At 72.3% G+C, this 57671-nt stretch carries 50 protein-coding genes and 1 pseudogene (1 of these 51 running past the window's edge); 24 read left to right on the forward strand and 27 right to left on the reverse strand.

What is annotated here, in order from left to right:
- The coding region (locus ACEZDG_RS30645; RefSeq protein WP_380515826.1) for a LamG domain-containing protein at positions 1-1949 on the forward strand (1949 nt) is incomplete at its 5' end.
- 634 nt (positions 1950-2583) lie between these two features.
- Here ACEZDG_RS30645 and ACEZDG_RS30650 read toward each other — a convergent pair.
- Both ACEZDG_RS30650 and ACEZDG_RS30655 read right to left on the reverse strand, forming a co-directional pair.
- Positions 2584-2856, reverse strand: coding sequence for a hypothetical protein (locus ACEZDG_RS30650; protein ID WP_380515829.1), 273 nt, complete (start codon positions 2854-2856; stop codon positions 2584-2586).
- Positions 2857-3425: 569 nt separating this feature from the next.
- Positions 3426-5177 carry a hypothetical protein gene (locus tag ACEZDG_RS30655; RefSeq protein WP_380515832.1) on the reverse strand — a complete coding sequence of 584 codons (1752 nt, stop codon included), beginning with the start codon at positions 5175-5177 and terminating at the stop codon, positions 3426-3428.
- A 2216-nt stretch (positions 5178-7393) separates the two neighbouring features.
- Between ACEZDG_RS30655 and ACEZDG_RS30660 the strand changes: the two are divergent.
- From ACEZDG_RS30660 to ACEZDG_RS30670, 3 genes and pseudogenes are all read left to right on the forward strand, one after another.
- Positions 7394-7660 (forward strand): annotated as a pseudogene (locus ACEZDG_RS30660) (metallopeptidase TldD-related protein); the annotation flags it as partial.
- Entirely contained in the window at positions 7660-9045 is a 1386-nt protein-coding gene (locus ACEZDG_RS30665; protein WP_380515835.1) for a metallopeptidase TldD-related protein, read from the forward strand. The pseudogene ACEZDG_RS30660 and the gene ACEZDG_RS30665, both read left to right, overlap by 1 nt.
- Before the next feature lie 109 nt (positions 9046-9154).
- On the forward strand, positions 9155-9487 hold the full coding sequence (locus ACEZDG_RS30670) for a DUF3099 domain-containing protein (protein WP_380515837.1): 333 nt from the start codon (positions 9155-9157) through the stop codon (positions 9485-9487).
- A gap of 409 nt (positions 9488-9896) precedes the next feature.
- On the opposite strand, the gene ACEZDG_RS30675 is transcribed toward ACEZDG_RS30670, so the two are convergent.
- Both ACEZDG_RS30675 and moaA read right to left on the reverse strand, forming a co-directional pair.
- Positions 9897-10127, reverse strand: a complete 231-nt coding sequence (locus tag ACEZDG_RS30675; protein ID WP_380516192.1) for a hypothetical protein — start codon at positions 10125-10127, stop codon at positions 9897-9899.
- Positions 10128-10174: 47 nt separating this feature from the next.
- Positions 10175-11182 carry a GTP 3',8-cyclase MoaA gene (gene moaA / locus ACEZDG_RS30680; protein ID WP_380515840.1) on the reverse strand — a complete coding sequence of 336 codons (1008 nt, stop codon included), beginning with the start codon at positions 11180-11182 and terminating at the stop codon, positions 10175-10177.
- Positions 11183-11341: 159 nt separating this feature from the next.
- On the opposite strand from moaA, the gene ACEZDG_RS30685 reads away from it, so the two are divergent.
- On the forward strand, positions 11342-11539 hold the full coding sequence (locus tag ACEZDG_RS30685; RefSeq protein WP_380515843.1) for a hypothetical protein: 198 nt from the start codon (positions 11342-11344) through the stop codon (positions 11537-11539).
- A gap of 93 nt (positions 11540-11632) precedes the next feature.
- Positions 11633-12826: an acyl-CoA dehydrogenase family protein gene (locus ACEZDG_RS30690; RefSeq protein WP_380515846.1), complete on the forward strand. Its 1194-nt coding sequence runs from the start codon at positions 11633-11635 to the stop codon at positions 12824-12826.
- Here the strand turns inward: ACEZDG_RS30690 and ACEZDG_RS30695 are convergent.
- On the reverse strand, positions 12823-13866 hold the full coding sequence (locus ACEZDG_RS30695; protein WP_380515849.1) for a zinc-dependent alcohol dehydrogenase family protein: 1044 nt from the start codon (positions 13864-13866) through the stop codon (positions 12823-12825). The genes ACEZDG_RS30690 and ACEZDG_RS30695 overlap by 4 nt on opposite strands.
- A 133-nt stretch (positions 13867-13999) precedes the next feature.
- Between ACEZDG_RS30695 and ACEZDG_RS30700 the strand changes: the two genes are divergently transcribed.
- Genes ACEZDG_RS30700 through ACEZDG_RS30715 form a run of 4 tightly spaced genes read left to right on the forward strand, consistent with a single transcriptional unit; the run spans position 14000 to position 18559 of the window.
- Positions 14000-15028, forward strand: coding sequence for a DEDDh family exonuclease (locus tag ACEZDG_RS30700; RefSeq protein ID WP_380515851.1), 1029 nt, complete (start codon positions 14000-14002; stop codon positions 15026-15028).
- A 32-nt stretch (positions 15029-15060) separates the two neighbouring features.
- Entirely contained in the window at positions 15061-15915 is an 855-nt protein-coding gene (locus ACEZDG_RS30705) for an SURF1 family cytochrome oxidase biogenesis protein (protein WP_380515854.1), read from the forward strand.
- 60 nt (positions 15916-15975) lie between these two features.
- Entirely contained in the window at positions 15976-17754 is a 1779-nt protein-coding gene (locus ACEZDG_RS30710; RefSeq protein WP_380515856.1) for a glycoside hydrolase family 15 protein, read from the forward strand.
- A gap of 43 nt (positions 17755-17797) precedes the next feature.
- A complete protein-coding gene (locus ACEZDG_RS30715; RefSeq protein WP_380515859.1) occupies positions 17798-18559 on the forward strand; it encodes an SDR family oxidoreductase in 762 nt (253 codons plus the stop codon).
- Positions 18560-18581: 22 nt separating this feature from the next.
- Here the strand turns inward: ACEZDG_RS30715 and ACEZDG_RS30720 are convergent, their stop codons facing one another.
- The 10 genes from ACEZDG_RS30720 to ACEZDG_RS30765 form a co-directional block, all read right to left on the reverse strand.
- Positions 18582-19181 carry an alkaline shock response membrane anchor protein AmaP gene (locus ACEZDG_RS30720; RefSeq protein ID WP_380515862.1) on the reverse strand — a complete coding sequence of 200 codons (600 nt, stop codon included), beginning with the start codon at positions 19179-19181 and terminating at the stop codon, positions 18582-18584.
- Entirely contained in the window at positions 19178-19807 is a 630-nt protein-coding gene (locus ACEZDG_RS30725) for a DUF6286 domain-containing protein (protein WP_380515865.1), read from the reverse strand. Before ACEZDG_RS30725 ends, ACEZDG_RS30720 begins: the two co-directional genes overlap by 4 nt.
- Positions 19804-20178, reverse strand: coding sequence for a hypothetical protein (locus ACEZDG_RS30730; protein ID WP_380515868.1), 375 nt, complete (start codon positions 20176-20178; stop codon positions 19804-19806). The genes ACEZDG_RS30725 and ACEZDG_RS30730 overlap by 4 nt, the downstream gene beginning before the upstream one ends.
- Positions 20178-20369 carry a hypothetical protein gene (locus ACEZDG_RS30735; RefSeq protein ID WP_380515871.1) on the reverse strand — a complete coding sequence of 64 codons (192 nt, stop codon included), beginning with the start codon at positions 20367-20369 and terminating at the stop codon, positions 20178-20180. Before ACEZDG_RS30735 ends, ACEZDG_RS30730 begins: the two co-directional genes overlap by 1 nt.
- Positions 20366-20815: an Asp23/Gls24 family envelope stress response protein gene (locus ACEZDG_RS30740; protein WP_380515874.1), complete on the reverse strand. Its 450-nt coding sequence runs from the start codon at positions 20813-20815 to the stop codon at positions 20366-20368. Before ACEZDG_RS30740 ends, ACEZDG_RS30735 begins: the two co-directional genes overlap by 4 nt.
- A gap of 150 nt (positions 20816-20965) precedes the next feature.
- Entirely contained in the window at positions 20966-21790 is an 825-nt protein-coding gene (locus ACEZDG_RS30745) for an enoyl-CoA hydratase/isomerase family protein (RefSeq protein WP_380515877.1), read from the reverse strand.
- Positions 21791-21972: 182 nt separating this feature from the next.
- Positions 21973-22194 carry a helix-turn-helix domain-containing protein gene (locus ACEZDG_RS30750; protein WP_380515879.1) on the reverse strand — a complete coding sequence of 74 codons (222 nt, stop codon included), beginning with the start codon at positions 22192-22194 and terminating at the stop codon, positions 21973-21975.
- A 324-nt stretch (positions 22195-22518) separates the two neighbouring features.
- Entirely contained in the window at positions 22519-24117 is a 1599-nt protein-coding gene (locus tag ACEZDG_RS30755; protein WP_380515882.1) for an ABC-F family ATP-binding cassette domain-containing protein, read from the reverse strand.
- 78 nt (positions 24118-24195) lie between these two features.
- Positions 24196-25017 (reverse strand): hypothetical protein, encoded by an 822-nt coding sequence (locus ACEZDG_RS30760; protein WP_380515884.1) that lies wholly within the window; start codon positions 25015-25017, stop codon positions 24196-24198.
- A 52-nt stretch (positions 25018-25069) separates the two neighbouring features.
- The gene (locus ACEZDG_RS30765; protein ID WP_380515886.1) at positions 25070-25402 is read right to left on the reverse strand and encodes a YnfA family protein; all 333 of its coding nucleotides are present in this window, start codon (positions 25400-25402) and stop codon (positions 25070-25072) included.
- A 98-nt stretch (positions 25403-25500) separates the two neighbouring features.
- Here ACEZDG_RS30765 and ACEZDG_RS30770 point away from each other — a divergent pair, with 98 nt between their 5' ends.
- Positions 25501-26553, forward strand: coding sequence for a glycoside hydrolase family 26 protein (locus tag ACEZDG_RS30770; RefSeq protein ID WP_380515889.1), 1053 nt, complete (start codon positions 25501-25503; stop codon positions 26551-26553).
- Here ACEZDG_RS30770 and ACEZDG_RS30775 read toward each other — a convergent pair.
- The 10 genes from ACEZDG_RS30775 to ACEZDG_RS30820 all read right to left on the reverse strand — a co-directional run bounded on the left by ACEZDG_RS30775 (position 26507) and on the right by ACEZDG_RS30820 (position 41612).
- Positions 26507-27691, reverse strand: coding sequence for a GNAT family N-acetyltransferase (locus ACEZDG_RS30775; protein WP_380515892.1), 1185 nt, complete (start codon positions 27689-27691; stop codon positions 26507-26509). The two genes, ACEZDG_RS30770 and ACEZDG_RS30775, sit on opposite strands and share 47 nt — an antisense overlap.
- Positions 27688-28449, reverse strand: a complete 762-nt coding sequence (locus tag ACEZDG_RS30780; RefSeq protein WP_380515895.1) for a YveK family protein — start codon at positions 28447-28449, stop codon at positions 27688-27690. The genes ACEZDG_RS30775 and ACEZDG_RS30780 overlap by 4 nt, the downstream gene beginning before the upstream one ends.
- Positions 28436-29692: a glycosyltransferase gene (locus ACEZDG_RS30785; protein WP_380515898.1), complete on the reverse strand. Its 1257-nt coding sequence runs from the start codon at positions 29690-29692 to the stop codon at positions 28436-28438. Before ACEZDG_RS30785 ends, ACEZDG_RS30780 begins: the two co-directional genes overlap by 14 nt.
- Positions 29689-30513 (reverse strand): polysaccharide deacetylase family protein, encoded by an 825-nt coding sequence (locus tag ACEZDG_RS30790; RefSeq protein ID WP_380515901.1) that lies wholly within the window; start codon positions 30511-30513, stop codon positions 29689-29691. The genes ACEZDG_RS30785 and ACEZDG_RS30790 overlap by 4 nt, the downstream gene beginning before the upstream one ends.
- Positions 30503-32308 carry a murein biosynthesis integral membrane protein MurJ gene (gene murJ / locus ACEZDG_RS30795; protein ID WP_380515904.1) on the reverse strand — a complete coding sequence of 602 codons (1806 nt, stop codon included), beginning with the start codon at positions 32306-32308 and terminating at the stop codon, positions 30503-30505. Before murJ ends, ACEZDG_RS30790 begins: the two co-directional genes overlap by 11 nt.
- Complete coding sequence (locus ACEZDG_RS30800) at positions 32305-33759, reverse strand: O-antigen ligase family protein (protein ID WP_380515906.1); 1455 nt, start codon at positions 33757-33759, stop codon at positions 32305-32307. The genes murJ and ACEZDG_RS30800 overlap by 4 nt, the downstream gene beginning before the upstream one ends.
- Positions 33760-33764: 5 nt before the next feature.
- Positions 33765-35279 (reverse strand): sugar transferase, encoded by a 1515-nt coding sequence (locus ACEZDG_RS30805; RefSeq protein ID WP_380515909.1) that lies wholly within the window; start codon positions 35277-35279, stop codon positions 33765-33767.
- 195 nt (positions 35280-35474) lie between these two features.
- Complete coding sequence (locus ACEZDG_RS30810; protein ID WP_380515912.1) at positions 35475-36632, reverse strand: glycosyltransferase; 1158 nt, start codon at positions 36630-36632, stop codon at positions 35475-35477.
- A 163-nt stretch (positions 36633-36795) separates the two neighbouring features.
- Entirely contained in the window at positions 36796-39432 is a 2637-nt protein-coding gene (locus ACEZDG_RS30815; protein ID WP_380515915.1) for an MFS transporter, read from the reverse strand.
- Between the two features lie 164 nt (positions 39433-39596).
- The gene (locus ACEZDG_RS30820) at positions 39597-41612 is read right to left on the reverse strand and encodes a DUF2264 domain-containing protein (protein ID WP_380515918.1); all 2016 of its coding nucleotides are present in this window, start codon (positions 41610-41612) and stop codon (positions 39597-39599) included.
- A gap of 121 nt (positions 41613-41733) precedes the next feature.
- Between ACEZDG_RS30820 and ACEZDG_RS30825 the strand changes: the two genes are divergently transcribed.
- From ACEZDG_RS30825 to ACEZDG_RS30835, 3 genes are read left to right on the forward strand one after another with little or no spacing between them, the layout of a single operon-like run.
- The gene (locus ACEZDG_RS30825; RefSeq protein WP_380515920.1) at positions 41734-42885 is read left to right on the forward strand and encodes a substrate-binding domain-containing protein; all 1152 of its coding nucleotides are present in this window, start codon (positions 41734-41736) and stop codon (positions 42883-42885) included.
- A gap of 35 nt (positions 42886-42920) precedes the next feature.
- Positions 42921-43904: a hydroxyacid dehydrogenase gene (locus ACEZDG_RS30830; protein WP_380516195.1), complete on the forward strand. Its 984-nt coding sequence runs from the start codon at positions 42921-42923 to the stop codon at positions 43902-43904.
- A gap of 53 nt (positions 43905-43957) precedes the next feature.
- Complete coding sequence (locus ACEZDG_RS30835; RefSeq protein WP_380516197.1) at positions 43958-44443, forward strand: gluconokinase; 486 nt, start codon at positions 43958-43960, stop codon at positions 44441-44443.
- 29 nt (positions 44444-44472) lie between these two features.
- Here ACEZDG_RS30835 and ACEZDG_RS30840 read toward each other — a convergent pair whose 3' ends face one another.
- The gene (locus ACEZDG_RS30840; RefSeq protein WP_380515921.1) at positions 44473-44910 is read right to left on the reverse strand and encodes an SRPBCC family protein; all 438 of its coding nucleotides are present in this window, start codon (positions 44908-44910) and stop codon (positions 44473-44475) included.
- 110 nt (positions 44911-45020) lie between these two features.
- Here ACEZDG_RS30840 and ACEZDG_RS30845 point away from each other — a divergent pair, with 110 nt between their 5' ends.
- Positions 45021-45563 (forward strand): NUDIX domain-containing protein, encoded by a 543-nt coding sequence (locus ACEZDG_RS30845; RefSeq protein WP_380515924.1) that lies wholly within the window; start codon positions 45021-45023, stop codon positions 45561-45563.
- Here the strand turns inward: ACEZDG_RS30845 and ACEZDG_RS30850 are convergent.
- A complete protein-coding gene (locus ACEZDG_RS30850; protein WP_380515927.1) occupies positions 45532-46653 on the reverse strand; it encodes a DUF4037 domain-containing protein in 1122 nt (373 codons plus the stop codon). The two genes, ACEZDG_RS30845 and ACEZDG_RS30850, sit on opposite strands and share 32 nt — an antisense overlap.
- Before the next feature lie 360 nt (positions 46654-47013).
- Here ACEZDG_RS30850 and ACEZDG_RS30855 point away from each other — a divergent pair, with 360 nt between their 5' ends.
- From ACEZDG_RS30855 to pssA, 9 genes are all read left to right on the forward strand, one after another.
- Positions 47014-48786, forward strand: a complete 1773-nt coding sequence (locus tag ACEZDG_RS30855; protein ID WP_380516200.1) for a 3-hydroxyacyl-CoA dehydrogenase family protein — start codon at positions 47014-47016, stop codon at positions 48784-48786.
- A 41-nt stretch (positions 48787-48827) separates the two neighbouring features.
- The gene (locus tag ACEZDG_RS30860; RefSeq protein ID WP_380515930.1) at positions 48828-49712 is read left to right on the forward strand and encodes a TetR family transcriptional regulator; all 885 of its coding nucleotides are present in this window, start codon (positions 48828-48830) and stop codon (positions 49710-49712) included.
- A gap of 379 nt (positions 49713-50091) precedes the next feature.
- Positions 50092-51429, forward strand: coding sequence for a crotonyl-CoA carboxylase/reductase (ccrA, locus tag ACEZDG_RS30865; protein ID WP_380515933.1), 1338 nt, complete (start codon positions 50092-50094; stop codon positions 51427-51429).
- A 5-nt stretch (positions 51430-51434) separates the two neighbouring features.
- The gene (locus tag ACEZDG_RS30870; RefSeq protein ID WP_380515936.1) at positions 51435-53465 is read left to right on the forward strand and encodes a protein meaA; all 2031 of its coding nucleotides are present in this window, start codon (positions 51435-51437) and stop codon (positions 53463-53465) included.
- Complete coding sequence (locus ACEZDG_RS30875; RefSeq protein ID WP_380515938.1) at positions 53462-54421, forward strand: HpcH/HpaI aldolase/citrate lyase family protein; 960 nt, start codon at positions 53462-53464, stop codon at positions 54419-54421. The genes ACEZDG_RS30870 and ACEZDG_RS30875 overlap by 4 nt, the downstream gene beginning before the upstream one ends.
- Before the next feature lie 4 nt (positions 54422-54425).
- Complete coding sequence (locus tag ACEZDG_RS30880; protein ID WP_380515940.1) at positions 54426-54929, forward strand: MaoC family dehydratase; 504 nt, start codon at positions 54426-54428, stop codon at positions 54927-54929.
- Between the two features lie 78 nt (positions 54930-55007).
- Entirely contained in the window at positions 55008-56219 is a 1212-nt protein-coding gene (locus tag ACEZDG_RS30885) for an acyl-CoA dehydrogenase family protein (RefSeq protein WP_380515942.1), read from the forward strand.
- 433 nt (positions 56220-56652) lie between these two features.
- On the forward strand, positions 56653-57306 hold the full coding sequence (locus tag ACEZDG_RS30890) for a phosphatidylserine decarboxylase (RefSeq protein ID WP_380515945.1): 654 nt from the start codon (positions 56653-56655) through the stop codon (positions 57304-57306).
- Positions 57293-57671 carry the start of a CDP-diacylglycerol--serine O-phosphatidyltransferase gene (pssA, locus tag ACEZDG_RS30895; RefSeq protein ID WP_380515948.1) on the forward strand. The gene runs 491 nt beyond the window's last position, so only the first 379 of its 870 coding nucleotides appear in the window; its start codon is at positions 57293-57295; its stop codon lies beyond the right edge, outside the window. Before ACEZDG_RS30890 ends, pssA begins: the two co-directional genes overlap by 14 nt.

Genomic DNA, 57671 nt, shown 5'->3' on the forward strand with positions numbered 1-57671 from the left:
CGCTCAACCTCGGCGGCCTGGAAGGCGGCAGTGCCCCCTTCCAGATCAGCGCCGGCGCACTGGCGGACGACAACACCGACAACGCCACCCAGATCGCCGCGGCCGGCAACACCAGCGGACAGGGCACCGGCCTGCCCGACCTGCTCGCCACTATCAACAACCGGCTCTTCCTGTTCTACTCGACCACCCCGTACGGCTACAGCGACCCGAGCGACTTCGGCCTGTGCGCCGGCGGCTGCAACGTCCTGACCGGCCTCAACACCCCCGACGGCACCCAGGACTGGAACAGCTGGACCCTGGCCACCACCCAGCTGCCCACCGGCACCGCCCTCTACCTGTGGAACCGCACCACCGGTGACCTGGACCTGTGGACCGGCCTCGCACTGGACCCCACAGGCACCACCCTCACCACAACCGGCCAGTACACCGTCGCCGGCGGCTGGAACACCGGCAAGACCCGCATCCTGCAGGCCGCCGACCTCGCCGGCACCGGCATCCCCGACCTGTGGGCCACCGACCCCGCCACCGGCACCAGCACCGCCTACCTGCCCGCCAACCTGGCCAACAACCCCACCCTCACCACCACGACCACCGCAACCACCACCGCCAACCACGCCTGGGACTTCCAGGACATCGGCACCAACACCGCAGGCAGCACCCTCACCAGCACCATCGACAGCATCGGCACCCAGAACCTCACCGGCACCACCGGCACCGTCTGGGACACCGGCGACGCCTTCGCCCCCGACGCACTCCTGAACACCAACGCCGACGGCACCACCCCCACCACAGGCGGCACCGGACACCTGGCCTCAGCTAGCGCTGTAGTGAGCATGGCCGCCTCCTTCACCGTCTCCGCGTGGGTCAAACCCACCACGATGGGAGGCGTCGTCCTGTCCCAGGTCGGCAGCTACGGCTCAGGCTTCATCCTCTACCCCACCCCCACCGGCTGGGAATTCTGCATGGAGACCGCCGACAACAGCAGTTCCACCTACGACTGCGCGATCGGCGCCACCGTCAACCTCCAGTCCTGGGCCTACCTCACCGCCACCTACAACGCCACCTCCAAAGCCATGACGCTATACGTGAACGGCCTGCCCGTCGCCGGCGCCACCCACACCCCCGTCGCCGGCTTCACCGGCAAGCTCCAGATCGGCGACCAGCTCTACAAGGGCGCCTACGCCTCCTTCTTCACCGGCTCCCTGTCCAACATCGAGACCTGGAACCGAGAGCTCACCGCCACGCAGGCGGCCACCCTGGCCGGAGATCCCGGATACGTACCCGCCACCGCCGGCCAGTGGAAGCTCAACGACGCCACCGGCACCGTCGCCGCCGACACCTCCAACGGTGCCCATCCCGCCACCCTCGCCGGCGGCGCCACCTGGACCTCGGACTCAACCCTTCCGGGTGAGGCCCTGGCCCTCAACGGCTCCACCGGCTACGCCGCAACGAGCGCCAATGTTCTGGACACAAGCAAGAGCCACACCGTCTCCGCCTGGGTCAAACTCAACAGCACCAGCGCCAATTCGACCTTCGTCTCCCAGTCCGACACCGCCGGCAACGAGAACGGCTTCCAGCTGTACTACTCCGCCACCGCAGCCGCCTGGGGCTTCAACCGGATCAACGACGACACCACCACAGCCGCCTTCACCCCGATCTACGGACCCACCACCGGACCCGACGCCCCCCATGCCGGCGCCTGGGCCCAGCTCACCGGCGTCTACGACGCCAGCACCAAACGGATGTACCTGTACGTCAACGGCACCCTCGTCAGCTCCGGCCAATACACCGGCACCACCTGGAACGCAGCCGGGAACCTTCAGATCGGCCGACGCCTCTACCAGGGCGCATACGGCGAGAACGCCAGCGCCAACCTCAGCCAGGTCCGTGTGTGGAACTCCGCCTTCACCCCCGACCAGGCAAGCGCCCTGTACCTGCAAGGTCACTGATCCCCAACGAGCCCGTACCCTGAGGTCCGAAACGCCACTGGCGAACGGATCCCGCCAGTCGGATTGACTGGCCAGCACCACAGGCAGAGGGTCGCCCCGGCAGCAACTACTGCCGGGGCCACACCCTGCCCCCTCAGGCCAGCTACGCGCGAGACGACGCTGCGGACGCAGGGACGAAGAACCACTTCAGAGAGGGATCGACCAACGGGGCGGAACACCCTGTTCACCGGTAACCGACGACTCCCACGCCTGCCGCTGAGCAATCTGACGGCAGTACAGCAGACCGTCCCCCGCCCGCGCGACGTCAGCGAGCACTTCGAGGATGCGCTGGTAGTCCGAGGCAAGCACCCGTACCGACACCTCTTCTTCGCACCGCGACCACCATCCTCGGTGCCACCGCCTGCTCCGCGCCATGCGATCGGCTGGCAACCTCGCCAGCAACTGCGACCGCGGCGGCCACTCCCGGGCGATCATCGCCTGCCGCGAGCCGATTGCCGACGTGCCGGAGGGCGGGGTTGTCGTCGAGGTCGCATGCACGTTGCTTGTCGTAGTAGCGGCGGGTCACGGGGGCACCGGTGCGCACCTGATGGAGGCCACTCATCGAGTCTCACTTACCAAACCGACGGAAACCCCATCAGGGGTTGCCGGTGAGGGTGGCGATCAAGCCAGGGAGCACGACCAGCAGAGCGAGGCCGCTGAGGATCATGAGGAAGGCACCGACCTTGCGAGTCTTGCCGAAGACGAGGAGCCGGCCGACGTCTTGGCCTTTGGCCATCGCCGCCCCGACAATGGCGCGGTTGCGGGCGGCGTAGTGGGAGCCGATGCCTCGGATATCAGCGAACAGGACCAGACCGAAGCCGAAGGCGCCAAGCATAAGCAGCGCGAATATCTCGAAAAAGATCAGCACGGCTAGAGAGTTCCAGGCCCACTGCCTGTTGTCCATCCCCCTTCCGGAGTCCCTCGACCGGCACCACCGCGGGCCGCACCCGAACCCACCCGCCGAGTACCAGCTGTGAGGGCAGCCGTCCTGAACCGGGGCTGGATGCACGTTAGACCTCGACGACTTCGCCATCGACACGGCCAGCAGCACATGGCCTGCCCCGGCTGCCACACCGTCGCGCTGCCCGAGCCGTTGAACGGCGCGTGCAGCGCATGCACTCTTCACCGACCAGTGCACCGCAACCCCCTACGCCAGCGCTGCACAACAGTAGAAACCGGTCGGCTCCTCACCGTCCGCCCGCACCACGGCCACCTCGCGGCCCGCCGCCAGGCCGCCACAGGCCCTGAATGGCAGGCCGCCTACCGGCGGTGGAGACCACTGGTGGCATGCACCGCGGCCCTCAACCTACGAACCCTGATCGATCTCGGAGACACCCACACCAACGGCACCCGGACCCTCACCCCAGCCACCACAAAGGCCAAGGGGCCGCCCGGCCAACCGCCGGACAGCCCCCGCAACACGATCCTCATCAGTTTCTAGTGGTGGTGTGCGACCAGGGGGATGACGGTGCTGCTGACCGTCTGCGGGGCATCGGAGAAGACGACCAGGTAGTTGCGACCGCCGCTCGCCGCGCCGAGCTTGAGCTTGCCGTGCGGTGGCGTGAGGACGTAGTGGGCGCTGGCGTGGGCGGGCAGGGTGGCTGGCCCGCTGGTGGCGGTCCAGAAGGTCCAGGCGTCGGTGCCGTAGCGGTAGGTGAAGTGCGGGGTGATCGCAGCGTTCGTGCGGTTGGTGACCGTGAGGTCCACCGATGTCAGGGTGCGCCCGGTGGACGCGGCCCAGTGCGCGGTGGCGTGCATGCGCAGGGGCGCCGTGGAGGTGGCGGCGATCGCGGTGCTGGCAGTCGCCGGGACCAGCAGCGCGCCGGCCAGCAGCACCCGGGCGGTGCGCGAGCGCAGCAGGCGCGGCAGACGCGGTTGCCACGCGTGGCTGAAGGCGGACATCGGGACGGTGGCTGCCGCGGCGATCCACAACGGTGTCATCAGGACGTAGTAGCCGTCCTGGGAGCGGATCTCCAGGTAGAACGCGAGCCAGGGCAGCACCGTGACGGCCGCGCCCAGGCGGCGGACGAACAGCACGGTCGCGGCGAGCAGGCCGAGCAGGAGCAGGTCGCCGGCGTAGGCGTAGTAGCCCAGGCGGCTGCTGCCGGAGGTCAGGTAGTAGGAGATGCCCATCAGGCCCTGGCCGTGGGGCACCGCGTGCTGGGAGAACGGCAGCAGCATGCCCTTGACCAGCCCGACGGGCTCGGTGACCAGGCAGAAAGCGTCGGCAATGATCCAGCCCAGCACGGCCAGGCCGGTGTAGCGGGCCACCACCGCAAGGGCGGAACGCGGTCCCAGTTCGCCGCGGCGCAGCGCGTACAGGGTGACCAGGAGGAAGGGGGCCAGGAACCATGGCAGTTGCTGCGCGCCGCAGGCCACGCCCAGGCACAGGGCTGCGATGGTGCCGCGGCGCCCCAGCCGCCCGCCCTGGCCGGTCAGGTGGAACCGGACGATGACCGGGACCAGGAAGAACAGGGCGATCAGCGCGGGGTAGCCGTCGCGGGCGTAGCTGGGCAGCACGCCGAGGCTCAGGCAGGTCAGGGTGGCCAGCGAGCGCCACTGCGCGGGCAGCATGATCCACAGCAGGACGGCGGTGGCGATCAGGAAGGCGGTGGTGACCAGGGTCGCGCTGGCGGTGGAGTGCCACAGGGCGTGGACCGGCGCGGTCAGCAGCGCCGACAGCGGGGGGTAGGCGTAGGTGTAGTCGCCGCCGCCGCTCATGGTGGGGGTCAGGACCACGTGTTTGAACACCCACGGCCAGGACTGGCCGTAGATGGGGTGCCCGTGCAGGACCTGCGTGGCGGCCTGCGCGGTCAACTGGCCCTCGTCGGTGCCGGCGTGGTTGAGGTAGTACTGGCACAGCACGATCACGATCGCGAGCAGCAGCACCGCCAGGTCGATGCGCGTCAGCGCGCGACGCGTGCGCGCGGTCAGCGCGAGCACACCGCAGGCCATCAGGCCCGCGTAGCTGCAGGTCACCACGAACGCCAGGTGCGGCGAGGGGCCCTCGATCCCGTTCCACAACGGGCGGATACCGGTGAACAGGCCGATCACCGCCAGCACCGTCAACACCCGGTGCCACGCCTGGACGTCCCCCTGCTCAGGGTGCGGGCCTCGGGTCTGGTCCGACCCGACAGGCAGGGGCAGGTCCGAGGCCCCGAGCGCGATAGTCGACGTGCCGATACTCATGAGTGCTTTCCTGTCGGAGCTGCGCGGAGCGCACACTGTAACCCGACGCATGGAAGGCACTGCACCGGGGTCCGCAGAATAGTCGTCTCCGAGCCTGGGGCACCCTTGACGTCCACAAACTGGCCTCTCCGACCCCAAGGGCAATATGGTGCGTTTTGTCGATCTGACTCGACCAGGTGGTACCACGGAGCGCATCCAGGTTGCTCGGCGCGATCGCGCCCCTAACCCTACAACCGCATCTCGGCGTGACCATGGGCGTGGATGTTCGTAGATTTTGGCTGTGCGTATATGAACTGACGGTTGAACAGTTCGAGCCGTAGTCCGAGGGGATAGCCGAGTTCCATGCCCGGTTCGCCCCGCATTTTAACCTGGGCTATCTGCACGAGTTGCTTGCCGATCAGCAGAAGTGGATCTTACCGGCAGGAGCCTGCCCACGCCCGGTCGCGGCGGCCGACGGGCAGGACGGGGGCCAGGCGTCTTGGAGGGCCGCCCGAGGCACCGGCCGAATCTGCGCTTCACCGTTGTCACCATCGATCGTACAGCTGGCCTGACTGCGATCGAGCAGATCACGGACACCTGGGCTGCGGCTCTTGGGGGTGGAGTGGTGGTTCGGCAACGGAGTCGGCACAGGCCCCTCCCACCGAGCGGGTCAGCGTGCTGATCCAGATGAAGATGCCCGCGAGGGTGGATCTTCAGAGCAGATCGAGGCCAATGATCAATAAATTTACCAGGCCTCCGACATCTGCCATTCGAAGCAATCGGGACAGAGTCCTCCATTTACGAGGAACTCTTTAACAGCCCGACCGGAAAATCCCTGTTGATCCCTACCAGAAGCTCGTGATCGGGGTATCCAGAAGGGAGTAACGGGCGATCGCAAGAATGAAGCTGCGCCATGTTGTGATACATAGAACCCGCAAGGAGCGCGTCAATCAGAAAGTCGACTTCAATGGCGTCGCCGGGCACTTCGGGCACCTTTCCGTGCTCTCGCAAGTAACGCACCTCTACGCGATTCTGTGCCATCCAACTCCTCCGTGTGTTTGCGAGTCCCAACCACCCTCAGGACGGCGGCAACGTTCCCCAGCCGCCGGCAAGCTTCACCCTGGTCATGATGCCGCGTCCACTGCTCGTCGGGAACGGCAGGTGTTCCGCCGAGAAATACCCGGGCGGCCTGCTCCTCGGACGTGCGCGAGTCGCGAAGCTGGGCCACCTGCTCCTTGAACCGCGCGAAGCTCGTCAGCTTGGCGCACTCCAGCCAAGGGCAGGGGGGCGTTGTCCGCAAGGGCGAACTACAGCCACAGCAGCGCTTCAGACGCGTGGTGCAGCAACACCTCGGCCTCGGCAGAGACGAAAACCTGGTGGGCCTGCTCGTCGTATTCCGTGACGACTTGGCCATGCAAGCTCCTCACGTGCTGCCCTGACCCTAAGTCACCCGAATTGCCCGGCGCACCGGATATTCCGATCCGGCAACCGCCCGCAGCCGCTGGACCGTGCGCCCGCCACGTCGGCACCCTGCAACGATTCCTGGGGACGCGCCAACCAGGGGCATCGCTGCGCTGCCGATACTTGCTGATATCGGCGACCGCCGACTCCCCCTGCCCTCCAAAGGACAACGAGTAGAACCGCGGGCAGCGAACCCAATCAAACAGATCAGGCGACGGACATCCGGCGACTTTTCCGAAGCGCCGAGGCGGTGAGGCGACGACTGAGGGAAGATGCCATGCGGGCGCGGTACTTCCAAAAGATCATGGGCGTAGGACACCTTGGACCCGGATACCGTGCCCGCCAGCTCATTCAGGAAGAACTATCCCGGCCTTAAGAGCCAGCAAAGACGAGCCTGCGGAACGGAATGGAAGACCGCGACCATCGCTCGTCGCCACCTGCAAGCGACCCGAAATCCAGCGGTCCCATCACGCGCCACCTTGAGCCGCGACAAAAGGATGCGGACAGACTCAGGCGCGTCCCCTCGCGCCTGAGGCGGGAACGCCAGCAGCGCTCGCGTCGGATCTCGCCGACAGTCGGCGACCACGGGGGGATACTGCCTTGGCGGGACCCCGACGCGTTGAGAGACTGCCTGTCGTAGGTCGGCACCAGGTCGGCACGGGTACCCGCATCGCCCGGTATGTACCGGTATCAACAGGGAGAGTGGTCCAGTCGTGAAACACCCCCTGACCTGCGGAAACGCCGGTCATGGATCTTACGCCGGAGGCCGGTCGGTGAACTTCCAGTTCACCGGGCAGCGCTTCTTCCGGATCAGGAACGGCAAGCTGGCCGGCCAGCTGAAGGACGTCGCCTACCAGGCCACCACCACCGACTTCTGGGGCTCGATGGAGGCCGTGGGCGGCCCGCAGACCTATGTCCTCGGCGGGGCCTTCAACTGCGGCAAGGCGCAGCCGGGCCAGGTCGCGGCGGTGTCCCACGGCTGCCCTTCCGCCCTGTTCCGCAACGTCAATGTGCTCAACACGCAGCAGGAGGCCGGTCGCTGATGTCTTCTCCCTCAGAAATCGTCGAACGCGCGCTGGCGCTGTCCCGCACCGACGGCTGTGTGGTGATCGCCGACGAGGAGTCCAACGCCAATCTGCGCTGGGCCGGGAACGCGCTGACCACCAACGGGGTGACCCGGGGGCGGACGCTCACCGTGATCGCCACGGTGGACGGCCGGGAGGGGACCTCCTCCGGCGTGGTCTCGCGCGAGGCGGTGACCCGGGACGAGCTGGAGCCGCTGGTACGGGCCGCCGAGGCGGCGGCCCGCCAGGCGGACCCCGCCGAGGACGCGCAGCCGCTGGTCCAGCCCTACGGCCCGGCGTCCGCGGACTTCACCGCGGAGCCGGCCGAGACCTCGATCGAGGTGTTCGGCGCGTTCGCCCCGGCGCTCGGCGAGTCCTTCGCCCGGGCCCGCAAGAGCGGACGGCTGCTGTACGGCTTCGCCAACCACTCGGTGACCAGCAGCTACCTGGGCAGCTCGACCGGCCTGCGGCTGCGGCACGACCAGCCGACCGGCCTGGTCGAGCTCAACGCCAAGACCGGCGACCTGGCTGCCTCGGCCTGGGCCGGAGCGGCCACCCGCGACTTCACCGACGTGGACCCGGCCGCGCTGGAGGAGGAGCTCTCGCAGCGGCTCGGCTGGGCCGAGCGCCGAATCGAGCTGCCGGCCGGGCGCTACGAGACGCTGCTGCCGCCGTCGGCGCTGGCCGACCTGATGATCTACCTGACCTGGTCGGCGGGCGGGCGGGACGCGGCCGAGGGCCAGACCGTGTTCTCCAGGGCCGGGGGCAGCACCCGGGTCGGCGAGCGGCTGTCCCCGCTGCCGCTGACCCTGCGCAGCGACCCCGGCTACCCGGGTCTCGAGGCGGCGCCGTTCGTGCTGACGCACTCCTCCGGCGGGGACTCCTCCACCTTCGACAACGGGCTGCCGCTGGAGCCCACGGACTGGATCAGGGACGGCGAGCTGGCGAACCTGCTGACCACCCGCCACTCGGCCGGGCTGACCGGACTGCCGGTGCGCCCCGGCCAGGACAACCTGGTCATGGAGGGCGGCAGCGGGGCCACGCTGGCGGAGATGGTAGCCGGCACCGAGCGCGGGCTGCTGCTGACCTGCCTCTGGTACATCCGCGAGGTGGACCCGGCGACGCTGCTGCTCACCGGGCTGACCAGGGACGGCGTCTACCTGGTGGAGAACGGCGAGGTCACCGGGGCGGTCAACAACTTCCGCTTCAACGAGTCGCCGGTGGACCTGCTGGGCCGGATCACCGAGGCCGGGCGGACCGAGCGCTGCCTGCCCCGGGAGTGGAGCGACTACTTCACCCGGGCGGCGATGCCGCCGGTGCGGATCCCCGACTTCCACATGAGTTCGGTCAGCCAGGCGTCCTGACGGGGCGTCAGGGGCGGGTGAGCGCTGCCGGGGCATCCCGGAGGAGAAATCCTTCGAAACCGGGTGCCCCGGCGGCTCCGGGCGAACCACCCCGGCGTACCGTGACGACATGGGGAAGTCGAAGGACAAGGCCGGCGGAGTCGTCCGGATCACCGGTGCGCGTTCCAGCCTGAGCGAGGACGTACGCGGCCGGCAGCGCCGCTACATGATCGCGATGGCGGTGCGGACGCTGTGCGTGATCCTGGCCGTGGTGCTCTGGAAGGAGTCCCGGATAGTCGCGATCGTCATGCTGGTCGGCGGGATCTTCATCCCCTATGTCGCCGTGGTGATCGCCAACGCCGGGCGGGAGAACACCCCCCGGATGCCGGAGACCTTCATCGGCCACCAGCCGCAACCCATGATCGAGCCCGCGCCCGACATCGTGGCCGACGCCGCGAAGTAACGGATTTGCGGGCTTCTCCCAGAGATTTCCCAGCCTTAACGGACTCCTAAGTCACAGGGCATCAGGATTCCTGGGAACGGCTGCTGCCAGCCCTTTCTCCGTGCCATACTTCGAGCGTTCCGCCCCCCGTCGGAACAACGATGGACCGATGCCGGGCAGCTCCCCCCGTGGCCGCCCGGCATCACCCATGTCCGGGCCCAGTGTCCTGGGAGCGGGCTAGGGGGTGTCTGACGGATATCCGCGGATGAAGGAGCGGGGTCCGGTGCGTGCGATCGCAAGGCGGCGGAGCGCCCTTGTAGCGGAGCTACCAGGGCGGTTCGCCAACGCGGCGAGCAGGGGGCACCTCCCGGCCGAAGGCTGGGGGAGCGTGCCGGGCACCGCGACGCCGCGGAGATCCGTCAGACACCCCCTAGGCGTCGCGGTCGGAGCCGGGCGGCTGGACCCAGTCGGCGAGCGGGACGGTGTCCTTGAGGAACCCGCGCAGGTCGAGAAACTGCGCGAGGTGCTCCTTGTGCTCCGCGCAGGCGAGCCAGGTCTTGAGGCGCTCGGGGGTGTGCAGCTTGGGGTTGTTCCAGGCCAGAACCCAGTCGGCGGCCTGACGGCAGCCCTTCGCGGAACAGTGCGGGGTCTCGGTGCTCATGTCTGGAGTGCTGCTGCCTGGAGTGCTCATGTCTGGAGTATCGCCGGTCAGCCGCCGATGGCGGACATGGGCCGGTCGGGCTGGGTGAACTCCGGATTGTCGATCCCACCCCCGGCCTTCTTCCCCCACATCGCCGCCCGCCACAACTCCGCCACCACCGCATCGTCCGCACCCCCGCGCAACGCCCCCCGCAGATCCGTCTCCTGCGTCGAGAACAAGCAATTCCGCACCTGCCCGTCCGCCGTCAACCGGGTCCGATCACACGCCCGACAGAACGGCCGCGTCACACTCGCAATCACCCCCACCCGCGCCGGACCCCCATCCGCACCCGTCCACCCCTGCACCAACCACCGCTCCGCCGGCGCAGCACCACGCCGCCCATCCGGCTCCGGCACCAGCGTGAACCGCTCACCCAGCCGCGCCAGGATCTCCTCCGCGGTCACCATGCCGGTACGGTCCCAGCCGTGCTGCGCGTCCAACGGCATCTGCTCGATGAACCGCAACTCATACCCCCGCTCCAGACACCACCCCAGCAGATCCGCCGCCTGATGGTCATTGACCCCACGCATCAACACCGCATTGACCTTCACCGGACGCAACCCCACCGCATCCGCCGCCGCCAACCCCTCGAACACCTCACCCACCCGGTCCCGCCGCGTCAACACACGAAACGTCTCCGGATCCACCGTGTCCAACGACACATTCACCCGATCCAACCCCGCACCCCGCAACGCCGACGCCGTCCGCGCCAACCCCACCCCATTGGTCGTCAACGACAACTCCGGACGCGGATCCAGCGCAGCACACGCCTCCACAATCCCCACCAAGCCCGGACGCAACAACGGCTCACCCCCCGTGAACCGCACCTCCCGCACACCCAACTCACCGACCGCGATCCCCACCAACCGCACAATCTCCGCATCCGACAACAACGACGGCTTCGGCAACCACGCCAACCCCTGCTCCGGCATGCAATACGTACACCGCAAATTACAACGATCGGTCAGCGACACCCGCAGATCCACTGCACGACGCCCGAATGTATCGATCAGCACGGCGGCCACCTCCCTGGGGTTGATCTCGTTGGGTTGATCCCCAGCGTAGTCCGAAGCGGTCCCGGCCCCGCCCGCTACCGGGAGCGGGGGTCGGTCGTTGTGCTGGGTGAACCCCTTCGAATGCGCACCGTCCCTGCGGGACAGCTGCGGAGGTCCGCTGTGCCCACGAACCACCTGCGCCACCACGCCGGCTCCGGCCCCGGACCCGGCAGGGAGCCCTTCGGCTCGGTCACCCTGGAGCGGCCGATCGCCGCCGTTCCGCCGCCCGCGACCGTGCGGCATCCGCCGACGGTGGCGCTGGGGCCGTCCGTGCCGATGCCGGTCCTCAGCTTCGAGTCGTTGCGGCGACTGCCCTAGGGGCTGCCACAGCCGGGGGCGGCCCGTCCAGGTGGCAGATCTCACCGGTGCCGGTCGGGAGCGGCGTGCGGGGGCTGTGCCAGGCTGGATTCCGTGACCAAGAGCACTCCTGACCCCCGTGACCCGCTCGGCTTCGACGATCTGCTGGACCAGGAGGAGCTGGCCGTCCGCGACACCGTCCGCGCCTGGTGCGCGGACCGGGTGCTGCCGCACATCGCCGACTGGTACGAGCGCGGCGAGCTGACCGAGGTGCGCGAGCTGGCCCGGGAGCTGGGCGCGATCGGGGCGCTGGGCATGCACCTGGAGGGCTACGGCTGCGCCGGCGCCTCCGCGGTGCAGTACGGGCTGGCCTGCCTGGAGCTGGAGGCGGCGGACTCGGGGCTGCGCTCGCTGGTCTCGGTGCAGGGCTCGCTGGCCATGTACGCGATCCACCGCTGGGGCTCGGAGGAGCACCGGCTGCGGTGGCTGCCGGGGATGGCCGCGGGCGAGGTCATCGGCTGCTTCGGGCTGACCGAGCCGGACCACGGCTCCGACCCGGCGTCCATGCGGACCCGCGCCAAGCGGGACGGCTCGGACTGGGTCCTCAACGGCCGCAAGATGTGGATCACCAATGGTTCGGTGGCCGGTGTCGCGGTGGTCTGGGCGCAGACCGACGAGGCCGACGGGGGTTCGGGCGTCCGCGGCTTCGTCGTGCCGACCGACACCCCCGGCTTCTCGGCCCCCGAGATCAAGCACAAGGCCTCGCTGCGCGCCTCGGTCACCAGCGAGCTGGTGCTGGAGGACGTACGGCTGCCCGCCGACGCGGCACTGCCCGGGGTCCGCGGTCTGAAGGGCCCGCTGAGCTGCCTCAACCAGGCCCGCTACGGCATCGTCTGGGGTGCGCTGGGGGCGGCCCGCAGCTGCCTGGAGGCCGCCCGTGAGTACAGCATCAGCCGGGTCCAGTTCGGCCGTCCGATCGGCGGCTTCCAGCTCACCCAGGCCAAGCTGGCCGACATGTCGTTGGAGCTCAACAAGGGCCTGCTGCTGGCGCTGCACCTGGGCCGCCGGATGGACGCCGGGACGCTGCGCCCGGAGCAGGTCAGCTACGGCAAGCTCAACAACGTCCGCGAGGCCATCGAGATCGCCCGGACCTCGCGGACCATCCTGGGCGCGAACGGCATCAGCTTCGAGTACCCGGTGATGCGGCACGCCGCCAACCTGGAGAGCGTGCTGACCTACGAGGGCACGGTGGAGATGCACCAGCTGGTCATCGGGCAGCTGCTGACCGGCCAGTCCGCCTTCCGCTAGAAGGTGATCTTCACCTTCAGCGCCGTGCGCTCGTCCATCGCCAGGTAGCCGCCGGGGACGCCGTCCAGGTCGACCGTGGCGTCGAACACCGGGGCAGGGTCGATCCGGCCGGACAGGACGTCGGCGAGCAGTTCGGGGATGTAGGCGCGGGCCGGGGCGACGCCGCCGCGCAGCGAGATGTTGCGGTCGAACATCTGGCCGATGTCCACGCCCGCGCTGCCGCCGTGCGGCACGCCGACGTAGCCCACCGCGCCGCCGTCGCGGGTGATGGAGACGGCCGTGCGCATCGACTCCTCGGTGCCCACCGCCTCCAGCACCGCGTGGGCGCCGACGCCGCCGGTGAGCGCCCGGACCGCCTCCACCGCCTCCTCGCCGCGGGCCGCGACGATGTCGGTGGCGCCGAACTTCTGCGCGATGGCGGTCCTGGCCTGGTGCCGGCCCAGGGCGATGATCCGGCCCGCGCCCAGCCGCTGGGCGGCGAGCACCCCGCACAGCCCGACCGCGCCGTCGCCGACCACGGCGACCGTCGCGCCGGGACGCACCCCGGCGGCGAGGGCGGCGTGGTGGCCGGTCGACATCACGTCAGAAAGCGCCAGCAGCCCGGTCAGCAGCTGCGGGTCGCCCGCGGCCTCCTTGGGCAGCTGGACCAGCGTGCCGTCGGCGAAGGGGACCCGGACCGCCTCGCCCTGGCCGCCGTCCGAGCCGGGGGTGCCCCAGAAGCCGCCGTGCGGGCAGGAGGTGTAGAGGCCCTCGGCGCAGAACTCGCAGACCCCGTCCGACCACACGAACGGCGCGACCACCAGGTCGCCCGGCCGGAATCCGGTGACCTCGGCGCCGACCTCCTCGACCACGCCCAGGAACTCATGTCCGATCCGCTGCCCTGGCTCGCGCTTGGCGACCCCCCGGTAGGCCCACAGGTCGCTGCCGCAGATACAGGCCAGGACGGTGCGGACGACCGCGTCGGTGGGTCGGCGGATCGCCGCGTCGGGGACCTCCTCGACGCGGATGTCGTGGGGGCCCTGGATGACGGTGGCACGCATGGGGTCTCTTCTCGGTGACGAACGGACTGACGAACGGGGTGACGAAGGGAACGTATGGGGATCAACTCCCGTCCCCACCCTATTCCCGACGGTGTGCACGGGCTGTCGGAGGCGGCCCGTATTCTGGACGACCATGGAAGCGACCCGGCTCGAAGCCGTCCTTGAGCAGCGCCCCGGATATCCCTATCCGGAGGGCGGCTGGGCCGTCGTGGACGTCGAGACGACCGGGCTCGGCCGGACCGACCGGATCGTCTCGGTCGGCGTCTACCGCCTCGACCCGCGCGGGGAGGTGCAGGATCACTGGTACACCCCGGTCAACCCCGGGCGCGATCCGGGACCGGTCTGGATCCACGGGCTGACCAGCGAGCACCTGGCCGGCGCCCCGACCTTCCCGGAGATCGCCGAGACCCTGTCCGAGCAGTTGGACGGCCGGGTGCTGGTGGCGCACAACGCCCTGTTCGACTGGTCGATGATCTCCCGCGAGTACGCCCGGATGGGTGGCCGGGCCCCGGTCGAGCAGCGGCTCTGCACCATCGTGCTGGCCCGGGACCTGCGGCTGCCGCTGGCGAACCACCGGCTCGGCACCCTGGCCGGGCACTTCGGGGTGATCCCGCGCCAGGCGCACCACGCGCTGGACGACGCCCGGGTGCTGGCCGAGGTGTTCCGGCCCAGCCTGCGGCTGGCGGCGGACGCGGACCTGCGGCTGCCGCTGCACACTTGCGTCCCGCTGGCCGACCTGGGGGACGAGGAGGACGGCGGCGGGTCCGGGAGCAGCGCCTCCGGCCCGCGCGGCGGGGGCTGGAACTCCTACCGGCCGGCCCGGCGCCGGCCCGCCTGCCCCTACCCCAACCCGGGGCGCTGGCAGCCGGACCAGCCGCTGGTGCAGGGGATGCGGGTGGCGATCAGCGGCGACACCGCGACCGACCGCGAGGTGCTGGAGGACCGGGTGGCCGAGGCCGGGCTGCACGTGGCGACCTCGGTGAGCAGCAGGACCAGCCTGCTGGTCACCAATGAGCGGGGCGGCTGGACCACCAAGGCCCGGCGGGCCCGCGAGGTGGGCACCCCGGTGGTGGACGAGGCGGCGTTCCTGCACCTGCTCCGGTCGGTGGCGCAGCAGACGCCGCCGACCGCGGCACCCACCGCGACACCGGACCCGGCGTAAGGCGGCAAAAGGGGCGGAGGTACCGTCGAGGCGTGCGCACCATCCTGCTGACCCGGCGCTGGGTGATCCTGACTCTGGTCTTCTTCGTACTGATCCCGGTCATGTACTGGCTGGGGACCTGGCAGTTCCACCGCTACCAGCAGACCAACCAGAGCAACCAGGTGATCTCGGCCAACCTCACCGCCAAGGCCGTCCCGATGGAGTCGGTCTCCGCGCCGGGCCGGGCCGTGCCCGCGAGCGAGACCTACCGGTCCGTCACCGCGACCGGGCACTACGACCCGGCGCACCAGTTCGTGGTCCGGCACCGCACCGACGCCAACGGCGACAACATCGGCTTCTACCTGGTCACCCCGCTGGTCCTGGCGGACGGCAGGGTGGTCCTGGTGAACCGGGGCTGGATCGACCCCGGCAACACCACCGGCACCCAGTTCCCGGCCGTGCCCGGCACCCCGACCGGCACGGTGACGGTGAACGGGCGGCTGCGCCCGGACGAGACCTCGGCGAAGACCGGCATCCGCGCGGTGAAGGACCTGCCCAAGGGCCAGTTCATGCTGATCAACAGCACTGAGCAGGCCGGGAGTTCGGCCGGTCCCGTGCTGTCCGGCTACCTGGAGCTGACCTCGACCAGGCCGGCCCCGCCCAAGGGCGACTCGGCCGAGCTGGTGCCGGGCCCGAACAACACCGACAGCGACAGCATGGCCGTGGTCGGCAAGGGCGTGCACCTGCCGTACGCGATCCAGTGGTGGCTGTTCGCGCTGCTGGTGCCGATCGGCTGGGGGACGCTGCTGCGCCGGGACATCAGGGACCAGCGGCGCAAGGAGATCGTCGCGGCCAAGAAGGCCGCCTACCTTGAGTCGTTGGCCTCGGCGGGCGTCGGCGGGGAGTAGCGTCGCGCCCGGGCCCATCTGGGTGACTCTTCTGGACGGAACAGGACGGAAAGGGACGGCATGCCCGGACGTATCGAGGACTACGCCCTGATCGGTGACCTGCAGACCGCGGCCCTGGTGGGCCGGGACGGCTCCATCGACTGGCTCTGCCTCCCCCGCTTCGACTCCCCCACCTGCTTCGCGGCGCTGCTCGGCGACGAGGACCACGGGCACTGGCGGCTGGCGCCGGTCGGCGCGACCGAGTGCACCAGCCGCTCCTACCGGGGTGACAGCCTGGTGCTGGAGACGGTCTGGGAGACCCCGACCGGCACCGTCAAGGTGATCGACTTCATGCCGCAGCGGGATGCCACCCCCGATGTGATGCGCATCGTCGAGGGCCTGTCCGGCAGCGTGCAGATGCGCGGCGAGCTGCGGCTGCGCTTCGACTACGGCCGGGTGGTGCCCTGGATGCGGCGCACCGACCACCACCGGGTGGCCGTGGCCGGGCCCGACTCGGTGTGGATGCGGGGCCACCACTCGATCCACTCCTACGGCAAGGACTTCGCCACCATCGGCGAGTTCACCGTGAAGGCCGGGGACCGGGTGCCGATAGTGCTGAGCTGGCTGCCCTCGCACCGCTCCCAGCCGCCGCGCCAGGACGCCGAGAAGTCGCTGCAGGAGACCCTGAACGCCTGGCAGGAGTGGACCTCGGTGAGCAAGTACCAGGGCCCCTACCGGGAGGCCGTGGTCCGTTCGCTGATCGTGCTGAAGGCGCTGACCTTCGAGCCCACCGGCGGGATCGTCGCCGCGGTGACCGCCTCGCTGCCGGAGCAGATCGGCGGCGAGCGCAACTGGGACTACCGGTTCTGCTGGCTGCGCGACTCCACCATGACCCTCTCCGCGCTGCTGCACGGCGGATACATGGAGGAAGCCGCGGCCTGGCGCGAGTGGCTGCTCCGGGCCATCGCCGGGGACGCCGCCGACCTGCAGACCATGTACGGGGTCGGCGGCGAGCGGCGGCTGCCGGAGTTCACCGCCGACTGGCTGCCCGGCTACGAGGGCTCGTCCCCGGTCCGCTTCGGCAACGCCGCGGTGGACCAGCTCCAGCTGGACGTCTACGGCGAGGTGATCGACACCCTGCATCTGGCGCTGGTCGCCGGGGTGCCGATGGAGCGTCATGTCTGGGGCCTGGTCAAGGTGCTGATGAGGTTCCTGGAGGCGCACTGGGGCGATCCGGACGAGGGGCTCTGGGAGGTGCGCGGCGGGCGGCGCCACTTCGTCCACTCCAAGGTGATGTGCTGGGTGGCCTTCGACCGGGCCGTGAAGATGGCCGAGGCCACCGGGCTGCCCGCGCCGCTGGCGCACTGGCGCAGGACGAGGGACGCGATCCACGCCGATGTCTGCGCCAAGGGCTACGACCCGGCGCTGGGCTCGTTCACCCAGTCCTACGGCGGCAAGGAGCTGGACGCGGCGACGCTGTTCGTGGTCAAGTCCGGCTTCCTGCCGCCGGACGACCCCCGGGTGATCGGCACCGTCGAGGCGGTGCAGCAGCAGCTGGACCACGGCGGCTTCGTCCGCCGCTACTCCACCGGCAGCGCCGAGGACACCGCGGTGGACGGCCTGGAGGGCGAGGAGGGGGCGTTCCTGGCCTGCTCGTTCTGGCTGGTGGACGCGCTGGTCGCGATCGGCCGCAAGGAGGAGGGCCGGGCGCTGTTCGAGCGGGTGGCCGCCATCTCCAACGACCTCGGGCTGATCTCCGAGGAGTGGGACCCCAAGGCCGGACGGCAGCTGGGCAACACCCCGCAGGCGTTCACCCACGTCGCCCTGGTCAACACGGCGTTCCTGCTCGACCAGAGCTGACCCTCGGCCGACCCGCGGCCCCACCACCGGAAAGGCAGGACTGATGGACCTCGGACTGGACGGACGCGTCTACGCCGTCACCGCCGCGAGCCGCGGCCTGGGCTTCGCCGCCGCGGCCGAACTGGTCGCCGACGGGGCCCGGGTGGTGCTGACCGCGCGCTCGCAGGCCTCGGTGGACCAGGCGGTGCGGCGGCTCGGCGGCCCCGAGCGGGCGTTCGGCCTGGTCGCCGACAACGCCGCCGCGGACACCGGCGAGCGGCTGGTCGAGGCGGCCAGGCAGCGCTTCGGCCGGGTCGACGGGGTGCTGGTCAGCGCCGGCGGACCGCCGGCCGGCTCGGTGCTGGACGCCACCGACGAGCAGTGGACCGGGGCGTTCGACTCGGTGTTCCTGGGCGCGATCCGGATCGCCCGGGCCTTCGCCGCGGTGCTCGGCGAGCAAGGTTCGATCGGCTTTGTGCTGTCGGGTTCGGTGCGGGAGCCGATCGGCGGCCTGGCGATCTCCAACGGGCTGCGCCCGGGCCTGGCCATGGCGGCGAAGACCCTCGCCAATGAGCTGGGCCCGCGCGGCGTCCGGGTGTTCGGGCTGCTGCCCGCCCGGGTGGACACCGAGCGGGTGCAGCACCTGGACGGACTGGCCGCCGACCCGGCGGCCGAGCGGGCCCGCGCGGAAGCGGCGATCCCGCTGCGCCGCTACGGCCGCCCGGAAGAGTTCGGCCGGGTGGCCGCGTTCCTGCTGTCCCCCGCCGCCTCGTACCTCACCGGGGTGATGGTGCCGGTGGACGGCGGGGCGCTGCACGGCATCTGACGCTGAATCAGCCCGACGGGCGTCAGCGCACCCGCTCGACCGGGCCGGGGGCCACCCGGACCCTGGCCTCGGCCGGGAGCCGGGCCAGCCCGGTGGACTCCCGGGCCCGGGCCAGCGGACCGTCCGAGAGGGCCCGGAGCACCGGGCCGGGGGCCGCCCCCGGCTCCAGCAGCAGGGCGATCCTGGCCCTGGGCCGCTTCGGCCGTCCGAGCAGCCGGACCCGGACCCGGGCGACCCCGGGGATCTGCTCGGCGTCGTCCGCGACCGCCCGGGCCAGCGCGTCCCCGCGGAGCCGGACCGGCACGTCGGCCGTATCCGGCACGGTGACCTGGCCGGTCGCGCCCCGGCGCAGCTGCGCCAGCAGCCACCACAGCGCCAGCACGGCGACCACCCCGAGGGCGGCGAAGAGCACCGGCCACCACCAGGAGTCCGCCCGCCAGCGGGTGCGGTCCGCGGCGTCGAGCACCGCGTGGTGGGGCTGCAGCACGGTCCAGTCGGCGGGCAGGCCGAGGTGCCAGCGCCGGTTCAGGTCGAGGCCGCCGGCCAGCAGCAGCGCGCCGCCGGCCAGCAGCACCAGGCCGACCAGCCCGAGCAGGGTGCGGTTCACCGCGGTACGGCTCATGACCTGCCTCCACGCTTGGCGCCCTTGATCCTGACCTTGACCAGCGGCGGCCGGACCAGTCCGAGCTGCCCGCGCTCCGCCGCCAGGTGCTCGGTCAGCGCCGCGCGGACCTCCTCGTGGTCGCCGAAGCCGACGGTGGCCAGCACCTTGGCCCGGCGGCGGCCGACCACGGCCTTGGCCTCCCGCACGCCGGGGGCCTCCAGCGCGGCCCTGCGCAGCATCGCCGCCGCCGCGCGCCGGTCCAGCGAGGCCCGCAGGCCGGTGCTGCCGGCGGCGGCGAGCGGCAGTTGGCGGCGCAGCCCCGGGGTCGCGGCGAGCAGCAGCAGCCACAGGCCCAGCGCGCAGACCAGGGCGGCCCCGGTGATCACCGGAGCCGCGTTCAGCTGACGCTGCGCCAACTGGTCGGTGATCCAGGTGCGCCAGCTGTGGGCCGAGTGGCCGCTGCGGATCCAGATCTCCTCGTAGAGCAGTGCCCCGGCCGCCGCCACCGCCAGCAGCGCCGCCAGCGCGGCGGCATTCCGCCGGGAGGACCAGAACCGGGACGGGCGGGTGCCGGGCGGGGCCTCGGCGGCGGGGTCCGCGGACCCGTCGGTCCCGGGCCCGGGGGGTGTCAGAACCGTGCTCACAGCAGCCCTTCGGTCGGGGCCGCGGCGACCAGCCGCTCCACCACCAGGATGATCTTCGGGGCCTCGGCCCCGGCCAGGTCGGCCATCCGCCGGACGATCTGCCGGTGCACCTCGCGGCTCACCGCGGCGATGTCGGCGGGGTAGGGCAGGTCGAGCCCCACCCGGATGCTGATCCCGTGCCGCCCCTGGCTGGCGGAGGCCCTCGGGGTCTCCAGCCGCTGGGTGTCGGCGGTGTGCCCGGCCAGGGCCTCGACCGCGGCGCGGGAGGCGATCCGGGCCAGCACCCGGTCGGCGATCCGGGTGCTGCCGCGGTCGGCGGGGGCGGGCAGGGTGAGCGGCGGGGCCGCGGCGGGCAGGACGCCGGACCCCATCAGCTCCGCCGGTCCCTGCTCTTGGCGGGACGGATGAAGTCGCCGAACTCCAGGTCGCCCTCCAGCAGTCGGCCGACCACAAAGCCGACCGCGCCCAGGGCCGCGACCAGCAGGAACGCGGCGAAGCCGCCGAAGTAGCCGGCGAAGCCCAGGGCCATGCCGACGACCAGTCCGATCAGCGCCGTGCTCACTGGACCCTGCTCTCGGCGGGCTCGTCGTCGTCCTGCTCGTCCGGCAGGTGGACGTCGTTGACGGCGATGTTGACCTCGACCACCTGGAGGCCGGTCATCCGCTCGACCGAACTGACCACGTTGGAGCGCACCACCGCGGCCAGCGCGGCGATCGGGACGCCGTACTCCACCACCAGCTCGATGTCGAGGGCGGCCTGCTTCTCGCCGACCTCGGCCTTGACCCCCTTGCTGACGTTGGGCTTGTTGCCCGGCACCCGCTCGCGGACGGCGCCGAAGCCGCGCGAGCCGCTGCCGAGGGCGTGGATGCCCTCCACGTCGCGGGCCGCCATTCCGGCGATCTTCTCGACCACGCCCACGGAGATGGAGGTACGGCCGCGCTCCCCGCTCGGGGGGAGCGCGGCGGAGTCGGAACCGGGCCTGGGGGCGGGCTTGGAGATGTCGGTCATCTGGGCTCCCTTGTCGGGGACTCCGGAGGCAGCGGAAGAGTCCGCCTATATCCGGTATGTCCCCCGACCCTAGGGGACCCCTCCGGCCCGCACACCGTCGCCACGGCGAACGGGTGACGCCCGCTCACCCGCCCGGCGGACAATCGGCCGCTACTCGCCTAGGCCGGCCAGGTCCCGGAGCCGGCGCAGCTGGGCGGCCCGTTCGGCGGCGCGCTGCTCCTCGTAGCTGCGCGCTCCGGCGCCCTGCAGCAGGGCCTTGGTCTCCACCAGGGCGTCGCGCGGGGCGGCCAGCAGCGCGGCGCCGAGGTCGGCGGCGGCGGCGTCCAGGTCCGCGGCCGGGACGGCGAGGTTGGCCAGGCCGATCCGGACCGACTCCTCCGCGCCGACCCAGCGTCCGGTGCCGCAGATCTCCAGCGCCCGGGCCGGGCCGACCAGCTCGACCAGCGGCTTGGTCCCGGCCAGGTCGGGGACCAGGCCGAGGGCGGTCTCACGCATCGCGAACTGCACGTCCTCGGCGCAGACCCGCAGGTCGCAGGCCAGGGCGAGCTGGAATCCGGCGCCCACCGCATGGCCCTGCACCGCGGCGATGCTGACCAGGTCAGGGCGGCGCCACCAGGTGAACGCCTCCTGGTAGCCGGAGATGACCTGGTCCCCCTGGTCGCTCGCGGCCAGTTCCAGCAGCGGCAGCTCGCCGGGGATGCCGGCGGGGGTGAACGCGGCGCGGTCGAGGCCGGCCGAGAAGGAGACGCCCTCCGCGCGCAGCAGCACCACCCGGACGGTGCCGGGCAGCGCGCGGCCGATCGCGGCGAGGGCGCGCCACAGTGCGGGCGACTGCGCGTTGCGCCGTTCGGGACGGCACAGGGTCACGGTCGCGGTGGCGCCGTCCTCGGACAGGTCGAGCCGGACACCGGTCGACTCCCAGTCGGCCGGGTCGGCACCGGGGCCGGTACGCGTGGTGTGGGCAGGGCTGGACACAGTGACCTCCGGCAGCGGACGAGAAATGAAGCTACCGAAGAGTAACCGCCAGGACGCGACGAACGGCGACCGGGATGGGAGCCCGTGGGACCGGCGCTCCCCCAGCCGCCGAAACGTCAGGGTAGGACAGGTGGTTCATAGAGGGATTGAACAGGGTCGTGCTATTCGGCCCGCAGTTGGGCCTAGGCGGTTGCCTTGGCCTTGCCGCGCGTGGCGCCACCGCGACCGCGGAGGGAAACTCCGGACTCGCTGAGCATGCGGTGGACGAAACCGTAGGAACGGCCCGTCTCCTCCGCCAACGCGCGGATGCTCGCACCGGAGTCGTACTTCTTCTTGAGCTCAGTAGCGAGCTTCTCCCGTGCGGGGCCCGTTACCCGGCTGCCCTTTTTCAGAGTCTCGGCCACCCGTGCCTCCTCGTAGCAAGTGCTCTCTCGGAATCCCATGATCACCCATGGGTGGCCTCCTGGCCACCCATTCCGCAAGGTCGATATCGGAAATCCCGGCGCGAAGTGGGGCCCCGCGCGGGCCGTCGGCGCCCGTCGAACAGCCGCACGCCCCGGCGGATTGCCGGGGCGTGAAGGGAAAATGCTGATCAGCAGCGGTGAATGGGCAATGCGGCGGATTCACCAATGAGGAGAAAACGTGTCGACTCACTCGTTCGGGCGACGCCGTGCGATATGAAATCTTCTGGTCCAGATGCATGATCGCCGACTACGACGAAGATCAGATCAGGCGAGCGAGACCAGGTCGGCGTAGCCCTCGTTCCAGAGGTCCTCGACCCCGTCCGGGAGCAGGATGATCCGCTCCGGCTCCAGCGCGTGCACCGCGCCCTCGTCGTGGGTGACCAGGACGACGGCTCCGCTGAAGGAACGCAGCGCGCCCAGGATCTCTTCCCGGCTGGCCGGGTCGAGGTTGTTGGTGGGCTCGTCGAGCAGCAGCACATTGGCGCTGGAGACCACCAGGGTGGCCAGCGCGAGCCGGGTCTTCTCACCGCCGGAGAGCACCCCGGCCGGCTTGTCCACGTCGTCGCCGGAGAACAGGAAGGAGCCGAGGATCTTGCGGATCTCGACCAGGTCGGTGTCCGGCGCGGCCGACCGCATGTTCTCCAGGATGGTCCGGTCGTTGTCCAGGGTCTCGTGCTCCTGGGCGTAGTAGCCGATCTTCAGCCCGTGGCCGGGGATGATCTGGCCGGTGTCCGGCTGCTCCACCCCGGCGAGCATCCGCAGCAGGGTGGTCTTGCCGGCGCCGTTCAGGCCGAGCACGACCACCTTGGAGCCCTTGTCGATGGCCAGGTCGACATCGGTGAAGATCTCCAGCGAGCCGTAGGACTTGGAGAGGCCCTCGGCCATCAGCGGGGTCTTGCCGCACGGCGCCGGGTCCGGGAAGCGCAGCTTGGCGACCTTGTCGCTGACCCGCACCGCCTCCAGGCCGGAGAGCAGCTTCTCGGCGCGGCGGGCCATGTTCTGCGCGGCCACGGTCTTGGTGGCCTTGGCGCGCATCTTGTCGGCCTGCGAGTTCAGCTGGGTGGCCTTCTTCTCGGCGTTGGAGCGCTCGCGCTTGCGCCGCTTCTCGTCCGCCTCGCGCTGCTGCTGGTAGAGCTTCCAGCCCATGTTGTAGACGTCGATGCAGGTGCGGTTGGCGTCCAGGTAGAACACCTTGTTGACCACGGTCTCGACCAGGGCGATGTCGTGCGAGATCACGATGAACCCGCCCTTGTACGACTTGAGATAGTCGCGCAGCCAGACGATGGAGTCGGCGTCCAGGTGGTTGGTGGGCTCGTCCAGCAGCAGGGTGTCCGAGTCCGAGAACAGGATCCGGGCCAGCTCGACCCGGCGGCGCTGGCCGCCGGAGAGGGTGTGCAGCGGCTGGGCCAGGATCCGGTCCGGCAGGCCGAGGCTGGCCGCGATGGTCGCGGCCTCGGCCTCGGCGGCGTAGCCGCCCTTGGTGAGGAACTGGGTCTCCAGCCGCGAGTACTTCTTCATGGCGTCCTCGCGGGTGGCGCCCTTGCCGTTGGCCATCCGGTCCTCGGCCTGGCGCATCTTGCGCAGCACCGAGTCCAGCTCGCGGGCGGAGAGGATCCGGTCGCTGGCGAGCACGTCGAGGTCACCGGTGCGGGGGTCCTGCGGCAGATAGCCGACCTCGCCGCTGCGGGTGATCGTTCCGCCCGCGGGGGCGCCCTCGCCTGCGAGGACCTTGGTGAGGGTGGTCTTTCCCGCACCGTTCCTGCCGACCAGGCCGATACGGTCGCCGGGGGCGACCCGGAAACTCGCCGACTCGATGAGGATGCGTGCGCCGGCGCGCAGTTCGATGGCGTTGGCGGCAATCATGGCGAAGGTACTCCCGGGACGGCGTGGCGCTGGCGCGGGCCGTCGAGCGGGGCCCTGCTTGAGGCGGAGACTGCCAGTCTAGCCGGGGTTCGGGGCTGCTCCCCCGCCATTAAGGGCCGGTGGGGTGCTGACGGGGCCGGTCAGCACAGCGGTGCGGCCGGTGCCGCGGAGCAGGATCCGGGGCCGCAGCAGCGGGACGTCGAGGACCCCCACGGTGCCCGGGTCCGCCCGGACCGGGCGGGCCGACGGGCCGGCCGGGGCCTGCCAGCGGCGGCCGTCCTGGTCGAACGCCTCCACCGTGCTGTGCTCGTCGCAGGGCCGGGGCAGCACCACCAGGCCGGCCAGGGCCAGCGCGCGGGACGGGTCGTAGGCGCAGCCGGCCGGGGGCAGGGTGTCGGCCCTGATCGAACCGTCGGCGCTGGTGTAGGCCATGACCAGCTGCGGGGTGGGCAGCAGGAACGCGGTGCCGCCGTCGAGCGGGACCAGCAGCGGGGTCCCGGCGGCCCGGGGCCGGCGCAGCCAGTCGGCCAGGCCGGGGACGAAGCGGTGCCAGCTGACCCGGGGGCCGTCCGGGGCGTCGCTGCGGATGCCGGTGAGCATGCCGTCGTCCCAGAGCGCGGCGGTGGTGCCGGCGGCCAGCGGGTAGAGCCGCAGCGGCCTGCTGCCGGGGCGGCGGTAGGACCAGGCGGTACGGCCGGTGGCGGTGTCCCGGAGCTGGACCGAGGCGTCGGGGCCGTGGATGCCGTCGCTGCCGAGCAGCAGGGCGCCGGCCGCGGCCGGGAGGTCGGCGGCCCGGACCGCGACCGCGTCGCCGAAGGGCGCGGGCCGGTGGTCGCGGGCGGCGGCGCCCAGGCCGGCGACGGCGAGGACGGCCAGGAGGGCGGCGAGCGCGGTGCGCATGATCAGACCGTAGGGCCGACCGACACCGTTCGCCGCCGCGGCTCGCGGAGGGTCAGGCCCGGGGCTGATAGATGATCAGGGCCGCGCCGAGCAGGCAGACCCCGGCGCCGCCGAGATCCCAGACCGTGGGCCGGAACCCGTCCAGCAGCGCGCCCCAGGCCAGCGACCCGGCGACGAACACCCCGCCGTAGGCGGCGAGCACCCGGCCGAAGGAGGCGTCCGGCTGCAACGAGGCGACAAAGCCGTAGGCGCCCAGCGCGAGCACCCCGAACGCCGCGTACTGCCAGCTCCGGTGCTCCCTGACGGCCTGCCAGATCAGCCAGCAGCCGCCGATCTCGGCGACCGCCGCGAGTACGAACAGGACGATCGAACGGATCACAGTCACAGCTGCACGATAGGGCGGTCCGCCGCGGAACCCGCACACCGGCCGGAGGTGTTCCGTCAGGCTGGGCGGATGCCCGACGACGATCACCTGGAGGACCGATGCCGCGCCGCCGCGTGCTGACGGTGCTGGTCCCGGTCCTGGCGCTGGCCGCCGCCTCGGTGCTGCTGCTGCGCGGCGGCGGCACCCCGGGGGACGGCGGGGCGGACCGCACCGCCGTCCCGGCGCACGCGGTGCCGTTCGGGGCGTTCCTGGGGTCGACCGAGTCCGACGCCTCGCTGGCCCAGCTGTCGGCCTGGCTGGGCGGGGCCCGGATCCAGGTCGGCCACACCTATCTGCCGGGCAACAACTGGTCCGACATCGAGGGCAGCGCCGCCCTGCTCGGGCCCTGGGCCCGCTGGCGGGACGCCGCCGCCGACCGGCTGCTGGTGATCGGGGTGCCGATGCTGCCCGACAACGAGGGCCGGCTGCCCGACGCGCAGGTCCGGGCGCTGCTCGGGCAGGGCGCGACCGGGCAGTACGACGCCCACTTCACCGCCCTGGCCCGGCGGCTGGTCGCGCTGGGCGCACCGGACGCCGTGCTCACCCTCGGCTGGGAGATGAACGGCAGCACCTACACCAGCCGCTGCGGGCCCGACCCGGAGGCCTGGAAGGAGTACTGGCGGAACATCGTGCACGCCATGCGCGCGGTCCCCGGCCAGCGCTTCCGCTTCGAGTTCGCCCCGACCAGGGGCGCCGACGCGCACCCCTGGCCGGACTGCTACCCCGGCGACGACGTCACCGACGTGATCGGGATGGACAGCTACGACCTGGCCGGATCGGACCCGGACCGCACCGCCCCCTTCAGCTCCTACGTGCACGAGCCGTACGGGCTGCTGGCGCAGGTGCGGTTCGCCGCCGAGCACCACAAGCCGGTGTCCTACCCGGAGTGGGGCATGTACAACGGCGGCGACGACCCGGCGTACGTGCGGCAGATGCTGGCCTGGGTGAGCACCCATCGCACGCTCTACCAGACCATCACCGACTACTGCCCGCACGGGGTCTGGCGCTGCGGCAGCAACCCCGGGGCGAGCGACGCCTACCGGGCCGCGCTGGCGCTGCGGCCGGTCAGTCCGACGACGCCCGCAGCTCGCGCAGCCGGCAGCGGGCGGTGACCAGCCAGGGCATCCGCTCCCGCAGCCCGCGCACCGCGTCGGCCCGGAACCGGACCGCCGCCGCGAGCACCGCGACGGCCGGTCCGCCGCCGAGCAGCAGCCGCTCGCTGCGTACCTCCTCGGGCCGCCAGCGCTGCTTGTACGGCTCGTCGCCGCGCAGCAGGCTCAGCTCGGTCCGGCCGGTCGCCACGGCGTGCGCCAGGTTCTCCCGGAACAGTATTCCGGCCAGGTCGAGCCGCTCCCGCGCCTCCGGGTGCGCCCCGTACAGGTAGAGCGCGGCCAGGGTGGGGCCGAGCAGGGTGAGGTCGCAGCCGATCAGCTCGCCGTCGAGGCGGTACTGGCGGACCACGGCGCGGTCGGCGGCGACCATCCGGCCGACCGCGCGGGAGAGGTGCCCGGCGAAGCGCGGTCGCAGGTGCTCGGGGGTGACCCCGCGTCCGCGCCACTGCAGCTCGTGCAGGGCCAGCAGTTCGCCGAGCGCCTGCGGCACGCCCTCGGCCGGGACCTCGCGGACCTCCACCCCGGCGGCGTCCAGTTTGCGCAGCTTGGCCCGGCTGCGCTGGGCGGTCCGCCCGGGCAGCCGGGCCAGCACCTCGTCCATCGGGACCCCGGGCAGATGCAGGCACAGCGAGTCGGGCAGCCGCCGGACCGCGCCCGGCCAGTACGCGGCCAGTCGCTGGGCGGCACCGGTCGGGCGCAGTTCGCGCAGGTCGAGCACCGCCCAGGGGCGGGTCAGCCGCAGCTCCCTGGCCAGCGCGCGGGCCAGCAGCGGGGCGATCTGCTCGGCGAGCCCGTCGTCCAGCAGGATGTCCAGGAAGTCGGAGAGCCCGGACCCGACCGGGACCAGCCGCGGGAACGGACCCCGGCCCCGCATCAGCGGGGCGGCGGCCACCAGCACTCCGTCCTGACGGACCGTCAGCAGCCGCAACCGGCCCGGACGGCCGTAGGAGTGCCACCAGGAGGAGAGCCAGGCGTGGCTCTGGAACGGGGTGGCCGAGGAGCAGCGGTCGACCAGGCCGTCCCAGTCGGCGGCGAGGGCGTCGAACTCCGCCGCGTCCCGGACCAGTTGGACCGTTCTGAGGCCGGTTCCGGTGCCCCTGGCGGTCTTCGGCAGGCTGAGCAGCCTGGTCGGGCTCATCGGCGCCCCTGGGCGGCGGGTCGGCGGTGGCGGCTCTCGGCGGGCGCGGCTCCGTCCGCGCCGTCCGCCTCGGCGCCGACGGGCTCCAGCTCGGGGACGGGCTCGGCGGCGGCCTCGGTCGCGGCCTCGGTCGAGCGGGGCAGCGGCAGCGCCGTACCGGCGGCGTCCGCGGCGTTCCCGGCGTTTCCGGCGTTTCCGGACAGGGACTGGCGGGCCATCGTGCCGAGGCCGCCGACCAGCAGGCCGGCCGCGGCGCCGACGGCCAGGTCCAGGGTGCGGGACGGGGAGCTGGGACGGTCCGGCAGGGCGGCGGCGGCGAAGGTCAGCAGCTTCACCCTGGTCTGCTTGGAGGCGGCGTTGCCGAAGGAGACCAGCGAGTCGGCCACCGCGTTGGCCTCCTTGGCGGAGCGCGCGGCGCTGCCCGCGCTCCCGGTGATCTGGATCATCGGGGCGTCCGGCGAGGTGACCGCCTGGACCAGCGGGGCGAGCTGCGCCACCGGGACGCCGGTGCTCGCCGCCGCGTCCAGCAGGATCTCCGGCTGGGTGATCACCCGGCCGTAGGCCTGGGCGAAGTCGACCGCGGTGGAGCTGTCGCCGGTGGTCTCCGGGACCACCATCACATAGGCGTTGGCCTGGTACTCGACCGGCGCGACCAGCGCGTACGCGCCGCCGCAGACCGCGCCCAGCGGGACGGCCGCGACCAGCGGCCAACAGCGGCGGAGGATGCTGCCTACGGCGGTGCGGCTACTGTCGGGCATGGCGGGAGTCCTTCACTCGGAGGGGTGCACTGACGGGGGCGGAAGCAGGGACGGGAGCGGCGGCGGAAGCGGCGGGACGGACGTCCGGCCGGGAGCGCTGGGCGGGCGGACGGGCCAGCGAGCCGCCGGCCAGCTCGTCGTAGAGGGTGGCCAGCTCCCCGGCGAGCCGGACGATGTCGTAGTGCCGGACCACCGGCGGCTGCGGCAGCGGGCTCAGCCGGGTGCGGCTGAGCGCCCGCAGTTCGGCGGCGTAGTCGGCCGGCTCGGAGCGGGTCCAGCAGGCCCCGGGGGCGGCCTCGGGCGGCAGCTCGGTCAGCGCGGGACCGGAGGACCAGCGCACCGGCAGGCCCGCCGCCAGCCCCTCAAGCAGGGCCAGGCCGAAGGTCTCCACCGTGGACGGGGCGCCCAGCACGTCCATGGTGGTGAGCAGGTCGGGGACGTCGTCGCGCTCGCCCGCGAACACCACCCGGTGCGCCACGCCCGCCGCCCGGGCCCGCTGCTCCAGCGCCGCGCGCTCGGTGCCGTCGCCGACCAGCAGCAGCCAGGCGGCGCGGCCCTGCTCCGGGGCCTCGGGCAGCAGCGCCAGCGCGTCGATCAGCACGTCGAAGCGCTTGCCGGGGACCAGTCGGCCGAGACCGCCGACCACCATCGCGTCCTGCGGCAGCCCGAGCCGGTCGCGCAGGTGCTGCCGGGTGGCGGCGCGGACCGGCGCGGGCTGGGAGTAGCGGGCGGCGTCCACCCCGTTGGGGATCAGCCGGACCCGGTTCGCCGGGATCCCCCAGCCGGCCAGCCGTCCGGCCACCGAGTCGGAGACCGCCACGGTGCTGCGGCCCAGCTTCTCGGTGGCCAGGTAGAGGCCGCGGACACCGGGGGTGATCCGGCGCCCCTCGATCGAGTGGTCCAGCAGCGAGTGCTCGGTGGCGATCACGGTCCGCACCCCGGCCAGCCGGGCCGCGATCCGCCCGTACACGCAGGCGCGGTAGAGGTGGCAGTGCACCACGTCGTAGCCGCCGTGCCGGATCAGTCCGCTGAGCCGGGGCAGCGCGGCCAGGTCGCGGTTGCCCTGCATCCCCAGGTCGAAGACCCTGACCCCGTCCTCGCGCAGGCCGTCGGCCACCGAGCCGGGGTTCTCCAGAGTGACCACGTCACAGTGCTGACGCTGCGGCAGGTGACGCAGCATCAGCCGTAGTTGCTGCTCCGCCCCGCCCGCGGCGAGGCCGGTGATGACATGCAGGATCCTCATCGGGCCCTCTCCTCGTCCGTCCGGCAGCGCAGGCCGCGCATCCGGTGCCTGGCCTGTTTGGCGCGCAGCCGCCAGCCGTTGTCCCGCTCGCCGACGTAGGAGCGCGGCAGCGCCCAGCGGCCGGTCAGCGGGCTGTGCGCGATGGCGGTGGCGTAGCCGTAGCCGCTCGCCCTGACCGCCTCGACCACCCGCCGGTCCAGCGCGCCGTAGGGGTAGCAGAAGCCGGTGACCCGGCGGCCGACCAGGTCCTCCAGCTGCTCGCGGCTGTCCCTGGTCTCCTGCAGCAGTTCCTGGTCCGTGAGGCTGGGCAGCGAGCGGTGCAGCAGGCCGTGCGAGCCGATCTCGACCCTGCTGCCGACCAGGCCGAGCACCTGGTCCCGGCTCAGCAGCCGCTTGCGCGGCCCCCGGTCCCAGACGTTGTGCTCCCCGAGCCGGCCGACCACGACGTACGCGGTCGCGGTGAACCCGAAGCGCTCGAGCACCGGCAGCACCTCGCGGGGCAGGTCGGCGTAGCCGTCGTCGAAGGTCAGGCCGACCAGGCCCGCGCTGCGCCCGACCGCGTGCGCCCGCAGCAGCTCGTCCAGCGCGACCCCGCGCAGGCCGCGGCTGCTCAGCCAGGCCATCTGCCGGGCGAAGCGCTCCGGCGTGACCGTGACCTGGTACGGGTCGGAGCGGTAGGCGTCGACCGAGTGGTACATCAGGATCCACGGGGCCTCGTCGGGGAAGATCTCCGGCCCGCCGTACGGCAGGTTCCGCCTGGCCCGGCCGCCGTGCGGCCGCCGGGTGAGCCTGCGCTCCCGTTGCAGTGGTTCAGCGGCCATGACGTCCCTCCCCTTGGTCCTGACGGCCGCGGGTCCGCGACCGGGCAACGAGTCGGGCCAGCGGCGCGGTCACCGCCGGCTCCCCCACCGCGGCGGCGGTGAGCACAAAAACGACCACGCCGGTCAGCCCGCCCAGCAGCACGGCGGGCAGCGGCAGCGGGCCGACCAGGGCCGCGGCGCCGTAGGCCGCGACGGTCGCGACGGACGCCGCGACCAGCAGCCGGGCCTGGCCGAGCAGCACCGGGCGCAGCCGCAGCGCCACGCCCCTGGCCCTGATCCCCACCAGCAGCAGCGCCGCGGTGAGGGTGATCCCGGCGGCGTTCGCCGCGGCCAGTCCGAGCGCGCCGTACCGGGGCGCGGTGACCACCCCGAGCACCCCGGTGACCAGCAGCCCGAGGCCCATCGCCGCCAGCGGGAACCAGTCGCTGCGGTCCCTGGTCCGAGCCGTCCCGCCGCCGAAGGCCACGGCCGGGCGGGTCGAGAAGAAGGGCCGGACCAGGGTGCCGACCATCGCCTGGCCGAGCAGCCCCAGGCTGTAGACCCGCATCACCGAGGCGGTGGCGGCGGTGTCCCGCGCGGTGAACGCACCGCGCTGGAACAGCAGCGCGACGACCTGCGGCGCGCAGGCGAGCAGCACCGCCGTTCCGGCCAGCACCACCGCGCCGACCAGGGCGAGGTCCTTCTCGACCCGCTCCCTGGCCGCGTCGAGGTCGCCCTCGGCCAGCGCCCGGGCGACCACCGGGAAGGTGACGGTGCAGACCATCACGCCCAGGGTCATCGCCATCTGGGCGACCTTCTCGGCGTAGTTGAGGTGCGAGATGGTGCCCGGCGCCAGCGAGGAGGCGAGATAGCGCTCGACGAAGACCTGGGACTGGCGCATCAGCGTGAACAGGGCGATCGGCAGCAGCGCCCAGGGGCTCACCGCGAGGGCCGCCGCGCCCCGCGCCGTCCGGCGGCGGGGCCGCAGCCCGGCGCAGTGGCGGGAGAACGGCGGCAGCAGCACCGCGGTCATCAGCACGCTGCCGAAGGCCACCCCGCCGGCCGCGGCCCGGACCCCGAGGCTGCCGTGCAGCAGCATCATCACGGCCAGGATGCCGGTGTTGTAGGCGATGTAGATGGCGCCGGGGCCGGTGAAGCGCTGGTGCGCCCGCAGCCCGGCGCTGAGGTAGCCGGTCAGGCCGAACGGGAGGATGGTCAGCGCGGTCAGCCGGGTGCAGACCACGGCCAGGCCGGGGTCGGCGAGGCCGGGCGCGAGCAGGTCGACCAGCAGCGGGGCGCCGATCAGGGTGGCGGCCGAGATCAGCGCGAGCAGGCCGGCCAGCGGGGGCAGGGTCGCGGCGACCAGGTCGGCGACCGGGTTCGCCCGGCCCCGGCCGGTGCTCCCGGTACTGCCGGTCCGCACCGTGGTCACGGTGGTTCCGGAACTCCCGGGGCTGACGGCGCTCACGGTTCCGCGCTGGGCCGCGACCACGGGCTTGGCCGCGGCACCGGGCACCGCCCCGGCGTCGGTGGCGGCGCCGGTGCCCGCGGCGATGGCCAGGCTGAAGGCCGGGACCATCAGGAACGCCATCGCGTCCTCGATCAGCACCGACGCCGCGGTCTCCGGGACCGTCCAGGAGACCAGGAAGGCGTCGGTGCCCTGGTCCGCGCCGAAGTAGCGGGCCAGCAGCAGGTCCCGGAGCAGGCCGAGCAGCGAACCGCCCGCGCTGAGCAGCGCGGTGATCCCGAAGGCACGGGCCAGGACGGAGCGTTTCCGGCGGTGCGCCGCGGCGGGGCGTGAGGCGGTGATCGTCACGGCGCGGCAGCCTCCGGTACGGGAGCCGTCGGCGCCCGCGTCCCCGGCGCCGTGAAGGCGCCGTAGCCGGCCAGGCCGAGCACCACCGACACCAGCACGGTCGTGGTGCCGCCGATGTCCGCGTAGAGGAAGTCGACCAACTGCCAGGTCAGCAGCCCGATCAGGGCGGCTCCGAGACCGGCCGCGCGGCCCCGCCCGGCCCGTTCGCGCAGCACCTGCCGCGCGGTGCCGAACAGCAGCGCGAGGAACAGCGCGGCGAAGGCGGTCAGGCCGACCAGGCCCTGTTCGCTGAGCACCAGCAGGTACATGTTGTGCGGGGAGAGCAGCGGCTCGCGGGCGAAGCCGGCCCCCGCGCCCGCCGTGTCGCTGCCGGACGAGAGCCGCAGCGGCGCGTGGGCGTCCCGGTAGTTGGGGAACTCCTTGGGGCCGACCCCGGTGACCGGGTGGTCCTGCCAGATCCTGGCCGCCGTGGTCCACAGGTCGTAGCGGTCGCTGACCGAGTGGTCCGGGGCGCCGGCGACGGTGGTGATGCTGCTCAGCCGGGCGGTCACACTGGCCCCGCCGAGGCCGAGGCCGCCGACCAGCACCACCGCGGCGGCGGTGGTGAACAGCGCCCCGCGCAGCGCCAGCCGGACGTCGGTGAGCAGCAGGGCGACCAGCACGGCCGCGCCGGTGGCGATCCAGCTGCCCCGGCTGAAGGACACCGCGAGCGGCATCACCAGCGCGCCCGCGGCCAGCGCGTAGCCGAGCGCGGCCCGGGAGCGTCCGGCGGCGCGGGCCTCCAGCGCCAGGCCGAGGGCGGCCAGCAGGCCGTAGCTGACCACGGCGGACATCGCCATCACGTCCGAGGCCCCGAAGGTGCCGACCGCGCGGACCGTGCCGCCGTCGTAGGAGGCGCCGGTGCCGGTGAGGTACTGGGCGGCCCCCACCGCGCCCTCGATCAGCGCGGCGCCGAGCAGGGCGCCGAGCACCAGGCCCAGGTCGCGCCGGTCCCGCAGGCTGAGCAGCATGGCGATCGGGACGAGTACGAAGACCTGGGTGATCCGGATGAACCCGGAGAGGCTCTCGGACGGATCCCGCGAGGCGATGGCGGCCACGGCCACACCGACCAGCACGCCGCCGAACAGCAGCGCGGCCCGGGTGGGGATCAGCCTGCCCCGCCCCCGGGCGACCGCGGTCGCGGCCCGCCAGCCGCAGAGCGCGACCAGGCCGAGCGAGGCGACGTCGGCCGGGGTGATGTGCACCGCGGCGGTGACGTCCTTGTCACCCGTCGGGACGCAGACCAGCAGCACCACCAGGGCGGCCAGCGCGCTGGGGCGGCGCAGCAGGTCGCCCAGCAGGTCGCGCGGCGCGGCCCGGCGCGACCGGGGCGGCGGCGCGGCGCGCCCCACCTGGGCCGGGCGCGCCGGCAGGGGCGTCCGTGCTGTCTGGGGCGGGTCTAGCAGGGTCACCGGTCTCAGCTCCCGTCGGACTGGAGCACCGAGGCGACGGTCCGCAGCAGGATCTTGACGTCCTGCCAGAGGCTCCAGCTCTCGATGTAGTAGTTGTCGAAGCGGGTCCTGTCCTCGATCGAGGTGTCCCCGCGCAGGCCGTTGACCTGGGCGAATCCGGTGATGCCGACCGGCACCCGGTGCCGGTCGCGGTACTGCGGGTAGGCCTGGGCGAAGCGGGTGACGAAGAACGGGCGCTCGGGGCGCGGGCCGACCAGGCTCATCTCGCCGCGCAGCACGTTCCACAGCTGCGGCAGCTCGTCCAGCGAGGTGCGGCGCAGGAAGCGGCCGATCGGGCTCATCCGGTGGTCCTGGGAGATGTTCCAGCGGGTGGCCGACTCCTGCTCGTTGACCGGCCGCAGGCTGCGGAACTTCAGCACGGTGAAGACCGCCCCGTCGAGGCCGACCCGTTCCTGACGGAAGATCACCCCGGGGCCGCCGTCGATCCGCACGGCCAGGGCGCAGCCGGCCAGGATCGGCGACAGCAGGAACAGGCCCAGCCCGGCCAGCACCGCGTCGGTGGCCCGTTTGACCATCCAGGAGGGCCGGTCCATGGCGCTGGGGGCGAGCCGCAGGCAGGGGAAGCCCCAGAGGTGGTCGCCGGCGCCGACCCGCCGGTTGCCGTACTCGAAGGCGCCGAAGCCGGGGAAGCCGGGGACGAACCAGACCTCGCAGCCGTGCCGGGCGCTGGTGCGCAGGGTCTGCGCGACCTCGGCGTCGTCCGCGCCGCCGGAGGTGAGGATGACGTCGCGGACGCCACGGGCCGGGATCTCCAGGTCGAGCACGGCGGGCCCGCCGAGGACCCGGACCGGGGAGTCGGCCGGCAGGAAGATCGGCTCGGGGTCGATGTAGCCGACCGGCAGCAGCCCGTACTCGGGGTGGTCCAGCAGCGCGGCGGCGGCGCGCTGGCCGATGTGCCCGGCCCCGGCGATCAGGGCGGGCTTGGGGTTCCGGCGGCGGTGGCGGCGGAGCAGGCCGTAGAGGGAGGCGCGGCCGAGCACGTCCAGCGCCAGGTGGCACAGCAGCAGCGTGCAGAGCAGCCCGAGGTCGACCGGCACCGCCGCCAGCCACAGCCCGTGCAGACAGCGGTCGAAGGTCAGTGCGATGGAGACCGCGACAATCGCACGGGCGGCCAGCGAGGGCAGTTCGTCGAGCACGGACGGGGCCAGCCGCAGCCGGTAGAGGCCGCCGGAGGAGTTCAGCAGCACCAGCACCGGGACGATGCCGCAGAGCGCCCAGAGCACGTCCAGCGGACCACCGCCGCCGACCGCCGAGAGCGCGCCGAGCACCGCGAGCACGTCCACGGCCAGCAGCGCGGAGGGGATCCGGTCGACGGGGCGGCGGGCGCGGCCCGGCAGCGGCCCCGGGGCCGCCGGGGCGGTCCGCGGCCGGGCCGGGAACGGCAGCGCGATCAGGCCGGCGGTCCCGAGGCCGCTGGTGGTGCTCGGGCGCGGCAGTTCGTCGTTGTCGATGGTGGTCATCCGCGCACGTACTCCTCTGCTGTGTGCCGGTGGTCCGGGTCCCTCCCGAAGCCTCGGCTCGGTCGAGGTAGCACCTGCCGCCGCACTCGATAATGCTGTCGAATTACGGCAAAAGGAATGAAGCAGGCAAATACGACAGTACAGAATTCCGGCTGGCGTTTTCTCAGCCGACGTGCCCATTCACACTGATGACCATTAGTCAGATTTTCCGGACATCATTCTCTCCGGTGATTTCCATCCGACCGGATGCGGAATTCGGCGTTCTTCGAGCACCGCCGCATACACCGCGGCCACCTTGGCGACCGCGTCCCGCAGATCGTGCCGCCGCACCGTCAGGGACCGGGCCCTGGCCCCGGCCGCCCGGCAGTCGGCCGGGTCGGCGAGCCGGGCCGCGAGTGCCTCGCGCAGGGCCGACGGATCGTCCACGGGGACGAGCCGCTCACCCTGCTCCAGGCACTCCCCGGCCCCGGCGACCTCGGTGAGCAGCACCGGCCGGCCGCAGGCCATCGCCTCCAGCGGCACCAGGGCCATCCCCTCCCAACGGGAGGGCAGCACCAGCAGATCGGCGGCGGCGTACCAGTCCCGCGGATCCTCGACCGGGCCGGCGAACAGCACGCTCCCGGGATCCGGCAGGGTGGCCGCGAGGGCTTCGAGCGCGGCCCGGTCGGGGCCGTCGCCGACCAGGGCCAGTCTGGCTCCCGGGACGCTCCCGGGGAGCCCGGCCCAGGCCCGGAGCAGCACGTCCTGGCCCTTCTGCCGGCAGAGCCGGCCGACGCAGACGGCCAGCGGGCCCGCGGAGTCAAGACCCAGCAGTTCCCTGGCCTGCTCCCGCGAGGGCAGCCGGGCCGGGTCGAAGCGGTCCAGGTCGACACCGTTGGGCGCCAGCGCCCACCTCCCGCGCAGCCCGGCGGCCTCGCCCTCGGCGCGCTCCGCCTCGCTGACGCAGAGCAGCCGGTCGGCCCAGCGGGTGGCCAGCCGCTCCCAGCAGCGGGAGAGCAGCGCCATCGGCCCGGTCACCGCGGCGAAGGACCAGGCATGCGGCTGGAACACGGTCGGGAGCGCCCCGCGCAGCGCCAACCGCCCGGCCAACCCGGCCTTGGCACTGTGCAGATGGACCAGCTGCGGACGATTCCGGGCCACCAGCCGACGCAGCGCGGCGACCTCGGCGGGCAGCCCGGCGCCGGGCGACCGCACCGCCGCCCAGGGCAGCACGGTCGCCCCGGCCGCGGCGGCGGCGGCGGCCAGCGGGGTCCCGGGCGGGCAGGCGAGCAGCACCCGGTGGCCGTCCGCGACCTGCGCCCGCAGCAGGTCGACGACCACCCGGGCGACCCCGCCGTCGACGGGTTGGGACACATGAAGAATCGTCAGGGGCACGAGGCGCAACCTATGGTGCCCGCTCCGATCGCGAGGCACGCCTTCACCCGCAGGAAGGACGAACTCCACTCGCGCGGGTGATGTCCGCGTTCCCGCCGTAACTCCGCGCGAAAACATGCATGCGTGATCGCCCGCCCGTCGCTCAGTCGTCGAGCCGGTGCGACAGGTGGAGGTCGCGCTCGGTGTGGCCGTCCTCGATCCGCAGCGCGGTCGCCACCGGCGGGTAGCCGCTGGCGATCACGGTGTACTCGCCCGGTTCCAGGTCGGTGAAGCGGAACTGGCCGTCCACGCCGGTGGTCGCGGCGGCGACGACGGTGCCGGTGGAGTCGAGCAGGGTCACCCTGGCGTCGACCACGGCGTGCCCCGCGCTGGTGCGGACCGTGCCGCGGAGGGTGCCGCTGCCGGCCATGGCCACATCCTGCCGGGTCTCCCCGCTGGCGGCGACGTCCACCGCGAGCGCGGCCGGGCGGTAGGCGCGGGCGCTGACCGCCAGGGTGTAGCGGCCGCAGACCAGGTCGCGGAAGTGGTACTCGCCGTCCGAGTCGGCGTGGGTGGTCGCGGCGACCTCGCCGCGCGCGTCGGTGAGGGTGACCGTGGCGTCGGCGACCGGCGCGCCCTCGGCGCTGCGGACCGCCCCGGACAGCCGCCCGGTGCCGCCGAGGACCACGTCCAGATCGACCGGTCGGCCGCCGACGGTGACGGTCACCGCCTGCGGCTGGTGGCCGGGGGCGGCGGCGATCAGCACGTAGTTGCCGCCGCGCGGGGCGGCCAGCGCCCAGCGGCCGTCCTGGCCGCTCCCGGCGCGGGCGACCTGGCGGCCGTCCATGTCGATCAGGGTGAGCACGGCCCGGGGGACGCCGGTACGGTCGGGCTCCAGGACGGCGCCGCTGACCGGGGTGCCCGGGGCGCCGGGGACGCCGGCCGTGTCCAGGTGCGGGGCGGCGGCCTGGTGGGCGGTGTGCTCGTGGCGCGAGGTCTGGTGCGGCATACCCGGGGCGTCCTCCATGGCGGAGTCTCCGATCGGACGGTCGGTCAGGTAGGAGTCGGACGGGTAGGAGTCGGACGGGTAGGAGTCGGCCAGGTCCTCGGCGAAGGCGCTGTCGGAGCCGGCGCCGGACTGCGAGGCCGCGTGGGTCACCAAGGGTTTCTCCTTGAGCAGGAAGGCGAGCAGGAAGCCCAGCGCCAGGACCGGAGCCAGGTAGAGGAACACCCGCGGCATGGCCGCCGCGTAGGAGTCGACATAGGCCAGCCGCAGCGGGGCCGGCAGGGCCCGGACCAGTTCCGGGGTGATCGAGTTGGTGGCCGGGACCGCCGCGCCGGACCCCGGGCCGGTCCCGGTCCCGGCCCCGTGCCCCGGAGTGACGGCCGGCAGCCGGTGCTGGAGCTGGTGCGAGAGGCGGGAGTTGAACAGGGTCCCGAAGACCGCGGCGCCGATCGAGCCGCCGACCTGGCGCAGGTAATTGCTGGCCGAGGTGGCCGCCCCCAGGTCGGCCGGGGCGACCGAGTTCTGCACCGCCAGCACCAGCACCGGCAGGGCAAGCCCGACGCCGAGCCCCAGCACCGCCATCGCCACGCTCTGCACCAGGTAGGAGCTGTGCGCGTCCAGCAGGCCGAGCAGGCCCATCCCCAGCGTGCCGAGCGCGCCGCCGACGATCGGGAACACCTTGTAGCGCCCGGTACGGCTGATCAGCTGGCCCGAGCCGATCGAGGCGACCACGATGCCGCCCATCATCGGCAGCATCTTCAGGCCGGAGGCGGTGGCGCTGGCCCCGTCGACCATCTGCAGAAAGCTCGGCAGATAGCTGGCCGCGCCGAACAGGGCGACGCCGACCACGATCCCGATGCCGCCGCTGACGTTGAACACCGGGTCGCGGAACAGCCGCAGCGGGATCACCGGCTCGGCCGCGTAGCGCTCGGCGAAGGGGAACAGCACCAGCGCCAGCAGCGCGCCGCCGAGCAGCCCGATGATCATCGGCGAGCTCCAGGCGTACTGGCTGCCGCCCCAACTGGTGGCCAGCACCAGGCAGGTGCCGATGGCGGCCAGCAGCAGGGCGCCGAGGAGGTCCAGCCGCGGCTTGCGCCGCTCCGCACCCTTGGTACGACCGGGCTGCTTCAGTGCGACGGCGGTGAGCACCAGGGCGATCAGGCCGACCGGGAGGTTGACGTAGAAGCACCAGCGCCAGCCGGGGCCGTCGGTGAGCCAGCCGCCGAGCAGCGGGCCGGCCACCGAGGAGAGCCCGAACACCGCGCTGATCAGGCCCATGTAGCGACCGCGCTCACGGGGTGACACCACGTCACCGATGATCGCCTGGACGCCGATCATCAGCCCGCCGCCGCCGATGCCCTGCACGGCGCGGTAGGCGATCAGCTCGGTCATGCTGTGCGCCCAGCCGGAGAGCGCCGAGCCGACCAGGAAGACCACGATGGCGAACTGGAACACCGACTTGCGGCCGAACAGGTCGCCGAGCTTGCCGTAGACCGGCAGGCCGACCGTGGAGGCCAGCAGGTAGGCGGTGACCACCCAGGACATGTGCTCCAGGCCGTGCAGTTCGCCGACGATGCGCGGCAGCGCGGTGGCGACGATGGTCTGGTCGAGGGCGGCCAGCAGCAGGGCGGTCATCAGTCCGGCGAACACCAGCCGGAGCTGGCGCGGCGTCAGGCCGGGCTCCTCGGCCGCGGCGGGCGGGGCGGCAGCGGCGGACTGGGCGGCGGACAGGCCGGGTGCGGCGTGGGGCGCGGGTACTGCCTGGGCCGGGCGGCCCGCCTGGGTCACGGACATGGCAGGGATCATTGCAGTGCACACCCACCGTCCTCGAACTGGTCATACCATCGTTTCGAAGGCGGTGAAATCGACTTATGGATCGACATATAGCTGTTACCAGCGAGAATGTGACGCCAAGTCGATAAATGGCGAAACATACTTCAGTAACGACTGTGCAAAGTTCACTCCTGAGGGAATTCCGTCGGAGAAACGTTCGCCCCCAGCGGCAGCCGATCCAGCTGCCCGTCCGGCCAGTGGATCCGCCACTCCCCCTGCGGTCCGTCGGCGACCAGCTCCGGCGGCTCCCCCGGCTCCCGGCCGAGCGCGATCGCCGCGACATACAGCCCGCCGGCCCGGGCCGGGTCCGGTGTCTCCAGATAGGCCACCGCCGCGTGCTCGGCGAAGGAGGTGCGGCCGACGGAGGCCCGCACGCCCGCGCGGAGCGGACCGTGCAGCGCCACCACCAGGCCCTGCAGCCCGTCCTGGTTGCGTACCGAGGCCCGTCCTTCGGCGGTCCGCAGCACCGGTGGCCGGTCGCCGGCCACCGCCCAGCCGCCGATCCGCAGCGCGGCCCCGGCCGGGTCGCCGTCCACCCGGACCGCCCTGACCTCCCAGGCCCCGTGCAGCACCGAGGCCGTGGTGAGCCAGGGCTCCGGTTCCCGAGGCTGCTGCGGGCTTCCGTCCTGCGGGCGGCGGGCCCGGTGCCGGGAGGCGGCGGCCGGTCCGTCCAGGGCGAGGCGTTCCAGCGGGCGGCGGTGGGTGGGCCGCCCCTGGGCGTCCACCAGGGCGACATGCGAGTCGAGCGGGCCGCCGCCGGGCAGGTCCAGGTCCGGGGTGGACGCGTGCACCGCCCCGTCCGGACCGGGCACAGGACCCGGGCCGCCGAGCTCGGGACCGGTCGCGGTCGAGTAGGCCCAGCGGCAGTAGAAGGGGTCGTAGGCGGCGCCGCTGACCTGGCCCCGGTCGGCGTGGTCCGCGCCGTGGTTGGCGATCCGGACGATGCCGTCGGCGCGGGTGCCGCTGGCCACCCAGCCGGGGGCGTGCAGGGTGCGGACGAAGTCGCCGAGGTCCACCGGCAGCGGCTGTTCGGCCTCGGTCCAGGCCGGGTGGTCGGCCGGGAGCAGCAGCCCGGCGAAGCTCTTGCTGGCCCAGTACGGCGAGGCCGGGCCGGAGTAGTTCTGCCGGATCGGCGGGTGCGGCCGGTACCAGCCCAGCGACAGCAGCCCGCTGTCGTCGGGATCGGCGCGGTCGGTGAAGTGCCTGACCATGCCGCTGCCGATCCGCCTGGTCAGGCCGGGCGCCAGCGCGTCCGCGCCGAACAGCTCGCCGGCCCAGAACGGCGCGGCGGCGGCGTAGCGGTAGGTGAGCGAGCGGCCCTGGTAGAGGGGTGCGCCGTCGGCGCCGACCAGGTACTGCAGGTCCGTCAGGTAGTCCCGCAGCCGGGCCCGGTAGCGGTCGGCCAGCCCGGCCTCGGCGGCGTCCGCGGAGTCGCCGGAGATGCGGCAGTACCAGAGCGGGTAGAGGTGCATCGCCCAGCCGCTGTAGTGGTCGTAGTTGCGGAACGGCGGCGGGGTGTCGGCCCCGTCCGAGTACCAGCCGCCCCCGGCGTACCAGCTCTCGGTCCGGGCCACGGTGTGCGCCAGGTCGGCCGGCTTCCAGGGGCCGCCGACCGAGCGCAGGAAGGCCTCGACGATCGCCCGGAACCAGACCCAGTTGTTGTCGGGGACCTCGGTGCCGACCATCTCCGAGAACCAGTCGACGACCCGCTGCCGGACCCGGTCGTCCAGCCGGTCCCAGATCCAGGGCCGGGTCTCGTGCAGGCCGAGCGCGATGGAGGCGGCCTCCACCTTGGCCTGGCCGCACTCCGACATCCGGGGCCAGCGCTCCGGTGAGGCCGGGTCCGTCCCGGCGGCCAGTCCGGCGGCGTAGCGCTCGGCGAGCGCCTCGGTGCCGCCGGCCCCCCGGGCGCCGGCGATGCGGAAGGCCGCGAGCAGGAAGGTGCGGGCGTACCCCTCCAGGCCGTCGCTGTGCCGGCCGGAGCTGCTGACCGGGCCCGGCAGGTGGATCAGCGCCTGCCCCGGCGTCGCGTGGGGGCGGACCGCGTCGAGCATCCGGTCGGCGAGCCGCTCCCAGTGGGCCCGGGTCCAGCCGGTGTACGGGGAGAGTTCACGGTCCTCGGCCGGACGAAGGTACGGCACGTCTGCTCCCCTCTCGGAAGCGATCAGAATGCCCAAGTATCAGCAGTCAGTCAACAACTTCAGACAGAAACCTCAGAAACCTGCTATTTTCCGTAGCAGGCCCCTGCGGATCGGAGGAACCGTGCTCGCACAACAGCGGCATGACTACGTGCTGGAGCAGCTGCGCGCCCATGGGGCGATCAGGTCGACCGAGGTGGTGGCCGGGCTCGGGGTCTCCGACGGCACCGTCCGCCGGGATCTGGAGCTGCTGGAGCAGCAGGGCCGGCTGACCAGGGTGCGCGGCGGCGCGGTGCTGCCGCCCGGGTCCACTCCGGGGGCGGTCCCGCGCACGGCGGTCGGGGCGGCGGCCGGGCCCGTCGGCGGGATCGTCATCGGCATGCTGGTGCCCTCCACCACGTACTACTTCCCCGAGGTGATCAGGGGGGCGCAGAGCGCCGCCGCCCGGGCCGGGGCCCGGCTGATCCTCGGCGTCAGCGACTACGACCGGGAGCGCGACCCCGGCCAGCTGCGCGACCTGGTCAGCTCCGGCTGCGACGGACTGCTGGTCACCACCGCCGAGGGCCCGGTGGTCCCGGCCCGGGTGCGGAAGCAGCTGGATGTCTCCGGGCTGCCGTACGTGCTGGTCGAGCGGCGCTCGGCGGCGGCCTTCGACCACGCCGAGTGCGTGCTCAGCGACCACCGCCAGGGCGCCTACCGCGCGGTCGAGTACCTGGCCGGCCTCGGCCACGACGGGGTCGCCCTGTTCGCCTCCCCCAGCCCCACCGCGCGGGCGGTGACGGAGGGTCATGCCGAGGCGGTCCGGCTGCTCGGCCTGTCCCGCTCCGCCCCGGTGCTCGGCTACGAGCAGGGCGCGGACCGGCTCTCCGCGATCGACGCCTTCGTCCACTCCTGCCGCGCCTCCGGCGCGACGGCCGCCCTGGTCCACTCCGACCAGGAGGCGATCCTGCTGGTGCAGCGGCTGCGCGCGCACGGCGTCCGGATCCCCGAGGACCTGTCGGTGATCGCCTACGACGACGAGGTCGCCGCCTTCGCCGAGGTGCCGCTGACGGCGGTGGCCCCGCCGAAGTTCGAGCTGGGCCTGATCGCCGCCTCGACCCTGCTGGGCCGGCTCGGCGCCGGAGCCGACGGGACCGGCACGGCCGCCGGGACCGCCGAGCCGGCGGTCCGTCAGACGGTGCTGCAGCCGCGGCTGGTGCTCCGCTCCTCCACCGCGGTCGGCGCGGTCGCCGCAGCCGCCGGAGCCATCGCCGACGCGGCGGCGGTCGGCCGGTGACCCGCGCCGCCGACCGCCCCCGCGCGGTCCTCGCCATGCGTCCCGCCGTCGCCGCCGCGATCTTCGACGCCGAGAGCCGCCGCCGGCTCACCGACCTGGTCGACACCGACCCCGGACTGGTCCTGGAGGACCTCTCCACCCCCGCCGCCCGCGCCGCCCTGGCCGAGGCCGAGGTGCTGGTCACCGGCTGGGGCTGCCCCCCGCTGGACGAGCAGGTGCTGCGCTCCGCGCCCCGGCTGCGCGCCGTGGTGCACACCGCCGGATCGGTCAAGGGCCATGTCACGGACGCCTGCTGGCAGCGCGGCATCCAGGTCACCTCGGCCGCCGCCGCCAACGCCGTCCCGGTCGCCGAGTTCACCCTGGCCGCGATCCTCTTCGCCAACAAGCAGGTGCTGCGCGCCAGGGACGGCTACCGCAGGGTCCGCGACGGCAGCACCGACTGGCACGTCCGGCTGGCCGAGGCCGGCAACTACCGCCGCCGGGTCGGCATCGTCGGGGCGTCCAGGATCGGCCGCCGGGTGGTCGAACTGCTGCGGCCGTTCGACCTGGAGGTGCTGGTCAGCGACCCGTTCCTGGATCCGGACGAGGCCGCCGCGCTGGGCGTCCGGCCGGTCCTGCTGCCGGAGCTGTTCCGCGGCTCCGACGTGGTCAGCGTGCACGCCCCCTGGCTGCCCAGCACCGAGGGCCTGGTCTCCCGCGCCCTGCTGGCCGCGATGCCGGACGGCGCCACGCTGATCAACACCGCCAGGGGCGCCCTGGTCGACCAGCAGGCGCTGGAACGGGAACTGGTCTCCGGGCGGATCGGCGCGGTGCTGGACGTGACCTCGCCCGAGGTGCTGCCGACCGGGTCCCCGCTCTACGACCTGCCGAACGTCCTGCTCACCCCGCACATCGCCGGGTCCATGGGCAACGAGCTGCGGCGGATGGCCGACTTCGCGCTGGACGAGCTGGAACGCTGGACCGGGGGGATACCCTTCCTGGACCCCGTCCGCCCCGACGCCTGGGACCGCATCGCGTGAACGCACCGCTCCAGCAGCAACAGCCCGCCGACCACCCGCTCTGCCTGGTGGTGATGGGGGTGTCCGGCGTCGGCAAGACCACCGTCGCCGTCCTGCTCGCCGAACGCCTCGGCCTGCCCTACGCGGAGGCCGACGACTTCCACCCGCCCGCCAACATCGCCAGGATGCGGGCCGGGATCCCGCTGGACGACGCCGACCGGCTGCCCTGGCTGCGGGCCCTGGGCGCCTGGCTCGGCGACCGCGCCGCGGACGGCAGCGGCGGGGTGATCACCTGCTCCGCGCTCAAGCGCGGCTACCGGGACACCCTGCGCGCCGCCTGCCCCGGGGTCCACTTCCTGCACCTGTCCGGCAGCCATGAGCTGGTCGCCGCCCGGATCGCCGGGCGCAGCGGCCACTTCATGCCGCCGTCGCTGCTCGACTCCCAGTACGCCGCGCTGGAACCGCTCGGCCCGGACGAGCGCGGCACCGTCCTGGACGTCGGCCCGCCCGCCGAGCAGCTCGCGGCCGAGGCCGCACAGCTGCTCGGCGGCCGGGCCTGACCGCGAGTCAGGCCCTCGGAACCGGCGGCTCAGACCGCGGCGGCCAGCTGCTCCAGCACCTGGTCGTGGATCCGGCTGAAGCCCTTCGGCGCGAAGGTGCGCTCGAAGAATCCGCCGATGCCGCCGGCGCCGGTCCAGGTCGCCTCCACCACGGCCTTGGAGCGGCCCTCGCCGGCCGGGGTCACCGTCCAGGTGATCACCAGGCTGGAGTTGGCGTCCGTCTCCACCAGCCGGCCCGGCGTGGGCTCGGTCACCGTGAACAGGCAGTCGCGCACCCGCTTCTCGGTGGCCTGCAGCTTCCAGTGGACGACGGTGCCCGCGCCCTTGCCGCCCTCGCGCACCTCGTACTCGCTGTACTGCGGGGGCAGCAGGCCCGCGCGGGTGTCCTGGTAGTCGGCGAGCGCGTCGAAGACCTGCTCCGGCGGCGCGTCGACGACCCGCTCGGTGACCGAGTAAACCTGCCCCATGGCCGTACTCCTCGTGATCTGTGCTGGTGACTTGCGTACGGTCAAGCCAACCACCGGCGGGCGTACCGGCCAAAACCGGGGTGCCGGCCGGCTCTGCCAGGATGTCCCCCATGAGCACAACCGAGGATGCCGCCGCCGGCCGCAGCGCGGACGAACTGCTGGACGTCGTGGACGCCGAGGACCGGGTGGTCGGCCAGGCGCGGCGCGGTGACGTCTACGCCCGGCGGCTGCGGCACCGCTGCGTGTTCGTCCTGGCCCGTGACGCCGAGGACCGGATCTTCGTGCACCGGCGCACCGCCGGGAAGCTGGTCTTCCCCTCCCTGCACGACATGTTCGTGGGCGGGGTGGTCGGCGCCGGCGAGGGGTATGACGAGGCGGCCAAGCGGGAGGCCGAGGAGGAGCTGGGCGTCAGCGGCCTGTCCCCGACCCCGCTGTTCCGCTTCCTCTACGAGACCCCCGAGCACAGCTGGTGGTCCGCCGTTTATGAGACCCGGGTCGGCGCCGACGTCCACCCGCAGGTCGAGGAGGTGGCCTGGCACGACTTCCTGACGGAGCGTGAACTGACGGAACGTCTGACTACCTGGTCCTGGGTCCCCGACGGCCTGGCCGCCTGGCACCGGCTCACTCGCCGGCAGGCCGACCGGACCGGCTGAGCGCCGCCCGGACCAGCGCGCGGCACCGCCCGGTGTCGCCCAGCGCGTCCGTGCTGTCGACGAACTGGTCGACCGCGCCGAGCCGGGGCAGCGCGGCGACCTCCGGATCGGTGACGGCGGACGCCAGGGCAGCCGTGAAGCGGCCCGCGTCGACCACCGGGAACGGGCGGCCGAAGTAGGGGCGGACGGCGGGGTCGACCGGGGCGCAGAGCCCGAGCCGGTTCTGCCACTCCCCGGCCAGTCCGGACGCCGCCGCCAGGGCCTGCCCGCGCTCGGCGGCGGAGTCGGCGGCCAGCGCCGCGGCCAGCCGCTCCGCGACCGGGGCGGCGTCCGGAAGAGCGGCGAAGGCCGTGCCGAGCCATTTGCTGTAGGGGGCGTAGCGGCGGGCCAGCAGCAGGCAGAGCCGCATCAGCTCGCGGGCCAGCCGTGCGGCGACGACCCGGCTGCCGAGGTCGTCGCCGACCTCGGCGGTGCGGCCGACGAAGGCCTCCTCCTGGGCGATCCGGAGCCACTGCGAGGCGAGCAGGTGCCGCCAGACGTCGTCCGGGTACCAGCCGAGGGCGGCCCGCGCGGCGGTGAGCCGGCCGGGGCCGTCGTGGTAGACGGCGCCGGCGGTGACCTCCAGCAGCCGCTGGCCCGGGGTGGCCAGCCAGTCCAGCAGGGTGACACCGCCGTCCGCCGCGGGGTCGAAGCCCAGGCAGCCGGTGAGCCAGGCCGCGGTCCCGGCGATCTCGACCCGGTGGTCCACGGGCCCGGTGGTCGGGGTCATCACCCGGACCCGCGCGCCGGGCGGCGCGAAGTGCGTGGGCCAGCCGTGCACCTCCTTGGGCAGCCGCTCGGAGAGCAGCACCCGGATGGCGTCACCGTGCCGGGCCAGGTCCTCGGGGGCCAGGAAGAGCTGGAGCTGCGGGCCCCACTCGTGGTCCGGCGAGCGCTCGGTGTCGAAACCGAGCACCTCGGAGCCGCCGCCGATCCGGGCCGCCGCGTGCGGGAGCCCGGGGTGGGCGGCGTCCAGCAGCGGGCGGACGGCTTCGGCGTAGAAACGGCCGCAGAGCTCCAGCCCCGGCATGAACGTGCCCGTCGGTCCCATGCGTGTGAACCTAATCGGGAGAGGGCCGGAAGGCATCGGGTTTTCCGGGGCCCTTCCTACTGATGGGTAGGACAGGTATGGTGTCGCCACCACCCCAGTCCGCGTCGGGAGCCGCAGCGACGGGTTGGTCCTTCGTTCCCTCTGTTCTGCCCTTCCGCCTCCGGTTCGGCGACGTATCGTCCGACCGGCCGGGGCGTTCCCGGCACGTTTTCCACGGTGACCTCAGTCGCGCCGTGTTCTCCCCCTCCGCTTCCTGCCGTTCCGCGTCCCCGCAGTACGGGGACGGGTCCGGCGCTCCCCCCGAGGAGATCCTCCGTGAACGATCAGACTGAGCCCGCCCTTCCCGTGGCCGCCCTTCCCCTGGCCGCCGTCTTCCCCGTGGTCGCCGTGGTCGGCCTGGGCACCATGGGTGCCGGAATCGCCGAGATCACCGCGCGCAGCGGTCGCCGGGTGATCGGCGTCGAACTGGACGCCACCGCCGCCGCGGCGGCCCTGCACCGGATCGAGGAGTCCACCGCCCACTCCGTCGAGCGGGCCAGGATGACCGCGGAGGAGCGCGCCGGGCTGCTGTCCCGGATCACCGTGACGCACGAGCTCTCGGCCGCCGCCGAGGCGCAGCTGGTGATCGAGGAGATCCCGGAGCAGCTGGAGCTGAAGCAGGAGCTGTTCGCCGAGCTGGACCGGATCTGCCCGGCCGGGACGGTCCTGGCCACCGGCACCACCGCGCTGTCGGTGACCCGGATCGCGGCGGCGACCCAGCGCCCGGAGCGGGTGGTCGGGCTGCACTTCTTCAACCCGGCCCCGGTGATGCAGCTGGTCGAGGTCGTCCGCACGGTGCTGACCAGCGCCGAGGTGGCGGAGGCGGCCGACGCGTTCACCCGAGGCCTGGGCAAGTCGCCGGTGTCGGCGGGCGACCGGGCCGGCTTCATCGTGAACGGGCTGCTGTTCGCCTACCTCAACCAGGCCGCCGCGATGTTCGAGTCGCGCTACGCCACCCGGGAGGACATCGACGCGGCGATGCGGCTCGGCTGCGGCCTGCCGATGGGCCCACTGGCGCTGCTCGACCTGATCGGCGTGGACACCGCGAAGACCGTCCTCGAGGCGATGTACGCGCAGTCCCACGACCGGCTGCACGCCCCGGCGCCGATCCTGGGGCAGCTCGCCTCGGCCGGGCTGCTGGGCCGCAAGACCGGCCGCGGCTTCTACCGCTACGCCGCCCCCGGGTCCTCCCAGGTGCTGGCCGAGGAGCGGACCGAGCAGGCCGGGACGCCGGGACGCGAGGTCCGCGGCGTCGGCGTGTGCGGGTCCGGGACCATGGCGACCGGCATCGCCGAGGTGTTCGCCAAGGCCGGGTACCGGGTCACCCTGGTCGCCCGCAGCCAGGAGAAGGCGGACCGGGCGCTGGCCGGGCTGGCGAAGTCGCTGGAGCGCCAGGTCGGCAAGGGCCGGCTGAGCGAGGCCGACCGGGACGCGGCGCTGGCCCGGGTCACCGGCTCCGGCTCGCTGGAGGACCTGGCGGGCGCGGACCTGGTGCTGGAGGCGGTGGCCGAGGACCTGGCGGTGAAGCGGGAGCTGTTCGCCACGCTGGACAAGATCTGCCGTCCGGGCGCGGTGCTGGCGACCACCACCTCCAGCCTGCCGGTGATCCAGTGCGCCACGGCGACCGGCCGTCCGCGCGACGTGGTCGGGATGCACTTCTTCAACCCGGCCCCGGCGATGCGGCTGGTGGAGGTGGTCAGCACCGTGCTGACCGCCCCGGAGGTGACCGCCACGGTGCTGGAGGTCTGCGCCACGCTGCGCAAGCACCCGGTGGAGTGCGGCGACCGGGCCGGATTCATCGTCAACGCCCTGCTGTTCCCCTACCTCAACGACGCGGTGCGGATGGTCGAGGAGCACTACGCCTCGGTGGACGACGTGGACACCGCGATGAAGCTCGGCTGCGGCTACCCGATGGGCCCGTTCGCGCTGCTGGACGTGGTCGGCCTGGACGTGTCACTGACCATCGAGAAGGTGCTGCACGGCGAGTTCCGCGAACCGGGGCTGGCTCCGGCGCCGCTGCTGGAGCACCTGGTGGCGGCCGGCTGCCTGGGCCGCAAGACGGGGCGTGGCTTCCGCGACCACGCGCGCAGGTGAGCGCGCCCGTACGGCCCCGGGCTGCGTGTAGCGTTCGGGTCATGAGCGGGGCAGGAACACAGGCCACAGCGGCACTACCGGGCGAGCAGGCCAACGGCGGCCCGCGCAAGGTGACCGCGCAGCGGCAGCAGATGCGCCAGGACCTGGCGGCGGCGGCGATGGAGCTGTTCGCCAACCAGGGCTACGAGGAGACGACGGTCGATCAGATCGCCGCCGCCGCGGGCGTGGCCCGGCGCACCTTCTTCCGCTACTTCCGGTCCAAGGAGGAGGCGATCTTCCCGGACCACGACGACACCCTGATCCGGGTGGCCGACCTGCTGGCCGGGGCCGATCCGGCCGAGCACCCGCTGGACGTGGTCTGCCGGGGGATCAAGGAGGTGCTGCGGATGTACGCGGCCACCCCCGGGGTCTCGGTGGCCCGCTACCGGCTGATCCGCCAGGTGCCGACGCTGCGCGAGCGCGAGATCGCCGTGGTGGCCCGCTACGAGCGGCTGTTCACCCGCTACCTGCTGGGCCGGTTCGACACCGCGGGGCAGTCCTCCGGCGGCTGGGAGCGGGGGGTCGGCGACGACGCGATGCTGGCCGAGGTGTCGGCGGCGGCCGTGGTCGCGGCGCACAACCACGTACTGCGGCGCTGGCTGCGCTCCGGCGGCGGGGGCGAGGTGGAACCGCAGCTGGACCACGCCTTCGAGGTGATCCGGCGGACCTTCTGGGGCGGCGCGTCCCAGGCCCAGGACCTCGCGCCCACCCCGGCACCCAAGGTGGCACGCAGTGCCATCAACGGCTCCGCGGAGACCCTGGGCAGCGCGGTGGAGAGCGCGGTGAGTGCCACCCCCTCGGGCGAGGTGCTGATCACCGTGGCCCGCACCGATGCCCCGCTGGACGAGGTGCTGCAGAGCATCAAGCTGGCCCTGGGTGCCCGGTAGCAGCATTTACGCTGGTCAGAGAACAATTAACAGGCCCATCCCGGCGCGTCGGGATGGGCCTGCGGGTTTCTCGGGGTAGATGTTGCGACGTGATGACGCTCACGTGTCTCCCGGTGAAAATCATGGCACGCAGTGTCTTTACGACTGGCACGGCGTGCCAGTACGTTGTTACCCACTGGTCGCGGCGCCGCGGCTCCCCACCCTGGCGCGCCATGCCCAGGGTCGCGCGACACCCCTGCGCGAGCGCTGCAGGACTGAGACAGCCAGCCGCACACTCCACTCCCCCTATCACCGGTGTCCGTTCCCGGTGCCCCCCATCAGACGTCCCCGTACCCCTCGAACGGGGAAGCCGCCGGAGGCAGCCATGAAGACTCCCGCTATGGAAAGCATCCTCGAAGCGATCACCAGCGGGGACGCGAGCCCGGCCGATTTCGCCGCGCTCGCCGTCCCCGAGTCCTACCGGGCGGTCACGCTCCACAAGGACGAGGAGCAGATGTTCGCCGGCCTGGACAGCCGCGACAAGGACCCGCGGAAGTCCCTGCACCTGGACGACGTCCCGGTGCCCGAACTCGGCCCGGGCGAGGCCCTGGTCGCGGTGATGGCCAGCGCGGTCAACTACAACACCGTGTGGAGCTCGATCTACGAGCCGGTCTCGACGTTCTCGTTCCTGGAGCGCTACGGGAAGCTGTCGCCGGAGTCCGCGCGGCACAACCTGCCCTACCACGTGCTGGGTTCGGACCTGGCCGGCGTGGTGCTGCGGACCGGCCCGGGGGTGCACGCCTGGAAGCCCGGCGACGAGGTCGTCGCGCACTGCCTGAGCGTGGAGTTGGAGAGCTCGGACGGCCACAACGACACGATGATGGACCCGGAGCAGCGGATCTGGGGCTTCGAGACCAACTTCGGCGGCCTGGCCGAGCTGGCGCTGGTGAAGTCCAACCAGTTGATGCCCAAGCCGGCCCACCTGACCTGGGAGGAGGCCGCCTCCCCCGGCCTGGTGAACTCCACCGCCTACCGGCAGCTGGTCTCCCGCAACGGGGCCGGCATGAAGCAGGGGGACAACGTGCTGATCTGGGGCGCCAGCGGCGGCCTCGGCTCGTACGCCACCCAGTACGCGCTGGCCGGCGGTGCGACGCCGATCTGCGTGGTCGGGAGTGAGGCCAAGGCGGACATCTGCCGGGCGATGGGCGCCGAGGCGATCATCGACCGCAGCGCCGAGGGCTTCAAGTTCTGGAAGGACGAGAACACCCAGGACCCGCGCGAGTGGAAGCGGCTCGGCGGCCGGATCCGGGAACTGACGGGCGGTGAGGACGTCGACATCGTCTTCGAGCACCCGGGCCGGGAGACCTTCGGCGCCAGCGTCTACGTCACCCGCAAGGGCGGCACCATCGTCACCTGCGCCTCGACCAGCGGCTATATGCACCAGTACGACAACCGCTACCTGTGGATGTCGCTGAAGCGCATCGTGGGCTCGCACTTCGCCAACTACCGCGAGGCCTGGGAGGCCAACCGGCTGATCGCCAAGGGCAAGATCCACCCGACCCTGTCGAAGACCTACCGCCTGGAGGAGACCGGCCAGGCCGCGCTGGACGTGCACCACAACAGCCACCAGGGCAAGGTCGGTGTGCTCTGCCTCTCCCCCGCCGAGGGCCTCGGCGTCCGCGACGAGGAGCTGCGGGCCAAGCACCTCCCCGCCATCAACCGATTCCGGGGCGAGTAGCCGCGATGACCGAGCGAGACCGCCCCTGGCTGATGCGGACGTACGCCGGACACTCGTCCGCCACCGCGTCCAACGCGCTCTACCGGAAGAACCTGGCGAAGGGTCAGACCGGCCTCTCGGTCGCCTTCGACCTGCCCACGCAGACCGGCTACGACCCCGACCACGTCCTGGCCAAGGGCGAGGTCGGCCGGGTCGGCGTCCCGGTCAGCCACCTCGGCGACATGCGGGCGCTGTTCGACGGCATCCCGCTGGAGCGCACCAACACCTCCATGACGATCAACGCCACCGCCATGTGGCTGCTGGCGATGTACCAGGTCGTCGCGGAGGAGCAGGGCGCGGACATCGCCAAGCTCACCGGCACCACCCAGAACGACATCATCAAGGAGTACCTGTCGCGGGGGACCCATGTCTTCCCGCCCGGGCCCAGCATCCGGCTGACCACCGACATGATCGCCTACACCGTGGCGAACATCCCCAAGTGGAACCCGATCAACATCTGCAGCTACCACCTGCAGGAGGCCGGGGCCACCCCGGTCCAGGAGCTGGCCTTCGCCATGTGCACCGCGATCGCGGTGCTGGACGCGGTGCGCGACGGCGGCCAGGTCCCGGCGGAGCAGATGGGCGAGGTGGTCGCCCGGATCTCCTTCTTCGTCAACGCCGGGGTCCGCTTCGTCGAGGAGATGTGCAAGCTCCGCGCCTTCGGCCGGATCTGGGACACCGTCACCCGCGAGCGCTACGGCATCACCGACCCCAAGCAGCGCCGGTTCCGCTACGGCGTGCAGGTCAACTCGCTGGGGCTGACCGAGGCGCAGCCGGAGAACAACGTCCAGCGGATCGTGCTGGAGATGCTGGCGGTCACCCTGTCCAAGGACGCCAGGGCCCGCGCCGTCCAACTCCCGGCCTGGAACGAGGCGCTGGGCTTGCCCCGGCCCTGGGACCAGCAGTGGTCGCTGCGGATCCAGCAGGTGCTGGCCTACGAGTCGGACCTGCTGGAATACGGCGACCTGTTCGACGGCAGCCATGTGGTCGAGGCCAAGGTCCAGGAGCTGGTGGCCGGGGCCGAGGCGGAGATCGGGAAGGTACTCGGGATGGGCGGGGTCACCCCCGCCGTGGAGACCGGCTACCTCAAGGCCGCCCTTGTCGGCTCGCACGCCGAGCGCCGCAGCCGGATCGAGTCCGGCGAGGACAAGGTGGTCGGGGTGAACTGCTTCGAGACCACCGAGCCCAGCCCGCTCACCGCCGACCTGGACACCGCGATCATGCAGGTGGACCCGGACTCGGAGCGGGCGGTGGTCGCGGCCTTCGCCGACTGGCGCAAGCACCGGGACGAGGACGCGGCGCAGGCCGCGATCGCCGAGCTCAAGCGGCAGGCAGCGACCGGGGCCAATCTGATGCCGGCCACCCTGGACTGCGTCCGGGCCGGGGTCACCACCGGCGAGTGGTCCTTCGCGCTGCGGGACGTGTTCGGCGAATACCGGGCCCCCACCGGGGTCGGCGGCGCGCCGATCACCGGCGCCCTGGAGGGCGCGAGCGGCGCCGAGCTGCTCGCGGTCCGACAGGCCGTCAGCGGCACCGCCGAGGAGATCGGCGCGGGCAAGCTGCGGCTGCTGGTCGGCAAGCCCGGCCTGGACGGCCACTCCAACGGCGCCGAGCAGATCGCGGTACGGGCCCGCGACGCCGGGTTCGAGGTGGTCTACCAGGGCATCAGGCTGACGCCGGAACAGATCACCTCGGCGGCGGTCGCCGAGGACGTGCACTGCGTCGGCCTGTCGATCCTCTCCGGCGCGCACGCCGAGCTGGTGCCCGACGTCCTGCGGCGGCTGCGCCGGGCCGGGGTGGAGGACGTCCCGGTGATCGTCGGCGGGATCATCCCGGCGGCGGACGAGCAGGAACTGCTGGCCCAGGGCGTCGCCGCGGTCTTCACCCCGAAGGACTTCGGAATCACCCACATCATCGGACGTATCGTCGACGAGATCCGTCGTGCGCACGGACTCGCTCCGTGGCCCGCTCTCAAGGAAGAGACCCTCGCTTCATGACAGTCAACCGGCTCCGCCCCCGCCGCTCCTGCCTGGCCGTGCCGGGCAGCAACCCGCGCTTCCTGGAGAAGGCCCAGGGCCTCCCCGCCGACCAGGTGTTCCTGGACCTGGAGGACGCCTGCGCGCCGCTCGCCAAGGAGGGCGCCCGGCACACCATCGTGGACGCGCTGAACCAGGGCGACTGGTCCGGCAAGACCCGGGTGGTCCGGGTCAACGACTGGACCACCCACTGGACCTACCGCGACGTGGTCACCGTGGTCGAGGGCGCCGGGCAGAACCTGGACTGCATCATGCTGCCCAAGGTCCAGGACGCCGAGCAGGTGGTCGCGCTCGACCTGCTGCTCACCCAGATCGAGAAGACCATGGGCTTCGAGGTCGGCAAGATCGGCATCGAGGCGCAGATCGAGAACGCCAAGGGCCTGGTCAATGTGGACGCCATCGCCGGCGCCTCGCCCCGGCTGGAGACCATCATCTTCGGCCCGGCCGACTTCATGGCCTCGATCAACATGAAGTCCCTGGTCGTCGGCGAGCAGCCGCCCGGCTACGACGCGGACGCGTACCACTACATCCTGATGCGGATCCTGATGGCGGCCCGGATGCACGACCTGCAGGCCATCGACGGCCCCTACCTGCAGATCCGCAACGCCGACGGCTACCGCACGGTGGCCCGGCGGGCGGCGGCGCTGGGCTTCGACGGCAAGTGGGTGCTGCACCCCGACCAGGTCGGGGCGGCGAACGAGATCTTCTCCCCGAGCCAGGAGGACTACGACCACGCCGAACTGATCCTGGACGCCTACGACTGGTGCACCTCGGAGGCCGGCGGGCGGAAGGGCTCGGCGATGCTGGGCGACGAGATGATCGACGAGGCCAGCCGCAAGATGGCGCTGGTCATCTCCGGCAAGGGCCGCGCGGCCGGCATGCAGCGCACCTCCAAGTTCGAGATCCCCGGGGAGTAGACAGATGCAGTTCGGACGCACCTTCGAGGAGTTCGAGGTCGGCGCGGTCTACAAGCACTGGCCCGGAAAGACCGTCACCGAGTACGACGACCACCTCTTCTGCCTGCTCACCATGAACCACCACCCGCTGCACCTGGACAGCCACTACGCCGCGGAGACCACCGACTTCGGCCAGAACGTGGTGGTCGGCAACTACGTCTACTCGCTGCTGCTGGGCATGTCCGTGCCGGACGTCTCGGGCAAGGCCATCGCCAACCTGGAGGTCGAGTCGCTGCGGCACATCGCGCCGACCTTCCACGGCGACACCATCTACGGCGAGACGGTGGTGCTGGACAAGACCCCGTCGAAGTCCAAGTCGGACCGCGGGATCGTCTACGTCGAGACCAAGGGCTACAAGCAGGACGGCACGGTCGTGTGCGTCTTCCGCCGCAAGGTGATGGTCCCCACCGAGACGTACATCAAGGAACGCGGCGGCGAGCAGCCGGGCCGACCCGAGCCCCGCTCCTGAATCCCCCCACCAAGCCAGGTGCCCTGCGGTTCACTGCCACGACCGCAGGGCGCCTTCCCTCCCCTTATGGAGCCAGCCATGGGACGCCTCGCTCAGACCGAAGGCCTCACCGAGATCCAGCAGGACATCCTCGCCACCGTGCGTAACTTTGTCGACAAGGAGATCATCCCGGTCGCCACCGAGCTGGAGCACAAGGACGAGTACCCCGCCGCCATCGTCGAGGGCATGAAGGAGATGGGCCTGTTCGGGCTCATGATCCCGGAGGAGTACGGCGGCCTGGGCGAGTCGCTGCTCACCTACGCCCTGGTGGTGGAGGAGATCGCCCGTGGCTGGATGTCGGTGTCCGGCATCGTCAACACCCACTTCATCGTGGCGTACATGATCGCCCAGCACGGCACCCAGGCGCAGAAGGACCACTTCCTGCCGCGGATGGCCACCGGCGAGGTCCGTGGCGCGTTCTCGATGTCCGAGCCGGGCCTCGGCTCGGACGTGTCGGCGATCCGCACCAAGGCGGTCAGGGACGGCGACGACTACGTCATCAACGGCCAGAAGATGTGGCTGACCAACGGCGGCACGTCCACCCTGGTCGCGGTGCTCTGCAAGACCGACGAGGGCCAGCCGGAGGGCGCCCCCGCGCACCGGTCGATGACCACCTTCCTGATCGAGAAGACCCCCGGCTTCGGCCCCAACGCCACGGTGCCGGGGCTGACCATCCCCGGCAAGATCGAGAAGATGGGCTACAAGGGCGTCGACACCACCGAGATGATCCTGGAGGACGTCCGGATCCCCGCCGACATGGTCCTCGGCGGCACCAGCGGCCTGGGCTTCAAGCACATGATGGACGGCGTCGAGGTGGGCCGGGTGAATGTCGCCGCCCGCGGCTGCGGGGTCGCCCACCGGGCCTTCGAGCTGGGCATCCGCTACGCCCAGCAGCGCAGCACCTTCGGCAAGAAGATCGCCCAGCACCAGGCGATCCAGTTCAAGCTGTCGGAGATGGCCACCAAGGTCGAGGCCGCGCACCAGATGATGGTGATGGCCGCCCGGAAGAAGGACTCGGGCCAGCGCAACGACCTGGAGGCGGGGATGGCCAAGTACCTCGCCGCCGAGTACTGCAAGGAGGTCGTGGAGGACTCGTTCCGGATCCACGGCGGCTACGGCTTCTCCAAGGAGTACGAGATCGAGCGGCTCTACCGGGAGGCCCCGATGCTGCTGATCGGCGAGGGCACCGCCGAGATCCAAAAAATGATCATCGGCCGTAGACTGCTGGAGGAGTACCGGCTCGCCGAGTAAGAACTTCGCAAACCCCGCTGAAAACCCGCCAGGGGCGAGATTCGGCCGAACCTATGAGTTTCGGCCGTTTTTCGCATTTTGCCAACGGACTGTCGAACCTCGTGCTCCAATACCCGCGCATTCCATGCCGCACGCGCCCCCGTTGCCCCTCCGCAACCCCTTTCCAGGCCTCTGACCACACCTGAGAGAGTTGTCACCGTTGTGCCGAAAGCCTTGGCCGCAGGGGGTCGACCGCTCTACGTTCGTAGCAAGGGGCACGGCCGTGGGCCCACTTCCGGTTACTCGGAGGTTGCCTAGTGACCGCCCGCTGCCGATAGCATCCCGGTGGACAGCTACGTCCCCGAACCCCTCGATCACGCGGCCCCTCGCGCGGTCACTTACGCCTGTACCCTCGGCGTCAACCGTTCCCGGGCCCCCGCGACAAAGGTCTTCGATGCCCCTCAGTCCGTCCCACCGATCTGCGAGCCGTCCCCGTGTCACGCTGGCACGCGGCGCCTCGCCCTGGCTTGTTCCCACGGTGCTCACCGCGGCCGCCTGTTCCGCCCTCACCCGGCGCAGCGGCAAGTGGGCCCTGGCGGCGGTGCCCGCCACCGCGCTGAGCGCGGGGATGCTCTGGTTCTTCCGCGACCCCGAACGGACCGTGGGCGAGGGGCGGGTGATCTCCCCCGCCGACGGCGTGGTGCAGAGCATCGACGCCTGGCCCGACGGCCGCACCCGGGTGGCGATCTTCATGAGCCCGCTCAATGTGCACGTCAACCGGGCCCCGCTGCCCGGCACGGTCACCTCGGTCGAGCATGTGGCCGGCGGCTTCGTCCCGGCCTTCAACAAGGACAGCGACCGCAACGAGCGGGTGGTCTGGCACTTCGACACCGAGCTCGGCGACATCGAGATGGTCCAGATCGCCGGGGCCGTCGCGCGGCGCATCATCCCCTACCTGCCCGAGGGCACCAAGGTGGAGCAGGGCGAGCGGATCGGCCTGATCCGCTTCGGTTCACGGGTCGACACCTACCTTCCCGCGGGCGTCGAGCCCGGCGTGGAGGTGGGTCAGAAGACCACGGCTGGGGTGACTCGTCTTGACCGTGACTGATCCCGAGACCATGCAGGACACCGACGAGGACCGGGAGAGCACCGCTCGCCGGCTGCGCTGGGCCCGCGACCGCGAGCTGCGCACCCCCCGTTCGCCGCAGCAGCTGTCCACCGCGGACATGTTCACGCTGGGCAACGCCATCTGCGGCTTCCTGGCGATCTACTGCACCACCACCGGGGTGCTGATCCCGCACCTCACCGGGGTCGCCACCAACGGCGACCGGCGCAGCGCCGCCACCGCGGTCACGCTGCTGCTGATCGGCTCGATGTTCGACCTGTTCGACGGCCTGGTGGCGCGCAAGCTGCGCTCCTCGGCGCTGGGCGCCGAGTTGGACAACCTGGCCGACCTGATCAGCTTCGGCATCG

Source organism: Streptacidiphilus alkalitolerans (genome assembly GCF_042511045.1).
Lineage (GTDB): Bacteria > Actinomycetota > Actinomycetes > Streptomycetales > Streptomycetaceae > Streptacidiphilus > Streptacidiphilus alkalitolerans.

Coding starts and splice junctions, on each gene's coding strand:
- ACEZDG_RS30655 (WP_380515832.1), bottom strand. CDS start 5,177: ATGAGTATCGGCACGTCGACTATCGCGCTCGGGGCCTCGGACCTGCCC.
- ACEZDG_RS30665 (WP_380515835.1), top strand. CDS start 7,660: ATGTCTTCTCCCTCAGAAATCGTCGAACGCGCGCTGGCGCTGTCCCGC.
- ACEZDG_RS30670 (WP_380515837.1), top strand. CDS start 9,155: ATGGGGAAGTCGAAGGACAAGGCCGGCGGAGTCGTCCGGATCACCGGT.
- ACEZDG_RS30675 (WP_380516192.1), bottom strand. CDS start 10,127: ATGAGCACCGAGACCCCGCACTGTTCCGCGAAGGGCTGCCGTCAGGCC.
- ACEZDG_RS30695 (WP_380515849.1), bottom strand. CDS start 13,866: ATGCGTGCCACCGTCATCCAGGGCCCCCACGACATCCGCGTCGAGGAG.
- ACEZDG_RS30700 (WP_380515851.1), top strand. CDS start 14,000: ATGGAAGCGACCCGGCTCGAAGCCGTCCTTGAGCAGCGCCCCGGATAT.
- ACEZDG_RS30710 (WP_380515856.1), top strand. CDS start 15,976: ATGCCCGGACGTATCGAGGACTACGCCCTGATCGGTGACCTGCAGACC.
- ACEZDG_RS30715 (WP_380515859.1), top strand. CDS start 17,798: ATGGACCTCGGACTGGACGGACGCGTCTACGCCGTCACCGCCGCGAGC.
- ACEZDG_RS30720 (WP_380515862.1), bottom strand. CDS start 19,181: ATGAGCCGTACCGCGGTGAACCGCACCCTGCTCGGGCTGGTCGGCCTG.
- ACEZDG_RS30730 (WP_380515868.1), bottom strand. CDS start 20,178: ATGGGGTCCGGCGTCCTGCCCGCCGCGGCCCCGCCGCTCACCCTGCCC.
- ACEZDG_RS30740 (WP_380515874.1), bottom strand. CDS start 20,815: ATGACCGACATCTCCAAGCCCGCCCCCAGGCCCGGTTCCGACTCCGCC.
- ACEZDG_RS30755 (WP_380515882.1), bottom strand. CDS start 24,117: ATGATTGCCGCCAACGCCATCGAACTGCGCGCCGGCGCACGCATCCTC.
- ACEZDG_RS30760 (WP_380515884.1), bottom strand. CDS start 25,017: ATGCGCACCGCGCTCGCCGCCCTCCTGGCCGTCCTCGCCGTCGCCGGC.
- ACEZDG_RS30770 (WP_380515889.1), top strand. CDS start 25,501: ATGCCGCGCCGCCGCGTGCTGACGGTGCTGGTCCCGGTCCTGGCGCTG.
- ACEZDG_RS30775 (WP_380515892.1), bottom strand. CDS start 27,691: ATGAGCCCGACCAGGCTGCTCAGCCTGCCGAAGACCGCCAGGGGCACC.
- ACEZDG_RS30780 (WP_380515895.1), bottom strand. CDS start 28,449: ATGCCCGACAGTAGCCGCACCGCCGTAGGCAGCATCCTCCGCCGCTGT.
- ACEZDG_RS30785 (WP_380515898.1), bottom strand. CDS start 29,692: ATGAGGATCCTGCATGTCATCACCGGCCTCGCCGCGGGCGGGGCGGAG.
- ACEZDG_RS30790 (WP_380515901.1), bottom strand. CDS start 30,513: ATGGCCGCTGAACCACTGCAACGGGAGCGCAGGCTCACCCGGCGGCCG.
- ACEZDG_RS30805 (WP_380515909.1), bottom strand. CDS start 35,279: ATGACCACCATCGACAACGACGAACTGCCGCGCCCGAGCACCACCAGC.
- ACEZDG_RS30815 (WP_380515915.1), bottom strand. CDS start 39,432: ATGTCCGTGACCCAGGCGGGCCGCCCGGCCCAGGCAGTACCCGCGCCC.
- ACEZDG_RS30830 (WP_380516195.1), top strand. CDS start 42,921: ATGCGTCCCGCCGTCGCCGCCGCGATCTTCGACGCCGAGAGCCGCCGC.
- ACEZDG_RS30835 (WP_380516197.1), top strand. CDS start 43,958: ATGGGGGTGTCCGGCGTCGGCAAGACCACCGTCGCCGTCCTGCTCGCC.
- ACEZDG_RS30840 (WP_380515921.1), bottom strand. CDS start 44,910: ATGGGGCAGGTTTACTCGGTCACCGAGCGGGTCGTCGACGCGCCGCCG.
- ACEZDG_RS30845 (WP_380515924.1), top strand. CDS start 45,021: ATGAGCACAACCGAGGATGCCGCCGCCGGCCGCAGCGCGGACGAACTG.
- ACEZDG_RS30850 (WP_380515927.1), bottom strand. CDS start 46,653: ATGGGACCGACGGGCACGTTCATGCCGGGGCTGGAGCTCTGCGGCCGT.
- ACEZDG_RS30860 (WP_380515930.1), top strand. CDS start 48,828: ATGAGCGGGGCAGGAACACAGGCCACAGCGGCACTACCGGGCGAGCAG.
- ccrA (WP_380515933.1), top strand. CDS start 50,092: ATGGAAAGCATCCTCGAAGCGATCACCAGCGGGGACGCGAGCCCGGCC.
- ACEZDG_RS30870 (WP_380515936.1), top strand. CDS start 51,435: ATGACCGAGCGAGACCGCCCCTGGCTGATGCGGACGTACGCCGGACAC.
- ACEZDG_RS30875 (WP_380515938.1), top strand. CDS start 53,462: ATGACAGTCAACCGGCTCCGCCCCCGCCGCTCCTGCCTGGCCGTGCCG.
- ACEZDG_RS30880 (WP_380515940.1), top strand. CDS start 54,426: ATGCAGTTCGGACGCACCTTCGAGGAGTTCGAGGTCGGCGCGGTCTAC.
- ACEZDG_RS30885 (WP_380515942.1), top strand. CDS start 55,008: ATGGGACGCCTCGCTCAGACCGAAGGCCTCACCGAGATCCAGCAGGAC.
- ACEZDG_RS30890 (WP_380515945.1), top strand. CDS start 56,653: ATGCCCCTCAGTCCGTCCCACCGATCTGCGAGCCGTCCCCGTGTCACG.